This is a genomic window from Aquirhabdus sp., assembly GCF_046462495.1.
Classification (GTDB): domain Bacteria; phylum Pseudomonadota; class Gammaproteobacteria; order Pseudomonadales; family Moraxellaceae; genus Aquirhabdus.
Genome location: NZ_JBKGVE010000004.1, coordinates 403700 through 460484, shown reverse-complemented (window position 1 = coordinate 460484; position 56785 = coordinate 403700). Strand labels below are relative to the sequence as shown.

The 56785-nt window shown below is 49.2% G+C and carries 58 protein-coding genes (1 of these 58 only partly in view); 30 read left to right on the top strand and 28 right to left on the bottom strand.

Annotated elements, in window-relative coordinates; translation table 11 throughout:
* Positions 1 to 86 precede the first annotated feature (86 nt).
* Positions 87 to 1034 (bottom strand): hypothetical protein, encoded by a 948-nt coding sequence (locus ACLHG7_RS05595; protein WP_410210051.1) that lies wholly within the window; start codon positions 1032 to 1034, stop codon positions 87 to 89.
* A gap of 226 nt (positions 1035 to 1260) precedes the next feature.
* On the opposite strand from ACLHG7_RS05595, the gene ACLHG7_RS05590 reads away from it, so the two are divergent.
* Positions 1261 to 1728: an SRPBCC family protein gene (locus ACLHG7_RS05590; RefSeq protein WP_410210050.1), complete on the top strand. Its 468-nt coding sequence runs from the start codon at positions 1261 to 1263 to the stop codon at positions 1726 to 1728.
* The gene (locus ACLHG7_RS05585) at positions 1715 to 2062 is read left to right on the top strand and encodes an ArsR/SmtB family transcription factor (RefSeq protein ID WP_410210049.1); all 348 of its coding nucleotides are present in this window, start codon (positions 1715 to 1717) and stop codon (positions 2060 to 2062) included. Before ACLHG7_RS05590 ends, ACLHG7_RS05585 begins: the two co-directional genes overlap by 14 nt.
* Positions 2063 to 2096: 34 nt before the next feature.
* On the opposite strand, the gene ACLHG7_RS05580 is transcribed toward ACLHG7_RS05585, so the two are convergent.
* Entirely contained in the window at positions 2097 to 3626 is a 1530-nt protein-coding gene (locus ACLHG7_RS05580; protein WP_410210048.1) for a S41 family peptidase, read from the bottom strand.
* Positions 3627 to 3726: 100 nt separating this feature from the next.
* Complete coding sequence (locus ACLHG7_RS05575; protein WP_410210047.1) at positions 3727 to 4788, bottom strand: AraC family transcriptional regulator ligand-binding domain-containing protein; 1062 nt, start codon at positions 4786 to 4788, stop codon at positions 3727 to 3729.
* 110 nt (positions 4789 to 4898) lie between these two features.
* Here ACLHG7_RS05575 and ACLHG7_RS05570 point away from each other — a divergent pair, with 110 nt between their 5' ends.
* From ACLHG7_RS05570 to ACLHG7_RS05545, 6 genes are all read left to right on the top strand, one after another.
* Positions 4899 to 5699: an SDR family NAD(P)-dependent oxidoreductase gene (locus tag ACLHG7_RS05570; RefSeq protein WP_410210046.1), complete on the top strand. Its 801-nt coding sequence runs from the start codon at positions 4899 to 4901 to the stop codon at positions 5697 to 5699.
* Positions 5699 to 6451, top strand: a complete 753-nt coding sequence (locus ACLHG7_RS05565) for an acetoacetate decarboxylase family protein (protein ID WP_410210045.1) — start codon at positions 5699 to 5701, stop codon at positions 6449 to 6451. Before ACLHG7_RS05570 ends, ACLHG7_RS05565 begins: the two co-directional genes overlap by 1 nt.
* A gap of 45 nt (positions 6452 to 6496) precedes the next feature.
* Complete coding sequence (locus tag ACLHG7_RS05560) at positions 6497 to 7357, top strand: metal-dependent hydrolase (RefSeq protein ID WP_410210044.1); 861 nt, start codon at positions 6497 to 6499, stop codon at positions 7355 to 7357.
* A 71-nt stretch (positions 7358 to 7428) separates the two neighbouring features.
* Positions 7429 to 8664, top strand: a complete 1236-nt coding sequence (locus tag ACLHG7_RS05555) for an NADH:flavin oxidoreductase/NADH oxidase family protein (RefSeq protein WP_410210043.1) — start codon at positions 7429 to 7431, stop codon at positions 8662 to 8664.
* 16 nt (positions 8665 to 8680) lie between these two features.
* Positions 8681 to 9547 (top strand): metal-dependent hydrolase, encoded by an 867-nt coding sequence (locus ACLHG7_RS05550; protein ID WP_410210042.1) that lies wholly within the window; start codon positions 8681 to 8683, stop codon positions 9545 to 9547.
* Between the two features lie 81 nt (positions 9548 to 9628).
* Entirely contained in the window at positions 9629 to 10711 is a 1083-nt protein-coding gene (locus ACLHG7_RS05545) for a hypothetical protein (RefSeq protein ID WP_410210041.1), read from the top strand.
* 334 nt (positions 10712 to 11045) lie between these two features.
* Here ACLHG7_RS05545 and ACLHG7_RS05540 read toward each other — a convergent pair whose 3' ends face one another.
* A complete protein-coding gene (locus tag ACLHG7_RS05540; RefSeq protein ID WP_410210040.1) occupies positions 11046 to 11450 on the bottom strand; it encodes a PaaI family thioesterase in 405 nt (134 codons plus the stop codon).
* A 192-nt stretch (positions 11451 to 11642) separates the two neighbouring features.
* On the opposite strand from ACLHG7_RS05540, the gene ACLHG7_RS05535 reads away from it, so the two are divergent.
* The 5 genes from ACLHG7_RS05535 to ACLHG7_RS05515 all read left to right on the top strand — a co-directional run bounded on the left by ACLHG7_RS05535 (position 11643) and on the right by ACLHG7_RS05515 (position 17193).
* Complete coding sequence (locus ACLHG7_RS05535) at positions 11643 to 12077, top strand: PaaI family thioesterase (protein ID WP_114900156.1); 435 nt, start codon at positions 11643 to 11645, stop codon at positions 12075 to 12077.
* 207 nt (positions 12078 to 12284) lie between these two features.
* Positions 12285 to 12806: a MarR family winged helix-turn-helix transcriptional regulator gene (locus tag ACLHG7_RS05530; RefSeq protein ID WP_410210039.1), complete on the top strand. Its 522-nt coding sequence runs from the start codon at positions 12285 to 12287 to the stop codon at positions 12804 to 12806.
* A gap of 111 nt (positions 12807 to 12917) precedes the next feature.
* Positions 12918 to 14408, top strand: coding sequence for an efflux transporter outer membrane subunit (locus ACLHG7_RS05525; protein WP_410210038.1), 1491 nt, complete (start codon positions 12918 to 12920; stop codon positions 14406 to 14408).
* A gap of 32 nt (positions 14409 to 14440) precedes the next feature.
* Positions 14441 to 15640 (top strand): efflux RND transporter periplasmic adaptor subunit, encoded by a 1200-nt coding sequence (locus ACLHG7_RS05520; protein ID WP_410210037.1) that lies wholly within the window; start codon positions 14441 to 14443, stop codon positions 15638 to 15640.
* Positions 15637 to 17193 (top strand): DHA2 family efflux MFS transporter permease subunit, encoded by a 1557-nt coding sequence (locus ACLHG7_RS05515; RefSeq protein ID WP_410210036.1) that lies wholly within the window; start codon positions 15637 to 15639, stop codon positions 17191 to 17193. The genes ACLHG7_RS05520 and ACLHG7_RS05515 overlap by 4 nt, the downstream gene beginning before the upstream one ends.
* Before the next feature lie 111 nt (positions 17194 to 17304).
* On the opposite strand, the gene ACLHG7_RS05510 is transcribed toward ACLHG7_RS05515, so the two are convergent.
* Both ACLHG7_RS05510 and ACLHG7_RS05505 read right to left on the bottom strand, forming a co-directional pair.
* Positions 17305 to 17808, bottom strand: a complete 504-nt coding sequence (locus tag ACLHG7_RS05510; protein ID WP_410210035.1) for a DinB family protein — start codon at positions 17806 to 17808, stop codon at positions 17305 to 17307.
* An 83-nt stretch (positions 17809 to 17891) separates the two neighbouring features.
* The gene (locus tag ACLHG7_RS05505) at positions 17892 to 19352 is read right to left on the bottom strand and encodes a PLP-dependent aminotransferase family protein (RefSeq protein ID WP_410210034.1); all 1461 of its coding nucleotides are present in this window, start codon (positions 19350 to 19352) and stop codon (positions 17892 to 17894) included.
* Positions 19353 to 19438: 86 nt separating this feature from the next.
* Here ACLHG7_RS05505 and ACLHG7_RS05500 point away from each other — a divergent pair, with 86 nt between their 5' ends.
* Entirely contained in the window at positions 19439 to 19879 is a 441-nt protein-coding gene (locus tag ACLHG7_RS05500; RefSeq protein ID WP_410210033.1) for a GNAT family N-acetyltransferase, read from the top strand.
* A 103-nt stretch (positions 19880 to 19982) separates the two neighbouring features.
* On the top strand, positions 19983 to 20414 hold the full coding sequence (locus tag ACLHG7_RS05495; RefSeq protein WP_410210032.1) for a carboxymuconolactone decarboxylase family protein: 432 nt from the start codon (positions 19983 to 19985) through the stop codon (positions 20412 to 20414).
* 75 nt (positions 20415 to 20489) lie between these two features.
* On the opposite strand, the gene mmsB is transcribed toward ACLHG7_RS05495, so the two are convergent.
* The 3 genes from mmsB to ACLHG7_RS05480 all read right to left on the bottom strand — a co-directional run bounded on the left by mmsB (position 20490) and on the right by ACLHG7_RS05480 (position 24156).
* Positions 20490 to 21383 carry a 3-hydroxyisobutyrate dehydrogenase gene (gene mmsB, locus ACLHG7_RS05490; RefSeq protein ID WP_410210031.1) on the bottom strand — a complete coding sequence of 298 codons (894 nt, stop codon included), beginning with the start codon at positions 21381 to 21383 and terminating at the stop codon, positions 20490 to 20492.
* 73 nt (positions 21384 to 21456) lie between these two features.
* The gene (locus tag ACLHG7_RS05485) at positions 21457 to 22617 is read right to left on the bottom strand and encodes an acyl-CoA dehydrogenase family protein (RefSeq protein WP_410210030.1); all 1161 of its coding nucleotides are present in this window, start codon (positions 22615 to 22617) and stop codon (positions 21457 to 21459) included.
* A gap of 18 nt (positions 22618 to 22635) precedes the next feature.
* The gene (locus tag ACLHG7_RS05480; RefSeq protein WP_410210029.1) at positions 22636 to 24156 is read right to left on the bottom strand and encodes a CoA-acylating methylmalonate-semialdehyde dehydrogenase; all 1521 of its coding nucleotides are present in this window, start codon (positions 24154 to 24156) and stop codon (positions 22636 to 22638) included.
* A 273-nt stretch (positions 24157 to 24429) separates the two neighbouring features.
* Between ACLHG7_RS05480 and ACLHG7_RS05475 the strand changes: the two genes are divergently transcribed.
* Positions 24430 to 25452, top strand: coding sequence for an AraC family transcriptional regulator (locus ACLHG7_RS05475; RefSeq protein WP_410210028.1), 1023 nt, complete (start codon positions 24430 to 24432; stop codon positions 25450 to 25452).
* Between the two features lie 99 nt (positions 25453 to 25551).
* Positions 25552 to 26805 carry a S41 family peptidase gene (locus tag ACLHG7_RS05470; RefSeq protein WP_410210027.1) on the top strand — a complete coding sequence of 418 codons (1254 nt, stop codon included), beginning with the start codon at positions 25552 to 25554 and terminating at the stop codon, positions 26803 to 26805.
* Here the strand turns inward: ACLHG7_RS05470 and ACLHG7_RS05465 are convergent.
* Positions 26780 to 27661, bottom strand: coding sequence for an AraC family transcriptional regulator N-terminal domain-containing protein (locus tag ACLHG7_RS05465; RefSeq protein ID WP_410210026.1), 882 nt, complete (start codon positions 27659 to 27661; stop codon positions 26780 to 26782). The genes ACLHG7_RS05470 and ACLHG7_RS05465 overlap by 26 nt on opposite strands.
* A 222-nt stretch (positions 27662 to 27883) precedes the next feature.
* Here ACLHG7_RS05465 and ACLHG7_RS05460 point away from each other — a divergent pair, with 222 nt between their 5' ends.
* Positions 27884 to 28474 carry an NAD(P)H-dependent oxidoreductase gene (locus ACLHG7_RS05460; protein WP_410210025.1) on the top strand — a complete coding sequence of 197 codons (591 nt, stop codon included), beginning with the start codon at positions 27884 to 27886 and terminating at the stop codon, positions 28472 to 28474.
* 122 nt (positions 28475 to 28596) lie between these two features.
* On the opposite strand, the gene ACLHG7_RS05455 is transcribed toward ACLHG7_RS05460, so the two are convergent.
* Positions 28597 to 28791 carry a hypothetical protein gene (locus ACLHG7_RS05455; protein WP_410210024.1) on the bottom strand — a complete coding sequence of 65 codons (195 nt, stop codon included), beginning with the start codon at positions 28789 to 28791 and terminating at the stop codon, positions 28597 to 28599.
* A gap of 230 nt (positions 28792 to 29021) precedes the next feature.
* Between ACLHG7_RS05455 and ACLHG7_RS05450 the strand changes: the two genes are divergently transcribed.
* Positions 29022 to 29627, top strand: coding sequence for a TetR/AcrR family transcriptional regulator (locus ACLHG7_RS05450; RefSeq protein ID WP_410210023.1), 606 nt, complete (start codon positions 29022 to 29024; stop codon positions 29625 to 29627).
* Between the two features lie 16 nt (positions 29628 to 29643).
* Here ACLHG7_RS05450 and ACLHG7_RS05445 read toward each other — a convergent pair whose 3' ends face one another.
* From ACLHG7_RS05445 to ACLHG7_RS05435, 3 genes are read right to left on the bottom strand one after another with little or no spacing between them, the layout of a single operon-like run.
* The gene (locus ACLHG7_RS05445; RefSeq protein ID WP_410210022.1) at positions 29644 to 30762 is read right to left on the bottom strand and encodes a pyridoxal-phosphate-dependent aminotransferase family protein; all 1119 of its coding nucleotides are present in this window, start codon (positions 30760 to 30762) and stop codon (positions 29644 to 29646) included.
* A 58-nt stretch (positions 30763 to 30820) separates the two neighbouring features.
* Entirely contained in the window at positions 30821 to 31183 is a 363-nt protein-coding gene (locus ACLHG7_RS05440) for a hypothetical protein (protein ID WP_410210021.1), read from the bottom strand.
* On the bottom strand, positions 31173 to 31340 hold the full coding sequence (locus ACLHG7_RS05435; protein ID WP_410210020.1) for a hypothetical protein: 168 nt from the start codon (positions 31338 to 31340) through the stop codon (positions 31173 to 31175). Before ACLHG7_RS05435 ends, ACLHG7_RS05440 begins: the two co-directional genes overlap by 11 nt.
* Before the next feature lie 559 nt (positions 31341 to 31899).
* Here ACLHG7_RS05435 and ACLHG7_RS05430 point away from each other — a divergent pair.
* The 4 genes from ACLHG7_RS05430 (at position 31900) to ACLHG7_RS05415 (ending at position 36337) form a co-directional block, all read left to right on the top strand.
* A complete protein-coding gene (locus tag ACLHG7_RS05430; protein WP_410210019.1) occupies positions 31900 to 32226 on the top strand; it encodes a carboxymuconolactone decarboxylase family protein in 327 nt (108 codons plus the stop codon).
* Positions 32227 to 32310: 84 nt separating this feature from the next.
* Positions 32311 to 33360, top strand: coding sequence for an NAD(P)-dependent alcohol dehydrogenase (locus ACLHG7_RS05425; protein WP_410210018.1), 1050 nt, complete (start codon positions 32311 to 32313; stop codon positions 33358 to 33360).
* Between the two features lie 137 nt (positions 33361 to 33497).
* Positions 33498 to 34427, top strand: coding sequence for a DMT family transporter (locus ACLHG7_RS05420; protein ID WP_410210017.1), 930 nt, complete (start codon positions 33498 to 33500; stop codon positions 34425 to 34427).
* Between the two features lie 359 nt (positions 34428 to 34786).
* On the top strand, positions 34787 to 36337 hold the full coding sequence (locus ACLHG7_RS05415) for a hypothetical protein (RefSeq protein ID WP_410210016.1): 1551 nt from the start codon (positions 34787 to 34789) through the stop codon (positions 36335 to 36337).
* Between the two features lie 54 nt (positions 36338 to 36391).
* Here ACLHG7_RS05415 and ACLHG7_RS05410 read toward each other — a convergent pair whose 3' ends face one another.
* Together ACLHG7_RS05410 and ACLHG7_RS05405 are read right to left on the bottom strand one after the other, a co-directional pair.
* Entirely contained in the window at positions 36392 to 37171 is a 780-nt protein-coding gene (locus tag ACLHG7_RS05410) for a class I SAM-dependent methyltransferase (protein WP_410210015.1), read from the bottom strand.
* A 99-nt stretch (positions 37172 to 37270) separates the two neighbouring features.
* A complete protein-coding gene (locus ACLHG7_RS05405) occupies positions 37271 to 37690 on the bottom strand; it encodes a cupin domain-containing protein (protein WP_410210014.1) in 420 nt (139 codons plus the stop codon).
* 274 nt (positions 37691 to 37964) lie between these two features.
* Here ACLHG7_RS05405 and ACLHG7_RS05400 point away from each other — a divergent pair, with 274 nt between their 5' ends.
* On the top strand, positions 37965 to 38858 hold the full coding sequence (locus ACLHG7_RS05400) for a LysR family transcriptional regulator (protein WP_410210013.1): 894 nt from the start codon (positions 37965 to 37967) through the stop codon (positions 38856 to 38858).
* 29 nt (positions 38859 to 38887) lie between these two features.
* Here ACLHG7_RS05400 and ACLHG7_RS05395 read toward each other — a convergent pair whose 3' ends face one another.
* From ACLHG7_RS05395 to ACLHG7_RS05385, 3 genes are all read right to left on the bottom strand, one after another.
* Complete coding sequence (locus ACLHG7_RS05395) at positions 38888 to 39382, bottom strand: hypothetical protein (RefSeq protein ID WP_410210012.1); 495 nt, start codon at positions 39380 to 39382, stop codon at positions 38888 to 38890.
* 32 nt (positions 39383 to 39414) lie between these two features.
* Positions 39415 to 39798 carry a hypothetical protein gene (locus ACLHG7_RS05390; RefSeq protein ID WP_410210011.1) on the bottom strand — a complete coding sequence of 128 codons (384 nt, stop codon included), beginning with the start codon at positions 39796 to 39798 and terminating at the stop codon, positions 39415 to 39417.
* Positions 39799 to 39896: 98 nt separating this feature from the next.
* Positions 39897 to 40475, bottom strand: coding sequence for a TetR/AcrR family transcriptional regulator (locus tag ACLHG7_RS05385; RefSeq protein ID WP_410210010.1), 579 nt, complete (start codon positions 40473 to 40475; stop codon positions 39897 to 39899).
* A gap of 162 nt (positions 40476 to 40637) precedes the next feature.
* On the opposite strand from ACLHG7_RS05385, the gene ACLHG7_RS05380 reads away from it, so the two are divergent.
* Positions 40638 to 41525, top strand: coding sequence for a hypothetical protein (locus tag ACLHG7_RS05380; protein ID WP_410210009.1), 888 nt, complete (start codon positions 40638 to 40640; stop codon positions 41523 to 41525).
* An 81-nt stretch (positions 41526 to 41606) separates the two neighbouring features.
* Positions 41607 to 41768 (top strand): hypothetical protein, encoded by a 162-nt coding sequence (locus ACLHG7_RS05375; RefSeq protein WP_410210008.1) that lies wholly within the window; start codon positions 41607 to 41609, stop codon positions 41766 to 41768.
* Between the two features lie 270 nt (positions 41769 to 42038).
* On the opposite strand, the gene ACLHG7_RS05370 is transcribed toward ACLHG7_RS05375, so the two are convergent.
* Positions 42039 to 43571, bottom strand: coding sequence for a hypothetical protein (locus ACLHG7_RS05370; protein WP_410210007.1), 1533 nt, complete (start codon positions 43569 to 43571; stop codon positions 42039 to 42041).
* A gap of 205 nt (positions 43572 to 43776) precedes the next feature.
* On the opposite strand from ACLHG7_RS05370, the gene ACLHG7_RS05365 reads away from it, so the two are divergent.
* Positions 43777 to 44475, top strand: a complete 699-nt coding sequence (locus ACLHG7_RS05365) for a TetR/AcrR family transcriptional regulator (protein WP_410210006.1) — start codon at positions 43777 to 43779, stop codon at positions 44473 to 44475.
* Positions 44476 to 44517: 42 nt separating this feature from the next.
* Here ACLHG7_RS05365 and ACLHG7_RS05360 read toward each other — a convergent pair whose 3' ends face one another.
* Together ACLHG7_RS05360 and ACLHG7_RS05355 are read right to left on the bottom strand one after the other, a co-directional pair.
* Entirely contained in the window at positions 44518 to 45396 is an 879-nt protein-coding gene (locus ACLHG7_RS05360) for an OmpA family protein (RefSeq protein WP_410210005.1), read from the bottom strand.
* Between the two features lie 29 nt (positions 45397 to 45425).
* Positions 45426 to 45998: a hypothetical protein gene (locus ACLHG7_RS05355; protein WP_410210004.1), complete on the bottom strand. Its 573-nt coding sequence runs from the start codon at positions 45996 to 45998 to the stop codon at positions 45426 to 45428.
* 424 nt (positions 45999 to 46422) lie between these two features.
* Here ACLHG7_RS05355 and ACLHG7_RS05350 point away from each other — a divergent pair, with 424 nt between their 5' ends.
* Entirely contained in the window at positions 46423 to 47217 is a 795-nt protein-coding gene (locus ACLHG7_RS05350; protein ID WP_410210003.1) for a PaaX family transcriptional regulator, read from the top strand.
* A 175-nt stretch (positions 47218 to 47392) separates the two neighbouring features.
* On the opposite strand, the gene ACLHG7_RS05345 is transcribed toward ACLHG7_RS05350, so the two are convergent.
* Entirely contained in the window at positions 47393 to 48406 is a 1014-nt protein-coding gene (locus ACLHG7_RS05345; protein ID WP_410210002.1) for a fatty acid desaturase, read from the bottom strand.
* Positions 48407 to 48439: 33 nt separating this feature from the next.
* Complete coding sequence (locus ACLHG7_RS05340; RefSeq protein ID WP_410210001.1) at positions 48440 to 50116, bottom strand: acyl-CoA dehydrogenase family protein; 1677 nt, start codon at positions 50114 to 50116, stop codon at positions 48440 to 48442.
* A 425-nt stretch (positions 50117 to 50541) separates the two neighbouring features.
* Here ACLHG7_RS05340 and ACLHG7_RS05335 point away from each other — a divergent pair, with 425 nt between their 5' ends.
* Positions 50542 to 52074 (top strand): TerC family protein, encoded by a 1533-nt coding sequence (locus tag ACLHG7_RS05335; RefSeq protein ID WP_410210000.1) that lies wholly within the window; start codon positions 50542 to 50544, stop codon positions 52072 to 52074.
* 455 nt (positions 52075 to 52529) lie between these two features.
* On the top strand, positions 52530 to 54032 hold the full coding sequence (locus ACLHG7_RS05330; protein ID WP_410209999.1) for a YncE family protein: 1503 nt from the start codon (positions 52530 to 52532) through the stop codon (positions 54030 to 54032).
* Positions 54033 to 54059: 27 nt separating this feature from the next.
* Here the strand turns inward: ACLHG7_RS05330 and ACLHG7_RS05325 are convergent, their stop codons facing one another.
* The 4 genes from ACLHG7_RS05325 to pgaB all read right to left on the bottom strand — a co-directional run.
* Positions 54060 to 54599 (bottom strand): phosphohydrolase, encoded by a 540-nt coding sequence (locus ACLHG7_RS05325; RefSeq protein ID WP_410209998.1) that lies wholly within the window; start codon positions 54597 to 54599, stop codon positions 54060 to 54062.
* A gap of 101 nt (positions 54600 to 54700) precedes the next feature.
* The gene (gene pgaD / locus ACLHG7_RS05320; RefSeq protein ID WP_410209997.1) at positions 54701 to 55231 is read right to left on the bottom strand and encodes a poly-beta-1,6-N-acetyl-D-glucosamine biosynthesis protein PgaD; all 531 of its coding nucleotides are present in this window, start codon (positions 55229 to 55231) and stop codon (positions 54701 to 54703) included.
* Between the two features lie 5 nt (positions 55232 to 55236).
* Entirely contained in the window at positions 55237 to 56520 is a 1284-nt protein-coding gene (gene pgaC, locus ACLHG7_RS05315) for a poly-beta-1,6-N-acetyl-D-glucosamine synthase (protein ID WP_410210390.1), read from the bottom strand.
* A protein-coding gene (gene pgaB, locus ACLHG7_RS05310) for a poly-beta-1,6-N-acetyl-D-glucosamine N-deacetylase PgaB (protein ID WP_410209996.1) crosses the window boundary here: on the bottom strand, positions 56520 to 56785 show its end. 1792 nt of this gene lie beyond the right edge of the window; 266 of the gene's 2058 nt are visible here — the last part of the coding sequence; the start codon falls outside the window, past its right edge — the gene reads right to left on this strand; the stop codon is at positions 56520 to 56522. The genes pgaC and pgaB overlap by 1 nt, the downstream gene beginning before the upstream one ends.

The following is a 56785-nucleotide window of genomic DNA, read 5'->3' as shown; positions in this document are numbered from 1 at the left end:
CTCACGTATATAATTTTAAAATTTTCGGGAAGTGACATAAATCGTGGTCTCTTTGGACATAAATTTTTCTAAAATAATAGCTAAATCTATGCTTTAGCGCTTAACTCTACCATCAAACTCCCCAACCCTTTTAAAAACTCCACTTTTTCAAAATAGTCATCTTTTGTACTTAGATCATTCAGTGTGTCATTGAGTGGCTCAACAGATTCGGGGAACCCTCCATCATTAGCTAGGTATCTAAGTGGTGGGGTAAAGTACGCTACCCTAGCAACAACCTTACCTTCATTCATAAAAAACGCTCTGGTCCAGAACAAAAACCTTTCCCTAAAAAAATGTTTAGGACGGATTGGAATATATTGACCATCCAGAAACATCCAAATCACATCCTGATGTAGGAAAATTGCCACTCTTTTCTTTTTTAAGCCCCAGGTCCATATCGACATTGACCAACCACAGAGTAGATCTGCTGCTGCCAGCGCTTCAGCTTTAGACACGGCAATGATCGAATTATTCAACAGTTTAAAATATCCACCTTCACCATAAAAATTAGGATTGATACCCTTAAATATTTTGCCTTCCGTAGCGATATCTATGGTCCGATCATCAAAGTCCATCATCATTCCGACATCAGCACCTTTGATACCCTGCGCAACACTAATGCTATGTTGCGCTAGCAAATCTTTAGTCGTTGTAAATGGGCTATAAAAAATGTCCTTTTGATGTTCTGACACAGTCAAAGAATGCGCCACTACACTAAAGCGCTGCTCGCCTGATTGCAAAATATAAATGAGGTTGGTATCTAAAGGCTTTCCAAGAAGATTTTGAATATGTTCGATTTCATCAGCCAATGGCGTAAAAAGCTCAATGTTTTTTAAAAACCGAGGGACGTTCAAGTATTCAACGCCTTTAAAAATTAAATCGACATTCGAATCATGCTCGTTATTCTTTGGACTTCGAATTAATAATTGCCCATGACTCACCAAATACTCCCAGATTTGGAAGGTTCTTTCAAAACTCAATCCGTTAACGCTCATAGCACCACCGACTATTCAATGAATTTGAAATATCGTTCAATCATTTAATCGAGATTGCCATAAACCGCAGACCTTTGCATCGGTTTTAATTTCATACAATATGCAATAAAATAGTTGCATTTATTTTCATTCAGCGTATTATGCAATTAATAGGTTGCATATCAGCAAATCTATTGAACGTCCCATTAGACCAAACTCATCTATAATGCAACTATGAGGTAGCATCATGAACGCATCAACCGATCGTATCGAAAAGCAAATCGTCTTAAAGGCACCGCGCAGCCGTGTCTGGCAAGCCATCTCCAATGCTGAACAGTTCGGAGAGTGGTTTGGTGTGGCGCTCACAGGCAAAAGTTTCAGTGCTGGGCAATACACCAAAGGCAACGGATTCTCACCTTGCAGTGGCGACCTTGGCTATGTGTGGGAAGCCTTAATTGAACGCATCGAACCCGAGCGCTTCTTCTCGTTTCGCTGGCATCCCTATTCAGCAGACAAGTCCATCGACCTCAGCAAGGAGCCTATGACACTGGTCGAGTTTGAATTAAAAGAAGTGGACGGCGGTACCTTGCTACGTGTCGTAGAGTCAGGCTTCGACGCCATTCTACCATCGCGACGTGCGCTTGCTTTCAGCATGAATACCAGCGGTTGGGATCAGCAAATCAAAAACATCGAGGCTTATATTGCTAAACTTTAATGGTTCTAAAAACGCAGCACTGCCGACCTTCGCGCCGCTGTTTGCGGCACTGGGGGATGAAACGCGCTTACGTCTGATCGCAGTCCTCTGCGCTGGCGGAGCGATGTCGATCACCCAACTCACCACAGGCACCGAGATCACTCGCCAAGCGGTGACCAAGCATCTGACTGTCCTTGCGGATGCTGGTCTTGTGCGTGATGTCAAGGTTGGACGTGAGCGCCTGTGGGAGTTTGAACCCAGTCAGTTGGATGAAGCACGCCGTACCCTTGAGATTATTTCACAGCAGTGGGATGAAGCACTGGAGAGACTCAAGAAGCTGGTTGAAGGCGACTAAATATTCTGAAAGTGCTCATGCATCAACCTATATCCTACAAGCTTCCACATAAGGCATGCACATTGTAGGGACTACTCTGCCCTTGTTTCTGATCAATCTCTTTATTCTGCAAATAGCGCAACGCTTGTGAAAACATATAATCCGTCGCTGTGGCATAGGTCTTTGCCAAAACTGGCGGCGGCATGTCCTGTTTATGCTGGTTCATACTCATCAAAATCTCGCTACGCCGTTTGACCCGTTCTTTGCGAATCTTTTCCAGAGGGCTTGAAGGGTCAATCCCTTCGTATTTAGGATGAGCAATATCGACTTCGTGAAAATTAAGGGTATCATCCGGATCGCCATTTTTGCGCTCACTGACAAGGTAGTCAGGAGTAATGCCATAACCATTGACCGGGCAACCCGATGGGGTGAAGTAGTTGGCGGTAGTTAGACGCAGTCCCGTGCCATCGATCCGCGGCGATATCGCTTGTATCGACCCTTTGCCAAAGGTGGTTTTGCCGATGATGGTCGCGCGTTTCAGGTCTTGCAGCGCGCCGCTCACCAGCTCAGGCGCGGATACAGTATTCTGATGCACGAGCACAACCAGCGGAATGGTTTTATACAAGTCAGGTAAACCAGCAAGCGGATCTTTGGTGACGCCATCCTTGGTATTAGCCGCAGTCTTATAATCCTCAAGGGTGGTGTAGAGATAATGTGTGTTTTCCGGTGATTTACCTTTGGTCAGTACAGCTTTTTGTTTGTCTTTGACAAAGATCGAGACCACACCGACTGCACCCGACAAAGAACCACCGCCATTGTTACGCAGGTCTAAAACGAGTCCTTTGAGATGAGGATTGGTTTTGGCAAGGTCTTGCAACGCATCAACCGTTTTGGCAACGACATTTTCATCAAAGGATGAAATACGCACCCAGCCATAGTCAGATGCAACAATGCGATGATAGACGGTTTCGCTATTGATCTTGGCGCGCGTGATGTTGAAATACGTTTTTTGCATTTTAGGCATGCGTTGTACCGTGATCTTGACCACAGTATTGGGCAGGCCTGCGATGCGTTCAGTCATTTCTTTAAACGTTTTACCACTAAAATTCTCACCATCGGCTTCAACGATCAAGTCATTGGGATGGATATTGGCTTTTTCGGCTGGGCTGTTATCAATCACTTGATAGACCCGTAATCCATCGCCCTCCTGCCCAACGACAACCCCTATACCCACATACCCCTCAGCACGCCATGTTTTCCACATATCGGCAAATTCGGTTTTATCCATGAACTGTCCATGCGTCAGCGTATCGACCGTGCGCTTGATCCCTTGATTGAGAAACTCATGAATATCGACAGGCGTGTAGGAGTCCTTTTTGATGGCCTCGACCACATCTTTGAGTTGGCAGATTTCTGCTTCCCAGTCAGGCGGGCATGGACTGGGGCTTTGAATGAGCGCTGGACTTGGGGTTGGGCTTGGGCTTGGGCTTGGGCTTTCAGCATATGAAACTGTTGTATATAAACCTATAGAAAGCGCAGCAATTTTTATAGCGCGGCTAAGATAACGTAAGCGGTGTTTATTCATTGGGTTTGGCAGTGATCATCGAATGCTTGATAGCCCCATCAAAACCTAAAAATCGTTGAAACACAAGATTGTTTGCTGTAAATGATTTTACAATCAAGCATCAAATACGGCCCATCTCACCCCGAAACTGACTCGGGGTCATCCCTGTCCATTTCTTAAATGCCCGTGTAAAGTTCGCGGGTCCCACATAGCCGAGCAAACTACTGATACTCTGGATATCCATTTCGGTCGTGGTAAGTAATTTCTCGGCTTCCTGTCTGCGCGTTTCATCAAGCAAGCTCAGGTAGGTGGTATCCAGCGCTTGAAGATGACGCTTAAGGGTTCGCCCTGATAGATGCAGCTTCTCTGCGACAGCATCTAAACTGGGGTAGCCTTTTTCTGGCGTCAGGATCAATTCCGCTTTGACACGGCTGATCAGGGTCGTGATCGCATCCAGATTGCGCACTCGTTCCTGCTCACATTGTGCCAAGGCTTGTTGATGGGCAATGGGATCACCCAGCATCAGTGGGAGCTGCATATGGATCGCAGCCGTACGTACTTGGCAGGTCGCTTGATTAAAACGAATCGGCGGCAAACGATCCCGATAGCGGGAGTAAGATACTGGCTCGGCCCAATCCAGCCACAACTCAACGCCTGAGAAATCTTTACCCGTCAGATAGCGCCCGCCATGTACGATGCCCAGCATCACACACTCATGGAAGAAACGCCTCAATAGGATCGCCTGCTCTGGTGCCGCGCCAATAACGGGATGGGTTTCAGTGATCTCCATAATGGCGACATCGTCTTCGGTACGTAGCAGCATCTGATAGTCACGCAAACGCATTCTAAAGAACATCGCACCGAGTTCCAGTGCCTGACCTACCGTTGAACAACTCATCAGGGCAAAACCGAGATTACCATGCGCTGTCGGGCGTAAGCGCAGACCGTATTCACAACCGAGGCTTTCATCACCCGTCAGCACAATCGCACTCCACACCAGACGCGACCATTGCCGAGGTGTGATACGACTATCCGCTTCAGGTACGGCAAAGAGCTGGACTGGCAATTTGCTTTCACGCAATAACTGCTCAGCCGCAATCCCGCGCTCAGCCACAATCTCCAGCAAAAGCTGGGCATAAGCGATGGGAATACTGGCTTTAGACAGACCGTAAGGATCGTTCATGCGTGAGCCTCATGACCCAAAATGAATAGTATTATGGCGCAGCCACCTCTCACGCTCAAGCGAGATGAATACGATACTTGTAAACGTTCATTCTACTTCGAGCATGTCCCATGAGTCTCCCCGCACCAACGCCCCAAACCCGAGCCGTGATTACTGGTGCCTCATCCGGCATCGGCGAAGAACTCGCCCGTCAACTTGCTGCACGGGGTTACTCCCTCATTCTGGTAGCACGCCGTATCGATAAACTGGAAGCACTGGCCGCAGAACTCCGTCAAAAGCATCAGATCACTGTGGACTTAAGTCCCTGTGATCTGGCGAACCGTGATGCACGCCGTTTGCTCTGCCATGAGCTTGCGCAGCAAGAAATTTCGATCCTGTGTAATAACGCTGGGTTTGCCACTTATGGTCTTTTGCAAAACCTCGATGCTGATCGTGAACGGGAACAGCTTGAGCTCAACGCGGTAGCCGTACAGGATTTGACGCTCGCGGTGTTGCCACACATGATTCAGCGCAAATCAGGAGCGATCTTAATCGTCGGTTCAACCTCGGGTCATCAGCCTACTCCCGCCAATGCCACTTATGCCGCTAGCAAAGCCTTCGCCAACTTCTTTGCCGAAGCATTGCACAGTGAACTACAAGGTACAGGGGTAACTTGTACGTTAGTCGCGCCGGGGCCAACTCGGACTGGATTTGCCGAGGCTGCAGGTATTGGCAAGATCGATGGTGCAGGCGGCGGCATGGTGTGGGTCACGGCGGAACGTGTGGCCCGCCAATCCATTTGCGGGATGGATAACAACCGCCGCATCGTGACCCCTGGACTCGTCGCCCAAGCGCAAATGATAGGCGGTCGATATACCCCACGAGTGATTCTACTGCCGATCCTCAAACAAGTCTTTTCGAGGTTAACCTAATGTTCTTTAAACAATTGCGTGATGACCTCCGTACCCCACTGCGCTTGGCTAACCTCGGCGGCAAGCTCTATCACAATGCCCAATATCTCACTGCTGTGGTTGAAGTCAATGAAAAAGTCATGACCAAGTGGCTCCCTAAAGGCATGACCCTTGCCCAGCCTCATCGCGCTGATCTGTTCTGTGCGTATTTTCCAGAGAATGTCTATACCGATGCCTATCACGAAGCGGGTCTGTTTGTGCATGTCAAAGTCGGCTCACGCTATGGCATCTTCTGTCCGTGGATGATTCTGGATGATGACCGCGCCATGATCATGGGGCGAGAGATGCTGGGTTACCCCAAAAAGATGGGCGAAATCAATTGGAACAATAACGGCGAACGCATTGTCGCTAAGGCATCACGCCGTGGCACAACATTGATCGAAATGAATGCTCAATTAGGCGAGGTTTTACATGATGCACCGCCGATTCTAGGTCTACCTCATCGAAATGTCACGGGTGGCATCGGCTTAAATCTGCCACGTGAGATTCGCTTCACTCCGAAAGAACATCCCATTGAAGTACGTCGTGTCGATATGACATTGCGTTTCACTGGAACAACCAATGACCCCCTTCATGAAATGGGTCTAGGGCAGGTGGTTGAAGCGCGCCTGCATCGGGTCGATCTCTCTGGCGGCTTTATCCCGCCGATTCAGATTCCGCGTCTTTTTAACCCCCTATTTATTCTCCGCCAATTTAATCCTCGTGTGCTGTAACGCATAGGAATAGAGGCGCACTTTTGATTTGATATGGAGAAAACAATGAATACACTTGCATATGACCCAATCCAGCAACACACGGCTCATAAAGGTGCGGGAACTTCGATCACCGTACGCCACATGGATTTGAAATTTTCGGATGACACCCCAGAGTTTTGGTTTGCAAATAATCCATTGTTGACCGCTTTCTTCACGGCTTTTTCTTGCAGTTTTCCAGAGGGTGAACGGCAATTTATCCACAGCGTCCGTCACTTTCAAGATCGGATTAAAGATCCAGAACTCAGTCTGCAAATCCGTGCGTTCATTGGACAAGAAGCGCATCATGGCAAAGAACATGATGCTTTAAATGAGATGATGAGACGCAAAGGCTACTCCGTGGATCGCATCTATAATCGTTTTAAAAAAATGAATCGGCTTTTACGCGATAACTTCTCGCCCGCACGTCAGTTGGCGGCAACAGTCTGCATGGAACATATCACGGCAATCATGGCAGATTATTTCCTGAGAATTGCGCCAGAAAGTCAAAATCTCATCGCGCATGGCGAAATGCGCAAGCTATGGGTATGGCATTCCATTGAAGAAAGTGAGCACAAAGCCGTAGCGTTTGATGTCTATCAAACCGCGATTAACCGTCGATGGCTACTACGCTATGTCATGGTCGAGACCACGATTGTCGCATTTCGCGGGACAATGGAAATGCTACGAGACTCAGGCCACAGCCGCGATTTAAAATCTTGGCGACAAGGGTTGGGTTACTTATCCGGCATGCTCGGAAGTATCCGCAAGCCCTATAGCGATTTTTTTCGCAAAGACTTTCACCCTTGGCAGCACGACAACACAGCTGAGATGAATCACTTTAAGCAGGTCTATCAAATCGATGTGCCGCCTGTACTTATGAATTAAGCAAAAATCGATGGGTTCTAGTTGTAGCTCACCTCCTGATGTCTTATTAAAGTTTTAACGAGTGATCTAAAATGAATAAACCAGCTAAATTTACAAACCAGACTACTCCGCTTAGTCAGTCGTTGACATTGCCTTGCGGTCTAACAATCCCCAATCGCATCGCCAAATCCGCAATGAGTGAACAATTAGCTGATCGCCATGGTTCACCCACTCAAGAACTAGAACAACTCTATGCCGCATGGGCAAGCGGAGGCACAGGTCTACTCGTGACAGGTAATGTCATGATTGATCGTCGTGCCCTCGTCGAACCTCGCAATGCCGTTCTTGAAAGCAGTCGTTTCCTGACGGCGTATAAATTATGGGCAAACGCCGCCCATGCGCATGGCAGCAAGATCATCATGCAGATCAACCATCCAGGACGGGTCGCGGTGCTACCGTTGCTTAAGCGCCCTGTCGCACCATCCGCAGTTGGGCTTGATCTACCTGCAATGAATATCATCCGTGTGCCTCGCGCCCTGACTGAATCAGAAATTCTTGAACAAATTAATCGCTTTGCATTGACTGCGGCATTCGCTATTCAAGCTGGTTTTGATGGCGTACAAGTACATGCCGCGCATGGTTATCTGATCTCGCAGTTCTTATCACCGCTGTCCAACACGCGCACTGATGTCTGGGGCGGCAGCCCTGAAAACCGTCGCCGTTTTCTACTGGAAACAGTGCGCGCAGTGCGCAAAGCGATCGGCCCAAACAAAGCCCTTGTAGTCAAACTCAACTCTGCAGATTTCCAAAAAGGCGGTTTCAGTCAGCAAGAATCATTGGACGTGGCACTCATGCTTGACGCAGAAGGCATTGATCTGCTCGAAATCTCAGGCGGAAATTATGAGTCGCCAGCCCAACTCGGCTTTGCCGAAGGTCAGGAATCCCGTGATGCCTATTTCTTGAACTATGCTGAACGGCTGCGCAAGGAAAGTAAACTGCCGCTAATGCTCACGGGAGGCCTACGTCAGGTAGAACTCATGAATCGCATCATCGGTGATGGTACAGTTGATCTAATTGGCATGGCACGGCCTTTTGCTATGCAACCAGATATTGCCCAGCACTTACTGGCAGGCGAATCATCACCTCCACCTCCACGTATCCCAGCGATCGGCTATAGACCCGTCGATGCCTACTTGCAATTGGGATGGCATGCCGCACAATTCCGCCGTATAAGCAGTGGGCGCCCCCCCAAAATACTCGGTGGATTGGTTCGCACTGTCTTGGCCTTTGGTCCGCGCATGGGCTTCAACATTGTTACGCAAGACTGACTTGAGGAAATCCATAATGGGTCAATTAATTCGATCTACACATATCATTACGCCAAGGCGTCCGATCTTTGATTTTGGCGAAACTCCACTGCACTGGATCGCAGATGATCCTCTAAGCACGCATATCCTCAATGTTTTGAATCCGATCACACCAGCGCCCGAGCGCTGGTTCTGTAAAACGTTTCGTGATGCCTTGCCGTGGGTAGAGGATAATGATCTACGCGCAGCAGCAATTGCATTCATCAAACAAGAAGGCGCCCATAGCAATGGGCATACAATCGGCAACCGACGTATTGAAGCGTTGGGTATCGACCTATCCTCCTATCTGAATCTGCTCGACTGGATTTTTGATCGCATGCTAGGCAGTGATCCATTGGGTCGTAAACTGACCAGCCCACAAGCCAAATTAGCATGGCTTAAAACTCGCTTAGCAATGGTTGCCGCTGCAGAACATTTGACGGGAGTCCTAGGTCACTGGGTATTAAATTCCCAAGCCCTTGAGAAAGCACCGATTGATCCTGAAATGTTAAGGCTCTATCAGTGGCATGGTGCTGAGGAAGTGGAACATCGTGAAGTGGCAGATGCCATGTTCCGGCACATCAGCGGTAATATCCCGCTGCGTACTGGCGCGGCACTGTTTATTTTTCCATTGTTTGGTCTTCTTGCCTATGGGGGTGTGCATTATCTTGTGCAGCAAGATCCACAGTTGCCCTATCGTTTCCGCATCCGCGATTATCTACGTGCGGCTCGACAGGATCGGGTGCCCAAGATCGGCTATTTGATGCGTGCAGGACTACGATACCTTGCACCCAATCATAGTCCACTGAATGAAGGATCAACAGAACAGGCGCTTAACTATCTATCGAGCATGCCAAAACCTTAACGTATTGCCTCACATATGTAGACGCATTCACGTAAAAATGTTCCTCTTCAAACCAGTGCTCTCATTTTTGGACACCACGTCATGAATACAATTACTCCTATCAAATACTTTATCGGCGCAAGAGACAGTTTGTCACCACTGGCGCGAATAGAAAATATTCGCGCGGCTTCTCACGATTTTCGCAAAGAAATGCTGAAAAGCAATAAAGTCCATTTTTATCAGTCGGTTGATCTGATCAAAGTACCTTATCCCAGCTACTATGGTTTGCGCGATGCCTATCGCTATCAGCATAGCCTCGCCTATTTACATATTCTGAATCGCCTATTTGTGGTTCAGTTTGATACCAAGAACGGCATAAAAACGTTATTATTTTCACCCTCAGATCATGTCCACAACATCGAAACCCCCTTTTTTAAGCGCTTAAGTAAACGCGGCCCACAGAGACTGGCACCGTTCATCGCACCTATCCTCAATACCGTAGAGGGTGCACTTGCAGGTCTAGGCATCAATCCAGAACAGGTTGACTACATCAGTTATGATCACCTACATACTCAAGATGTGCGTTCTTGGCTGGGCACAGATCAGAAACCAGCTTATTTTCCCAATGCGAAACTGCTAGTCCAACGCCAGGAATGGGAATCCACTCAGAATCTATCTCCAATCCAGGCAGAATGGTATTGCCCTAGCGGTATCGCTGGGATTCCAGAATCTAAAGTCATTCTGCTGGATGGAGATGTCATGCTGGGTGATGGTGTCGCGTTGATTCATACTCCTGGTCACACAGAAGGCAATCATTCACTGGTTGTACATACCGATGAAGGGCTGTGGGTCACCAGCGAAAACGGGGTAAGTGCTGATAGTTATGCACCTCTTGCATCAACCATTCCGGGGCTACGGGATTATGCAAAAGCAATGGGCATTGAAGTGGTCATGAATGGCAATACGTTGGAAAATTCCATTGATCAATATATTTCCATGATTCAGGAAAAAACCATTGCAGGTCCTTCATCGCGCAATGCAGATTTCCCCAATGTGTTCCCGTCTTCAGAACTGACGCCATTTTGGGGAAATCCATTGGCGAAACCCGGACACTATGTAGGCAGTGCCCGTCATGGCCATCCCATAACCACACAAACTATTGCACAGTTGAATACCAAATCATAATCCGTTCAATGAAAAATCTCACCCCAACCATATGGAGACAACAATGAATACAATTCTACAAACTTCTCGCAAGTAGACAGTTACATACCACCGATACAGTATCTAAAACACGAAGACTCTGTACGCACCATGCTCAAAAAAGGAGTCAAAGCCGATGATCGCTTTTCTTTTTTTGTTGTAAACCTTGACCATGATGCGTGCTGTTTGAACTTTATTTCAAGAGAGGGGAATGAGCTGAAGCTGTCGGTGGTTAATCCTGTCTGGGTATTCATTCCTGTTCTAGGATCAGACTACTCCGCATTAAAGATTTAAAAACCATATGACCGTTATCGAACTAAACCTTCACGATCGTCCCCTGCGCTACTGCACACAGCTTTTCCACGCCTTGTGCGTCAACCGCATAGATCTCGCACTGGCAGACCGCCTGCTGTTTCCCTGCATGGAGACTCTCGGCTCTAGCAATCAGTCTCTCGCCGATAGCGGGTCTTAAATAATTGATCTTAAACTCCGATGTCACCGCATCCCCAAGCACTGATCCGCCAGCAAAGGTCAGCGCATTATCAGCCAGATAACTCACTACGCCGCCATGGGCAAAACCGTGCTGCTGTTTGAGACTGTCCGTCAGACGGAGTGCCAGCTCCGCCTTGCCAGATTCAAACCGAGTCAGCTCAGCACCCAACAATTGACTAAATGGCTGCGCCTTAAGGATAGATTGCGCAAACGCCTGTAAATTGTCCATATGCATCTCCTTTTAAAGGGGACTCAATTCATATCACAACCTTTCATTGCGGTCTGCCCATTTGGTCAAACTGGCCAGTCATTGAATAAATTGACAACGCTTCACGCTAAGCATACTCTTTTTAGAGTAGATTCTTTTTTAGAACTATGTCGCTTCATTGTATATCCAATTTTTAAAAGTGAGTCCATCAAGATGAATCCTAAAGAAATGACTGGCCTTGAAATTATGACGGCTTTTGGCAAAGGACTGTTTCCCAAGCCTGCGATTGCAGATACGGTCCCGATGGAACTCCAAACCATTGAGCATGGTCGAGTGGTCTTTATTGCCACCGCCAATAAAACCCATACCAACCCACTGGGCGGTGTGCATGGTGGTTTTGCCGCAACCGTGCTGGATTCGGTCACGGGCTGTGCAAGCCATACCGTACTCGCTGCAGGCGAAGGCTATGGCACGATCGATCTGAATATCAAAATGTGCCGCCCCATCCCCTTTAACCAGCCCATGATCGCCGAAGGCAAAGTGATCAATACGGGACGTAATCTGGTGATCTCGGAAGGGTCGATTCGCGATGAAAGTGGCAAACTCTACGCCCATGCCACGGCAACCAATATGATTATTCGCCCATAACGGCAGAAACCTCGGCAGCTATCCGCTATAACGTCTTGTCGAGCAGACGCCCATGAGATCACCCTAAGCCTGCCATCGGCATGCGTCTTTGATGAAAACGCTGCCGATACAATACTTTCCAGAAATTAAACTGACCAGTCATCAAATTCTGAACCAAACGTTCAAAATAGTTCTCAAAATAATAGTTACATATGGTACTATTTCACAATGAACAAATCTAAACGCCTCAACTACGCAGAGACACGTGACCGGATTGAACGCTCCCACAGCCTTGTGACGGGTGGACCTCTGGGCACGATCCAGATCAATTTATTAATCAAATACAACGGCTGGCTGCTGCATGAATTCTTGGGCAAGACCTTACAAGAGTTCAATCTCAGTACTGCGGGCTATATCACCATGCACTTGATTAATAGTGCCCCTGATCAGATCGCCAACCCTTCTGACCTGACCGTATGCACAGGGGAAACCCGCGCCAATATGACGCGCATCAGCGATGAGTTGGTCGAACGCGGTTTATTGCGCCGCGTGACCAATGAACATGATCGTCGTCGTGTCGATCTGTCACTCACAGATGAAGGGCACGCGTTGCTCAAGCAAGTCGTGCCGCATGCCCGAGCCCGTGGCAAGGCCATTTATGGTGTGTTTGATGATGAAGAACTCGCCATGTTTGAAAAGTTACTGCTCAAACTGCTGCGCTCTTTAGAGTTACGCGTGGCAGGGCAATAGAAGTATCTTGAGTCGTTTTTAAGTCGCTATCCAAAGCGGCTATACAAGTTTTTAAAACGAAAAGCACCCTTAACAGGTTGAATTATCGTTTATTTTGCAAAGGTCGTACGTATGAACGATATATCTGGAACATCTCGATTCAAGCTCGCTCTCACTTGGGCACCGCTGACCCTCGCGATCCTCGTCGCGAGCTGCGCATCATTACCAGATGCAGATCCCGCCCCACGGTTAAACAACGTCCACAGCACAGACTTTGTCCCAAGTACTACTGGGCAATGGCCTGCGGCGACTTGGTGGCAGGACTTCCAGGATCCACAGTTAAATCAATTGATTGATCAAGCGCTCAAAGGCTCTCCGAGTATTGCCGTTGCCCAAGCACGCGTTTTTCAAGCGCAAGCAGCGACCGAAGGCGCATCAGCCAATCGCGGCATGAAGCTGACTGCGGATGCCTCAGCCAATGCCAGCCAGTACTATACGCGCATCAACAAAAACAACGTCCATCTGCCTCCGATTCAGGAAAACCTGACGGGGGGTAATGCGATGGCATCGCTAAAACTGTCCTATGACTTTGACTTCTGGGGCAAAAACCGTAAAGCCTTGGAAGCAGCTCTGGGCCGTGAAGCCGCCAGTCGTGCTGAAGCCGCGGGTGCCGCTGCGTCATTGTCTTCAAGCGTTGCCAGTACTTATTTTCAATGGCAAGTCTTAAACCAGCGCATCGCGGTGCAAATCCAGATCGCAGGTTATCAGCAGCATTTGCTCGATATCGAATTGAAGCGTCAGAAAGCGGGGCTGTCTTCAGGTAACGATGTGGCACCCCTGCGCGCCAACGCTGCACTGCCACAGCAAACTTTGGTACAACTGCAATCGCAGCGTGACGAGACGCTATCACAGCTTAAATCACTGGTCGCAAGTGGTCAGGATTTCCCTGCCCTAACGGTCCAGCCATTACCGAAATTTAATGGCGAGTTACCTGCTAATTTGCCGCTGGAGTTGATTGCACGCCGTACCGACATCGTCGCTGCACGTGATCGGGTAACCGCATCCTTAAGTGACGTTGAATCTGCACGTGCGGCTTTCTATCCAGATATCAATCTGTCAGCCAACGCAGGCATTTCGCATTATCAATTCGGCAATCTGCTTGCCCTGACACCGCTGCAAGCGGGGGTAACACCAGCAATCAGCCTGCCCCTGTTTGACTCGGGTCGCCTACGTGCCAGCTTAAACAGCAATCGCGCCGAAGTCGCTCTGGCAGTTGCCCAGTATGACCAATCCATTCAAAACGCGGTCAATGAAATCAACGATGCCGCACTGCATGTGCAAGGCGCTGACCATGAAGCAGACCCTCTGCAACATCAAGTACAAGCTCGCGAGCATGAACTGACAAATACCCAGCGTCTGATTAAAGCCGGTCTGCAGGACGGTCGTAATCTGATGGGCATCCAGCTCAGCAAAGCCAACTTACAAGATCAGGAGATCGCACGTCAGGGACGCGCACTGCAAGCCCATGTTGATCTCATTAAAGCCCTTGGTGGTGGCTATCAGGCCGAACCTAACACCGTACAAGCAGACGCGAAGGTCACCGACCCGCGCACGCATAACTAATCAGCAGCCTGCACACTATTCTGGAGAACACCATGACTGAACAGAACACCACTCCCGAGGCGGCTGCAACCCCTGCGACGCCAGAAACAGCACCCGCAAACGGTAAACGCAAACCGGTACTCCTCATCATCGCTGCAGTCTTTATCACGATTGCAGTGCTGTATGCCCTGTATTACTTCCTGATCGTCCAGTTCCGCGAAGGCACCGACGATGCCTATGTGAATGGCAATCTGGTTTATGTGAATACTCAGGTCAGCGGTACCGTGGTGAGTCTCGGTGCAGATGACACTCAATCGGTCAAAGCCGGTCAGATGCTGGTCACGCTGGAAGGAGCTGATAGCTCCGTTGGTTTGGCCAATGCCCAAGCCAGCTTAGCGCAGACTGTACGCCAAACCCGTCAGCAATTCCGCTCAACGGATGAAGCGACTGCGGTGGTCTCACAGCGCCAAACCGACCTGACCAAAGTAACCGACGACCTGAATCGCCGTACACAATTGGCAGGTACTGATGCCCTGACTGGCGAAGACCTCGCCCATGCCCGTGCCGCAGTTGCCACCGCCAAAGACGCCTTGATCGTCGCTCAGAAACAACTTGAATCCTCACAGGCTTCGGTTGAAGGCACGACGCTGCGTCAGCATCCTGCCGTGCTGCAAGCGCGTGCTCAGTTCGTACAAGCCTATTTGGCATCACAACGTAATGTGATTCCGTCTCCAATCGAAGGCTATGTCGCACGCCGTGCCGTGCAGATCGGTCAACGCGTCACCTCAGGGACTAACCTGATGGCGATTGTACCGCTCAATGGCCTGTGGATTGATGCCAACCTGAAAGAAACCCAATTGCGCAATGTGCGTATCGGTCAGCCAGTCAAAGTCACCACCGATGTCTACGGCGGTCATGTGGAATACCACGGTAAAGTCGCAGGTATTGCAGCTGGAACAGGTGGCGCATTCTCCTTACTCCCCCCCCAAAACGCGGCGGGGAACTGGATTAAAGTCGTGCAGCGCGTGCCTGTACGGATTGCGCTTGATCCGAATGATCTGACCAAGCATCCGCTACGTATCGGCATGTCGACCATCGTAGACATCGACACTCACAATCGTGACGGTTCCGTATTGACCTCGTTGCCGATTGCCAATGTACCGATGACCACGCCAGTCTTTGATCAACAGCTCAAAGATGCCAATGCTAAAGCGGATGAAATCATCGCTCATGAAGCAGGCAGCAACTCATGAGTAGCGCGATAGCGGCTGCACGCCCACCTCAATATATGACAGGTCTTCCGCTGATCATTTTAACGATCGCGATTGCCCTTGCCACCTTTATGGAAGTTCTGGATACGGCGATTGCCAACGTCGCCGTACCCACTATTGCAGGGAATATGGGGGTCAGTTCCAACCAAGGCACGTGGGTCATTTCCTCCTACGGTCTGGCAGCCGCGATGGCTGTCCCCGTCACAGGCTGGATCGCCAAGCGCTTTGGTGAGGTGAAGGTCTTTGTCGTCTCCGTGTTCTTATTCACCGTTGCTTCGGCTTTGTGTGGTTTTGCGCAGAGTCTGCCGGAACTGGTGGCCTTTCGCTTCCTGCAAGGTCTGGTCTCAGGTCCAATGGTACCCCTATCACAGACCCTGCTGCTCTCCAACTACCCGCCAGAGAAACGCGGTACAGCCATGACCATCTGGGTCATGACTGTTGTGGTCGCGCCCATTTGTGGACCGTTACTCGGCGGTTATATCACCGACAACCTCACTTGGCCGTGGATCTTCTATATCAATTTGCCGGTCGGGTTATTGGCTGGATTCGTGGTATTTACCTTACTGCGTAAAAAAGACACTCCGACCGAAAAACTGCCGATTGATATCGTCGGGGGCATCTTATTGGTCTTGGGTGTCGGCAGCCTGCAATTGATGCTGGATAACGGCAATGATCTGGACTGGTTTAGCTCCAATGTAATCGTGGGACTTTGCATCACTGCGGTAGTCGCGCTGACTTTCTTTGTCGCATGGGAGTTGACCGATGACCATCCACTGGTCGATCTCAGACTACTGAAGAAGCATAACTTTCGTTTTGGCGTGATTGCACTGTCGCTCGGCTTTATGATGTTCTTTGCGCTCACGGTGTTGTTCCCACTCTGGTTACAGACCGTGATGAACTACAACCCCAGTTGGGCGGGGATCGCGACCGCACCGGTCGGCATCTTCGCACTGATCTGCTCGCCGATTGTCGCTAAAGTGCTAATGCCGCGTCTGGATTTACGCTTGCTGTCCAGCGTGTCCTTTGTCATCTTCGGCATCACCGCATTCTGGTTTTCGACGTTTAATACCGAAACGTCGATCAACGAGATGATCCCGCCGCGTTTGCTGCAAGGCGTTGCTGTGGCATTCTTCTTCGTGCCCGTCAATACCATTATTTTGTCGGGGATTGCCCAGAACCAAATGGCCGCGGCTTCGGGATTGTCCAACTTCTTCCGCACGCTGTCAGGCAGTTTTGGTACGGCACTGGTGGTCATGATTCTCGATCACCGCTCCAAAGGTCACCAGATCCAGTTGGCTGAGCACGTGAACCCAACCAATCAGGCAATGTTTGATTATACGGGTCAGTTGCAAGCGCTCGGCATTCCCCAAGGCGCCAGCTATGCCCAAATCCAGAACGTGGTCGTGCAGCAAAGCACGATGATGGCAACCAGTGAGATTTTCTGGCTGTGTTCGATCATCTTCATTGCCTTGATTGGGGTGATTTGGTTGACCAAGCCCCCGTTCTTGGCCGGTGGTGCGGGAGGCGGGCACTAAGAATGGTCTGATTTCTAAAGAATATCAGACATGCCTAAAATAAGACGGATATGATCAATCGATGATATCCGTTTTTTATTTGGAACCCCTCGCGTTTAATCTACTGAGAGACTAATCATCTCTACGACGACCAATCTCAGTATCATGTAAAAACTTCGTATAAATATCCCGAGGTGGCGCGATGGATAACTGCGCAAGGATACGTCCTACCGCACCGCGATGATAACCACCATGCGTCACGATATGCGCCAGCATTTCCTCCCGCGTCATGTGTCCAACATCCCCATCCACAAATGAAAATCGAATCGACTCACTCAGACTTTCTGGAGAGATATTGTCCACATACGCAATATACCAACCATCTGTTTCTATGACGGCTCGATGGAGGTCTTCTAAAGTGGGGGTATCAGACGTATTGGTCCCAGTATACCCATGTGTTGTTTGCTGTAAGTTTGCGACAAAGATGCGGTCAACCACATAGATATGATTCAAAATACGAATCGCCGAATGTAGCTCATCCGGATATTGAATGGGATCTAATGCTTTTAGCGCGGCAAATAATTCGGCATTTGCCCATGCTTTATAACGAAATAAAGATTGAATTAATGCGGACATGGGTACTGACCTATCAAAGGGTATCTTACAGCGTAAAGGCAGGGTGATTATCTCATCAACGCATGCTTATCACACTACCTATTCTACTCATACTCTCTCGAACCAAGATAGCACTGAACATTTTTCCACACCTCATACAACCGCCCACACAATCGCAGCGCTTCTTCTCGACTGGAAATATTGGTAAAAGCTAATAACAACCCAGCATTCGACTCAGCAGCCATCGTCCAGTTCGATAGCGCATGTACCGCCAAACCTTCCTGATGAGCCAAGAGGGCAAAGGCTTTGTCATCGACGACGTCTTTGAATCGGATCAAAATCAAGAGACCACCCGCGCGCTGCTCAATGCGGATATGATCTCCGAAGGTCAGCACTAAGGCATCCATCAGATCAGCACGGCGACGACGATAAAGCGCGCGCATCGTTTTCAGGTGGCGCGTGAAATGACCTTGCGCCATGAATTCAGTCACCATCATTTGCGTCCACACCGACGCGCTGCCAGCTTGCATCACTTGTGCACTGCGTCTAAAACGCTCGACCTCCTTGAGCGGCACCACCAGATAGGCCAGTCGAAGTCCTGGAAACAACACCTTGCTAAAGCTTCCGGCATAGAGCACGCGCCCCTCATGATCCAGACTCTTTAGGGCGGGTAACGGACGACTGTCATAGCGAAACTCACTGTCATAGTCATCTTCAACAATCCATGATTGCTCAGCAATAGCCCAATCAAGCAATGCCAAACGACGGGTTAATGACAATGATACCCCGGTCGGACTTTGGTGTGAGGGGGTGACAACCGCAAATCGGGCATGTTTGGCACGCTTGATTCCCTCCTCAATCTGTAAACCATCGATATCAACCGGTACTGGCACCAGCGTTGCACCCACTAGGTCTAAGAAACGTCGTGCGTGGATATAACCCGGATCTTCAAACCAGCATTGATCTCCCGCTTGCAGGAGTGCACTGGTGATGAGATGCAAAATGCCGCGATAGCCCGAGGTCACGAACACCTGTTCTGGCACACAGCTAATCCCGCGCGAGATCCCCAAATAAGTGGTGATGGATTCGCGTAAGGGTAAATGCCCCTGAATATCAGGATAGCCTAAGGATTGAATACCGAGTTCTCTGGCACAGCGGCTGGCAATACGTCCCCATGTTTTACGTGGAAAGGCATCCAAAGCGGGTACACCGAGTTGAAAAGGCAATAGACTTTTTTGTGGATGTGAGATGTGCTGTTCGGAAGTTAAAGCAGTCGGCGAAGTCAGCACACTCGTAGTGTTCAAGGATGACAATTGCGGTGAAACGATTGTTCCGGCAGCACCTTGCGCAATCAAATAGCCCTCGCTAATCAGCAGCTGATACGCGGTCTCGACCGTACCGCGCGCAAGACCCAACTCACTGGCCAAACCACGAATGGATGGCACACGCTCTCCTGACTTTAAGCGACCATCACTGATCGCCTCACGAAAGCGTCGATAAATCTGTAAATACAGTGCAGTGCCATCATGGGGGTCAAGATGGATCGGATTTATTTGTGAATTCATGTCCTATTCAAACAATCACTTTATGACCCTTATTAATAGGCCATCATGACGTTAAAGTAAAGACCTCGCTGATTGAGGCACACGCCATGACTGACATCGAAACAACACCTGCTCACCTCATCCACGTCGATGATCCACAAGGGCTTATGCAATGTTTTTCCTTGATGCAGGAACTGCGCCCCCATCTAACCGATGCAGCAACCTTTACCCAGCAAGTAATCCGCCAACAAACACAAGGCTATCGCTTACTGGCAGCCAAGCAAGATTCGAAGGTGGTAGCGCTCGCGGGCTATCGCCTACAAGAAAACCTGATTTACGGACGCTTTATCTATGTCGATGACTTGGTGACCAGCCCAGACTTACGCGGGCAACGCCTAGGCGAACAGCTCATGGATGCCATCAAAGCAGAGGTGATGCGCCAACACTGTGCGCATCTGGTCTTGGATACGGGTCTGGGCAATGCCTTGGCGCAGCGTTTTTATTTCCGGCAAGGATTCCTCAGCAAAGGCATGCACTTCGTGCGGTGAATGAACGATCAGCCCTGATATGCCTATTCTTTTAGAAAAATGCAGTCGAGCCATACTTCCTTAAACAACACCTTCTCTTAACATTAACACCTGGAGCAAAATCATGAGTACATTACGTCTTCCTTATAGCACCCTATCACCTGATGCTTACCGCGGTCTAGTCAATGCCAGCATAGCGCTCAGCAAAAGTACGCTTGGTCATTCATTGATCGATCTAATTAATTTACGCGTCTCTCAAATCAATGGCTGTGCATTTTGTTTGCAGATGCATGCCGCAGATCTGCGCAAGAGTGGGGTATCGGATGCAAAACTCGATCAACTAGCGGGCTGGCATGTCAGCAGTCTGTTTAGTGACAGTGAACGCGCTGCGCTGGCATGGGCCGAATCACTGACCCATGTCGCGACTGACCATGCGCCAGATGCTCTATTTGAAGCGCTGAAAGATCACTTTGACGCCACTGAAATTTCAGATCTCACCATTTCGGTGGCACTGATTAATGCCTTTAATCGCCTTGCGATTGGGATGCGTCAATAACGCTGTAGATGTCTACGTCACTCAAAGTCACATCCCTGACCGCATGGCATGATGCGGTCAGGGTCATGTTTTAAATTACCCTTTCGCCTTCTGCAACAACTGCAAAATGCTGGAAAAATCGAGCCCACCCGCACCCGCTTTGCTATGCAGTCCATAGAGATTGCGTGCCATCTCACCCAAAGGAATCGACGCCTGCCCACTCAAGGCCGCTTCGGTGGCCAGCCCCAGATCTTTAAGCATTAAGTCCACCCCAAACCCACCACGATAGCCCCGCGATGCAGGTACGTTTTCCATGACATCGGGATAGGGGTTATACAGCTCCAGCGCCCAATTGCGACCAGAACTTTTACTCATGATATCGGACAATACATGGGGATCAAGACCATTCGCCACCCCCAGTGCCAAGGCTTCTGCCGTACCAATCATTTGAATGCCGAGCAGCATGTTGTTGCAAATCTTGGCGGTTTGCCCCGCACCCGATGGCCCCGCATGAAAGATATTCTTGCCCATCTTGCTTAACACAGGACGCGCGCGTTCAAGTCCAGCATCCTCTCCGCCAACGATAAACGTCAACGTTGCGGCGGCGGCGCCTGCAGTTCCTCCCGAAACCGGCGCATCTAGCATCACCAGTCCACGTGCGGCGGCGGCCTGTGAGACGGTCTTTGCGGTTTGCGCTGCGATGGTACTGCAATCAATCACCAGTGCGCCCTGTGGAATATGTGGGAGTAAACCCGCCTCCCCTAGATACAGCGCCTCAACATGGCGACTGGCAGGCAACATCGAAATCACGATATCCGCATGCCGCACGGCATCCATCGCTGACATTGCGACAGTCGCGCCTAAGTCGGCCGCAGCTTGCAGTGCAGCTGGGGACAGATCAAAGACACTCAGCGTATAGCCCGCTTTAAGTAAGTTCTGTGCCATTGGGCCGCCCATATTGCCCAAACCGATAAATGCGATATGACTCATATAAACTCCCTGATTCGATCCATGATCCTAAATATTTGGTTGATATCTTCCGTAAAAACACTCACAACAATGCTCAGCGAATCTCTTCGGGTGCAGCTCCTGTCAGCATTTCGCGTGCGATGATCACGCGCATGATTTCATTAGTACCTTCCAATATCTGATGCACCCGCACATCGCGCAGATAGCGCTCAAGGGGATACTCACGGATATAGCCATTACCGCCGTGTATCTGTAGTGCCTCATTACAGACCGTAAACCCAATATCAGTAGCAAAACGCTTGGCCATCGCGCAATAGACGTTGGCATTCGGTGCCTGCTGATCGAGTTTGCACGCGGCTAAACGTACCATCTGCCGTGCCGCCACCAACTCAGTGACCATATCGGCCAGCTTGAATTGCAGAGCTTGCATCTCAGCAAGCTTCTGTCCAAACTGTTGTCGCTCTGTCATATAGCGCCGTGCGGCATCTAGGGCCGCTTGCGCAGCACCGATCGAGCAAGTGGCAATGTTGATCCGCCCACCATTGATACCGCGCATGGCGATCTTGAAACCCTCACCCTCTTGCCCGAGTAAATGATCAGTAGGAATCAGTACGTTATCAAAGCTGATCGTCCGCGTGGGCTGGCTGTTCCAGCCCATCTTTTGTTCTTTGCGCCCATAGCTGATCCCTGCTGCATCCGCCGGTACGGCAAAGGCTGAGATGCCTCTGGCACCGTCACCGCCGGTGCGTGCCATCACGACCAACAGATCCGTTGCCCCAGCGCCTGAGATAAACGCCTTGGCACCGTTCAATCGATAGTGACCATCGACTAAATCAGCTCGGGTTTTCAGTGACGCTGCATCCGACCCTGCGTTGGGTTCAGTCAGACAGTACGATGCGAGTTTTGCACCGCTCGTAAGCGAGGCGCCCCATTGCTCACGTACACGGTCACTGCCCCAACTCGCCACCATCCAGCACGCCATGTTGTGAATGGTGATGTAGGCCGCCGTGGACGGGCAGGCATAGGCCAACTCTTCAAAGATAATCGCAGCATCCAAACGAGACAGTCCCAAACCGCCGTTGCTCTCTGGGCTGTAAATGCCACAGAACCCCAAATCCCCCGCTTTTTTAATCACATCAATGGGGAAGAAGCTCTCCTCATCCCACTGTGCGGCATGGCGCGCCATTTCGGTCGTTGCAAACTGACGCGCGCTTTGCTGAAAAGCACGTTGGTCTTCAGATAAATCAAAATCCATCGCTGATCATCCTTGGACTTACTTCAAAGAGATCGTGGTATTGACACCACCCAAGACCGCATCATCATCAAACCAGCGTGCGGTAATGGTCTTGGTTTGGGTATAGAACAAGATCACTTGCTTGCCATACGGACCCAGATCACCGAGTTTAGAACCGCGAGAACCACTGAAGGAAAACAGCGGCACAGGCACAGGAATCGGCACATTGATACCGATTTGTCCGACATCAATGTCCTCTTCAAACTTCCGTGCTGCAGCACCCGACTGGGTAAAGATTGCCGTGCCATTGCCATTGGGGTTTTGGTTGATGAAGGCTATCGCCTCATCCAGCGTCGCCGCCGACACGATACAAAGCACGGGGCCAAACACCTCTTGATCGTAGATTTTCATACCGGCTTTCACGCCAGAGAAAATCGTTGGACCCACAAAGTTGCCTTGCTCATAACCGTGCACGGCGGGGTTGCGTCCATCCAGTTCAAGTGTCGCACCGCTTTCGATACCACTGGCGATAAAGCCCTCTACTCGCTCACGCGCCGCACAGGAGATGACAGGGCCAATATCAGCCCCGGCTTCACTACCGCCATTGATTTTAAGTGTTTTTGCGCGGCTCACCAAATCAGGAATCCATTGGTTGGCATCCCCCACGAGCACCACCACCGACAGCGCCATACAGCGCTGTCCCGCCGCACCAAATGCAGCGCCGACTAGATTATTCAGCGTTTGTTCTTTGTTGGCATCGGGCAGGATAATCGCATGGTTCTTGGCGCCCATCATGCACTGCACGCGTTTACCCGCAAGGGTTGCGCGTTGATAGACATGGGTGCCGACTTTGGTGGAACCCACAAAAGAAACCGCTTTGATATCGCCATGATCGCAAATGGCATTGACGGCATCTTCCCCACCATGAATGACATTCAGCACGCCTGTAGGAATGCCTGCCTCAAGCGCCAGTTCCACCAAGCGCATCGTCACCATCGGATCTTGTTCCGATGGTTTCAGCACGAAGGTATTGCCACACGCAATCGCCATGGGAAACATCCACAGCGGAATCATGGCTGGAAAGTTAAATGGTGTAATCCCTGCACAAACACCCAGTGCCTGTTGAATGGTATAGGTATCAACCCCTGCAGCAACATTGGTGGCGCGTTCGCCCATTTGTAGATTGCCGATATTGGCGGCATGTTCAACCACTTCTAATCCGCGAAACACATCGCCTTCGGCATCGGGTAGCGTTTTGCCCTGCTCCGCCGTCAGGATCGCTGCAAGCGCTTTCATGTTGTCGCGAATCAACTGTTGGTATTTCAGGAAAATACGTGCACGCGTGCCGATCGGTGTTTTACGCCAAGCTGGAAATGCCGCTTTGGCAGCAGCAACTGCCGCATTGATTTCATCCGGTGTGGCAAAAGGCACGCGCGCCAGCACTTGCTGGGTCGCTGGGTTGACTACATCACGCCACTCGCTAGTTGCGGATTCGATAAATTGACCATTGATCAGCAGTTTGACTGTGGGAATGACGGTTGGTGAAGTGGATGAATCCATGCGCTTATCTCCTGATAAAAGCCCTGAGGCAAAAACTTATCCCTATAACGTACCTAAAGATGGATGCTCATCACTGCACGCTTAGGGATTTATGGCAAAAGAGCTGGGGCTCTCGTATCGACTTATTTTCTGTGCCTTAGACTAGCCAAAGCAAAATCTGCCCGCTATGCTGCATTCACTCAAACCCCATGAGTGAATTTGCCATAGGATGGCTAAGTCCATGAATTCATATCCCCTAGGCCCCTATTCACTCGCACGCATATCGACGCTCTTATGGAAAAAGGTAGTATCTCGATCCACTTTGTGCACGCTGCGCTGAGCGCGGTTCAAGCGCGGGGATTAGATAATCATGCTTTACTGCTTGAAGCTGGGATTGCGCCTTCACTATTACAATCTACACAAGCCCGTGTAACCGCCACCCACTACGGCCGTCTTTGGCTTGCGGTCGCCCGGTTGCTGGATGATGAGTTCTTTGGTCAAGACGCGCATGGCATGAAAGTCGGCAGTTTTGCCATGCTATGCCGCACCCTGATTCACTGTAAAACTCTAAAAAGCGCCGTAGTCCGCATGCAGCAGTTTTTCAACTTGGTGTTGGATGACTATCACTGCGCGGTGATCTGTGAGGACACACTGACACGAATCGAGATTCAAGAGCGCAGAAGTGATCTGATAATCCCCCCACGCCCTTTTGGACATGAGACCTTGATGATCATGCAGCATGGTATTGCCTGCTGGCTGGTGGGTCGCCGTATTCCAGTGTTAAAAGCCGGCTTTGCCTATCCCAAACCCAGTCAAAGTGCTGAGTATCGTGTGATGTATTCCAGTCAGTTGGGCTTTGATGAGCCTGTTTCCTCGCTCACTTTCAATTCCGATTATCTCGACCTGCCCATCATTCAGAGTGAGAAAACCCTTAAAAAATTCCTTCAAGGCGCGCCTGCCAATTTCGTCGTGAAATACAAAAATAACCAGAGCATATCTGCGCAAATCAGAAAGAAATTGCGTGCCACGGCGCGCGATGAGTGGGATCACTTTGATCAGTTCGCACTGCATATGAACATGACACGATCGACCTTGCGCCGTCGCTTAAGTGATGAAGGGCTCTCCTTCCAATCGATCAAAGACCAATTACGTCGCGATATCGCGATTGACTATTTAAGTCACTCCAGCATGAGTGTCATGGAGATTTCGAGTGAACTGGGCTTTGCTGAACCCAGTGCATTTCACCGCGCATTTAAGAAATGGACTGGCGCCTCACCTGGACAATATCGTGAGCGTCTGCATGAGATTCAGTCTTGAAATTGAAACCCTATTATTTAGACCAAATAGTCAATATTATTGCATGATTGGCATAGCGTTTGCTGCCTGAAGCACAGCCCAACCACCGGAATCATAGTGATGAAAACGTGGACCCTCACACGCCGATCCTTCGCACGCGCCAGCATCACCGTACTTGCTGCAGCCACCCTGCCACGTTTAGCCTTTAGCGAACCCGCGCATGATGTATCAAGCGAAGAAGACTTCGACGAACTATGGCACACTCTCAAAGAGCGCTACTGCTTCTTTCAGGACAAGCATACCGACTGGGATCAGGTCCGTGCACTCTATCGCCCCTTAGCCATCGCCGCCGAGACCGACGATGCCTACATGGCCGTGTTAGGGCAAGTCTTAAACGAGCTCTATGATGCCCATACCCAACTGTCGAACGCCCCAGATGGCACACAATGCGGACCCTTTTATGATCTACTGGTGGAGCGGGTGGATGCTGGCACTCAAGGTGCTATCCGCATCAAAGCGATCCGTGACGGGTCAGCAGCCACTGATGCAGGATTGGTCATTGGAGACTTGATTACCGAAATCGATGGACAACCGATTGATCATGTTGTCCAAGTGCTCATGCCCAAATGCCTATCGACTCCTGATCCGACGGCTGATGTATATACCATCAATGTCGCCGCCTCAGGACGACGTGGGCAAGCCCGGCGTTTTACCGTTGTTTCACACCATCATCACCCACGTGAAGTTCAACTTCCCTTTAAAAAATGGGTAGAGCAGCCAAATATTGAAAGCAAACGACTGGATGACGATATTGGCTATATCGTCATTCGCAGTTTTGCGGATAATGCCGTTTTGGATACGTTTGATCGGGCGTTGAGTGATTTTCGCGATACCCGTGGTCTGATCATTGACGTACGGAACAACGGTGGGGGTGATACCGCCATCGCCAAACCGATCATGGGCCGCTTTATCAGCAAGCCATTACCCTACGCTCTGATGCGCCGCCGCGACGGCAAAGAGCTTAGTGATCCGTGGACAGAAATACTGGAACCACGCGGTCCCTTCACCTATACCCAGCCGGTTGTCGTGCTGACCAGTCACTGGAGTGCCAGTATGGCGGAGGGTTTTCCAATGGGTATGCGCGGCATTGGACGAGCAACGATAGTCGGCACCCCGATGATGGGACTCGGCGCTGCCGTCTTCCAGATTCACCTTGATCGTACAGGCATTCAAGCGCAGTACTCGGGTGAGCCCGTCTACGATGTCCAAGATCGCCCGCGCTGGCAGATGCGTCCAGATGTGGAAGTGCCTTATGGAGGGGATATTTTGGCGGCAGGAATAAAGACCCTCAAGAAGACTCTCGTACCCGTTTGATATCGCGTAGCGGAGGCTCACCAAACAAACGCGTGTATTCACGGCTAAACTGCGAAGCGCTCTCATAGCCCACCCGAATCGCTGCGCTGCTCGCATCCACATCGTCATTCAACATCAGTTGCCGCGCATCCTGCAAGCGGAGCTGCTTCACGTACTGCAAGGGGCTGATCCCAGTGATGGCACGAAAGTGCTGCCTGAACGTGGATGGGCTCATGTAGGCTTTCGCCGCCAAATCATCTATCGCAATGTCAGTGGTAAAGTGTAGCTTCAACCACGCAATCACCTTGGCAATCTGCTGACTGGGCGCACCTACTGTCACCAGATGACGCAACGTCGGACCATGCTCACCATTCAACAATCGCACCACGATCTCTTGCTCAATCAGCGGTGCCAGCAGGGGAATCAAATGCGGTTCATCAAAGAGATGAACAAGCCGCGCCAGCGCATCCAGCAGCCCCTGATCCATGCTCACCACCGAAAGTGCCCGTACCGCCGATGCCTTGAGTGGTGTCAGAAAATCCATCTCGGCAGCCATTTGGGCAATAACACGCGCATCCAATTCCAGACGCATCCCCAGATAAGGCTCGTGAACGGTGGCTTGCGTCACGTAGGATGCAACGGGCAAATCAATCGACGTAACCATCGATTGTTCGTGGCCATAATCAAAAACCTCATTCCCCAGCGTTACCCGCTTACGACCCTGCAGTGTAATGCCCAATCCCAGACCGTAAATGCACGGGATGGGCTCGGAGGCAGTACTGCGACGATAGACCATCAGTGCCGGAATCGGCGTACTGTAATCCCCATCGTTTTGGGCAATATTCTCAATCAACTGGATCAATGCATGTTGCTGCATAATTACCTTTCCCTCTTGTTTCGTGGGTATTGTGCTAACAGCTATCTCTGATTCCAGTCTATCACCATCCACTGGTATGTATTACACGCATTGATGATGACTCATCAAATTAGGCAATAACTTCATCAAATCAGACAAACGAATAAATCTCCTTAGCACCCACAATAGCCATCAACACATAGCATCCCCGTTATCTGTAATCTCCCTTTTAGAGGAATAATGATGAAAAATGTTCTGATCATTAACACACACCAATTTTATGAAGGCATCTCTTCCGGTAGTCTGAATCAGACGCTGGTGGATACCATCAAAGTAGACATGGAACAACGCGGTTACAGCGTACAACTCACTGACATTGAACAAGGCTACGATATCGAGGCAGAAGTGTGTAAGCATGTCTGGGCAGATATCATCATTCTGCAATCTCCCGTGTACTGGTTCGGCACGCCGTGGATATACAAGAAATATGTTGATGAAGTCTTCACCGCAGGTATCGCAGGGCAGCGCTTGCTGGTCGATGATAGACGCACCCGTGAAGACCCAACTAAGCAGTACGGCACAGGTGGCAAAATGCATGGTAAACAGTACATGTTGTCACTGACATGGAATGCTCCCAAAGAAGCCTTCGGCAATGACGACCAAGTGCTCTTTGCTGGTAAAACCATGGATGATGTGTTTGTTAATAATAGTGCCAACTACAAGTTTTGCGGCGCTGAAGTTCTGCCATCCTTTTCTAGCTTTAACGTTATCAAACAAGCCGATGTAGAAGGCGATCTTGCAAAGCTACGCGAACATCTTGCAGCCGTGATCTAATCTCACCTTGCCCATAGAACTATCTGGCGCTTGGGTAGAATGTAATGTTTGTAACTGGATTTTGAGTATCAGACGCGCGTCTATCCGCGCCGTCTTGAGAAGATGTGAATTCGTGATATCTGCTAAACCTGAGAAGAAACCGAAATTAAGTGCCCATATTCACTATAGGCCAGGACCTTATCCATATGACTAACCCTAACGACCTGTGATGTAAAGTCGATCAACCCGCTAAAGACATTGATCGTCGCAGTCAGTTGACCATTCTCGTTATAAATCTGGAGCATTCTGCTGACTTGAGTCACGCTGGCAATAGACATACTGGGATTTTAGCCTTGGCATAAGATATTAAATTTAAAGTGTTCTTTTTCGTGATTTTCATAAAAAAGAATGCATCACCCATTTTAAATTTCACACGATAGGTATTTGAACAGCTTATGATTACAGCAATATAACAACGTTATATCGCCGTTTCAATCCCTCCTGATATCTATTACAAAGCCAGTTCATTTGATAGATAATAATAAAAAGGGTTGAGGGTGAATAATGAATGCGATCTCGACGAAAAAAAATCAGCATGGATAGCAATACAACCGATCTGAGAAATAAGCTGATCATGACTGCACGCCAAGTAGTGCGGGAATCAGGTATGGTTGCGTTTAACCTCCGCGTAATTGCTGAACGAGCAGACACATCGACTCAGGCGATTTATACCTTATTTGGCGGTAAAGCAGGGCTGATTCGTGCACTATATCAGCACTTTGTGGTGGAGCTTGAGCAACGGCTGCTGTTGTTGGTCCCACACTCCACTCCTCTGCAACTGATTTATCAAACCGCACAAATCTACCGCGAACAGGCGCTGACGGACTCCGAACTCTATCTCTCCGCCACCACACCTATTGCAACCGAAGCCGATGTCTTGGGAATGTTATACAACTCCCAAGCATTCGCCCTGTTTACCAGCTTCATTGAGCGTGCCTCTGCCGACAAATTACTCCTACCGACTGAAGACTCTAAAGCGACGGCAAAAGTCTTATGGGCGGCAGTCCATGGTGCAGTACTCTTTGAAATCTGTACGCGTGAGCCTCATAGCCGAACCAATATGGTCAATGATTTATTGCCCATATTGCTGCGTGGACTCGGCACATTCTCCTAGACGTTCCTAGTTTTAATCAAATATCCTTTATTTGTCGTTCAAGTATAGTCAAGAACTGATCTAAACCCTCCGCTGTCATATCCGCCATATGTGGAATCCGGAACGTCTTATACTGGTACTTTTGTATGAGTTCCAGATTCAAACCTGAATAGCCGACATCCATCAGATAACCCTGCCCACGCATCCGCTGCTTAAGACCCGCAAGATCAAAATCTGCGGGCACACGAATGGCGCTGACTGAAGGACTGGCATCCGCCAAGGCCGGATAAAGGGATAAACCTTGCTGCGCGATCCATGCCAATACCTGAGCCTGAAGCTGCTGGTGGCGGGCAAAACGGTTTTCGATGCCTTCGATCTCGGTAATATAATCAAGCTGAGCATCCAGTTGATTCCACAAACTGCAATTCGGAGTCGTTAACACCTCCTGTTTGCGAGCAGCAATCAGATAGCGATTCAAATCTGTGGTATAGCCGCGATTAGGCACCTGTTCGATTACGTGACTCGCAGCCCCCTTGCGTAAGAAAATAATACTTAAACCCGCAGGCAATCCCAGACACTTTTGCGTCGCAGTGATATACGCCAAAGGTTTAGTTAGCGACAGATTGACTGAGGCACCTGCAAAAATGCTCACGCCATCCACAATCACCTGCTTACCCTGCTGCGCTGCCCATCCACAGATTGCAGCCAGATCATTGGTCACGCCTGTCGAACTCTCATTATGGGTAAAGACCAAAATTTCAGCACGTGCCACCCGCCCATCTTGTTCAAGTGTTGCCTGATCAATCGCCGTGCCTGCTTTAAACTGCACCAGCCCATGATTTGTTTTATCACAGCCCTGTGCAATCTTGGCAAACAACTCACCAAAAGCTCCGATAGTCAGGAAAGTACTACTGCCGTCATTACGGATTAGCGAGCGTACACAGGCCTCCATACCATTGGTGCCACTGCCATTAATCAGTAGGCAGTCATACTCATCGCTGGTGGTCCCTGCAATGCTTAACAAGCGCTGCGAGATACGCTGATACAGTTCATGTGCAGCAATGTCACGATGTCCAAAAGCCGCATGCAACTCAGGTCTTTTTAACCCATCCCGCAGATTGACGGGGCCGGGGATCGCAATGTTTAAAGGGGTCATGAGTGGGTTCTGCCTATACAAAATGGAAAAATAAACGACGAACGTTTTGAATCATCAACTACTCTCGAAAAGGATGAACACGATACCAATAGCGATAGCGATGCTGAAAACCCTGTATCTGGGCTAAGTGAAGGGCCTTGTGATCATGAGCCGCGATGTGCAAATCTGATTCTTGCGCGTCTTGTATTTTTTCCCAAGTCATCACCACCATTTCACCTTCACGCCTATAGCCGCGCTGAGCCAGCCTCTTATCCGTAGCCGAATGCCCGTTGCGCGAGACCAGCCGAAATAGCGGATGAGTATTTCGATTAAGGTGAAACGTCTCTAAGACATCAATCTGGGCATGAGATAGACTCTTCTGGATCGTAATGGCGTCATGTTCTGCTAAGCTGAATACCGTATGTTTAAGCTCAATCATCATGCTCACCTATCTTCGGTATCGGTGGCTTGAAGAAGGTACGCAATCCCCCGGTAAAAGCGCTAATCGCCCCGACTTCAATCACGGTGACATAAAGTGCATGACTAGAATTGGCAAGCATGGAGATCAAGCGGTGGTTTGCATTACGTTCAGTTTTCATCATTTTTCTCGCATAAAAAAAGACCACGATTTGAGTCGTGGTCTTTGTGAAAATATTTTGCTGGGTTTGGTTAAGGCTTTAAACACCATCTTAAACATTCAGCCAAATTTTGACACGCAGACCACCGCTCCCCATGATTTCCCATGGAGACGGAGGCGCAAAATCGGATGTTGAATAGATGTGTGTTCATGCTTTGATCGTATGGTCAAATATGCTGCGTTGTCAACCTCCATCAGTGCATTAATTCTAAATAAAAAAAGATATTTTATATGGTGGTTAAAATAACCCGTATTCAAGAAAGAACGCCTCTAACCATCACCTATGACATCATATCATCGACCCTAAGTATTCATGAGTTAAGCTCATAAGTCCTATCTACTGTGACCACCTAGTCAATAAAGCCATAGGGGTTTACATTAGCTTCATCCGCAAATGAAGCATCGGTTTTTCAGCAATTGAAACCCCACACCGTAACAAACACCGCCCAAGACCACACAAGTTCCATTCCATGACGGCGTATGCTCAATAACGCCCTAACTGTTTCCATCAGGAGAGCACCATGTCCAACACACCCAGCGCCGCCCGCGAGGCCTATGGCAAGATCGCACCAGCACTTGCGGACTATACCGATAACGTTTTGTTTGGTGACGTCTGGCAAAGACCGGGTTTATCGCCTCGTGATCGTAGCCTGATTACCGTTGCAAGTCTGGTCAGTCTCTATCGCATCAATGAGATGCCATTTCATTTCAAAAAAGCGCTCGACAACGGTATCGGCCGTGATGAGTTGGTCGAATTGATTACCCATCTGGCTTTTTATTCAGGCTGGCCTACCGCTAACACGGCCTTGATGATTGCCCAGCGCGTCTTTGACGAACGGAATCTCTAAAACCTTTTTTATTCAGTCATAAAGCCTTTAACACATCACGTTGATCATTTGGATCGTCACTCATAACACTCAAAGGAATCGCTCATGAAAGTCCTCGCTTATGCCGCTAAAGACGCAAGCTCGCCGCTTGCTCCCTATGTCTACACACAACGCGCACTACGTGATAATGATGTCACCATTGAGATTCTCTATTGCGGTGTCTGTCACTCTGACCTGCATCAGGCACGCAATGATTGGGGTGGCAGTATGTACCCTATCGTGCCCGGTCATGAGATCGTTGGTCGAGTCACCAGTATCGGCGCAGATGTCAAACGCTTTAAAGTCGGCGATGCTGTTGCAGTTGGCTGCCTAGTGGACTCCTGCCAACACTGTGATCAATGCCAAGCGGGTGATGAACAATTTTGCCGTGAAGGCTTTGTCGGCACCTATAACGGCCTCGACCGTCACACGGGTGAAGTCACTTATGGGGGCTATGCCAAACAGATCGTAGTGCGTGAACAATTTGTTCTTGCCGTTCCCGATGGCTTAGACCTATCTCGTGTGGCACCACTACTCTGCGCGGGCATCACCACTTACTCTCCACTGCAAATCTGGGGCGTGCGTGCTGGGAGCCGTGTGGGTGTGATCGGTCTGGGCGGCCTTGGGCATATGGCGGTGAAACTGGCTGCGGGATTGGGTGCAGAAGTCACCGTGATCAGCCGTACCGCGGACAAAGAAGCGGATGCCAAAAGTCTCGGTGCGCACCATGTCTTGATTTCAACCGATGAAGCGGCCATGACCAAGGCGCAATCAAGCTTTGATCTGATTATTGACACCGTGCCTGTACGTCATGATGTCTCGATCTATGTTCCTCTGGTCGATGTCAAAGGTGCACTGGTCATTGTTGGGCAACTGGGTCAGATTGAAGAACTGTCCACAGTGCCAATCGTGATGGGCCGCCGTACACTGGCAGGTTCATTGATTGGGGGCATTGCACAAACCCAAGAGCTACTGGATTTCTGTGCCAAGGAACAGATACTGCCGAAATGCGAAATGATCCGCATGGATCAGATCAATGAGGCCTTTGATCGTATGGAACGCTCTGATGTGCGCTATCGCTTTGTGATTGATATGGCATCATTAACTGAAGCTTAATGGAAGATCATATCTTGACCATCTAGTCATTTGATCTGCTACGATAGGCAGCGGCATCGTTCTTTGCAAAAACTATGCACAAAACGATGCGACTGCTTCCGAAGGAAATCTTCCCCGATTACTCCTGAGATCATACGATGCATAAAGAATTCTCCAGCGGTGCAGGCTTTGCCCTGATCGCAGCTCTTTCTTGGGGACTCACTGGCGTTTTTGTGCGCTTATCGGGTCATCACCCAGCATTAGAAATCACCGCAGGACGCTTGCTGATTGGGTTGATCTTTATCCTTCCCCTGTTATTGATTACCCGTTCACGGATCAACTTTAAACTGAGTCCAACCATCTGGATCTTGGGCGTCTTGCAAGGTCTCTATTTTTTGACCGCGGTCATCGCCTTTCAGTTTGCCCCGATCGCCATCGTCGCCTTACTCATTAGTACATCTCCTGTTTATGTCCTGATTTGCCGCGCAACTCTAGGAGAACAGATCAATGGGCGCGAAGCCTTGGGGGCGGCATGTGCCATCATCGGAGTCATTATCATCTGTATGACGGGCGCTCATCTGGTCACAAGCCAAGTCACCCGTCCTTGGATTGGTTATCTTTTTGCGTCACTGGCGGCATTATCCACAGCGCTTTCTGCAGTCATCATTCATCGACAACAAATCAAAGACCAGAGTCTGCCTTTAAAGATCGCGATAATCTGTCTGGGATTTGGGGGAATAATAGCCGCAATTATTGGGCTTATGGCTGGGCAGATCGGCTTACCCTTGCACTGGTCTTATCCAGAAGTTATTGCCATGATCGCACTCGCGTTGATCTCCACCTTATTGGCAACGCTATGTTATACCGCGGCATCCCAAAGACTCCCGCCTCTGCTCAACGTCACGTTGATGCTATCGACGCCTATATTTGCCACGCTCTTTGCCTACATCTTTTTGGGAGAGAAACTGTCGTGGTCGCTCGTTCCCAGTTGTGCTTTGATCTTGATCGGTGTACGGATAATCGCATCCGCTAAGGTATCCCAAGGATTGCAAAAACAGCCCAATGAACAAGCTGATCACGCTGCATGACTGTAGGGTGCCTATCCCGTCATCACTAGAATTTAACCTTATCTTATAATTAATCGCGTTTGTCGAACAATTCTTGCAAATGAACACCAGATCACAGATGATAGGGTGTCATCCTAGGCAGCGCTCAACAAAAAAATCACGGTAGCCAAAGAGACCAACAACAAGAGCATCGCACTGATTGAAATCCCAATTTGACGGAAGGTCATGTGGTTTCAGTCAGTGATACTAGGCTCAACATGGCTGCAAGCCATATTGAGCACGGGTAAAAGAGATAAAACAAAAAAGTAAGACCGCAACAACAAAAAAGCAGTACAGCAAAAAAATGCTGTGTAGCACCAAAACAATAAAGGACAACAATGATGGACGTAGCAAAAAGAACGAGGAAACTCGTCTGTGTTTTGATGCCGCTGTTTGCCGGGGCATTGTGGGGGAATGTTGCGATCGCACTCACGCCATTGACTGATCAAGCCATGCGTGATGAAACGGGACAAGCTGCTTACTACACCAATTACATTGCCCCTTCCGGCTCAGGAACGGGCGCAACCACCTCCGACTTTGGCTTTTTCACCCTAGGGCTTCAGGGCAACCTTGCGCTCAACACCAACATTCAGCATCTGCAGTTAGGCTGTGGTGGGGTGAATGGCCCAGGCTGTGACATTGATATCAATAATCTGAGCTTGAGCGGAAGCCCCGGCAGTAACGGTTGCCCTGCGGGAGCCAGCCCTGCCAGTTGTGATGCGGTCTTAACCAATCCATTCTTGCGTCTGGCGATTAAGAACCCCACCAGTCTGTCCACGCGTCAGATTGCGGGCGTTCAATTTGGCGCTCAGAATGCCACGGGACTGCTCCAGTCGGGCGATAATACGACAACAGCTAACGGGATTAATACTCTCTCAGGCTATGTCCACGTCCAATCCACCAGTGCCGCCAATACTTTAACGGGTACGATCAGCACGGCACCTGCAATATTCCCAGTCTACAATCCAGGAAGCGGCCCTGCCAACTACACCATCAATGGACAGCTGACGGCCTTGGGTGGTTTGGGGGCAACTGCTAACTTTACGCTGACTTCAGGCACGATCACGATTCCAGGATTTTCGGGGATCACTTTCAGCGTCCCTGCCCCAACCGTCAATGGCTCTCGCGTGACCGCCATTACCGTTAATCCTTCCGCGGTACTGCCTAATGTCATTCTGGGTTATAACCCCGATAACAACGATTGCGGTGGACTGGGCATTGGTACGTGTAACCAGTATGGCACACCGACCTATAACTCAAACTACAGTGCTGCTGGTTCATCAGGCACTTATCCCAATAATGGCACTGTGGGTACACAAGGGGGTCCTGTGGTCGCGCAGTCCACATCCTGCTTTGGTTTAGGTTGTCTGATCCTGCCTAATGGTGGCGTGAACGATAATTTTAATGTGCACATGTATGCCGCTATTCAAAATATTTCAGCTCAAGTGGCTTTTGTACAACCGTTGGGCTTTGTTCACTCACTGCCGGTCAACTCACCGATTTCATTGAGTTTACAGCAACAAAGTATCCTCTGGCCCGGATCACCCAGCGACAACGTTGCCCAAAAGGGCTGGTGGCTAGGCGTGAATAACCCCGTCTATCTCGGCGATTTAAAGCCCAGCGCTCCGATCAACTTGTGCGCAGACCCAACGAGTGCGACAACTTGCGTCTTTCCACAGTTTGCGCAGCAGTTCAATAACTATCTGGCAGGTCATTCGATTAATTCAAACGACCTTCTGGGTCTACTCTCAGGCGCGAACAACCCTAACTCATCAATTGGTGCGCAAGTGGGCACGGTGGGCTTGACCCCTATCGCCATCACCTTAAACGGTGTGCAATTGAGTAGCCAAAATACCATTCCCAACTGTTATGGCAGTCTAAAGTTCTGTTGACATCCCCCATCGTGAGCGCGTGATTAACGTCGCTCACGATGGCATCATCCTCATTTAATTTTCAGTTTCATCACGATCCATCACATGACCTGCCACTATATGCAGCGGCATGGTGATTTGCATCGTCCCTTTTTGCACAAAGCGCTGCGCTGCATCTGCACACAGTTTTTGCAGCCCAGAAGCCACTGTTTCATTTTTAAGTGCATGTTTATAAGCCGACCACGTCTGCATATACTCAATCAACTGGGTAATCGTCCACGCTGTCTGAATGGTTAATCGCGGTGGTGTAATTCGCTTAAATGGAAAGGCGATATCCTCATCATTAAAACCATCCCACAAGATCCGGTTGTTCATCGCCCAGTACGGCTCAATCAATCGGCGGAAGGGTTGCACGAACCCCGTATCCACCTCGGGATCACAGGTAAACCAAGCATAGCCCCACGCACAAAACAGCGCATTCGGCTTGGATACCCTAAGCACTTCAGGCCAGAACCGCGTATAGTCAAACCAGTGCAATGCCTGAGCAACGGTCACCAGATCAAAGGTTTGATCTAAAAAAGAGGTCTGTTCTGCGGGCTGTATAGAATAGTGAATGTTTGCCTGTTGCATCCCCTCACCGATCTGCTCCGTGCTGATATCGGTCGCTTCGACCCGTGCAAAATGCGGCGCCAGATCAGTCGCTGCCTGACCATTTCCGGTGGCGCAATCCCATGCAGCATTCCGCCCAGACGTATGTGCCAGCAGCCAGTTGTAAAGGTCACGGGGATAGCGCGGGCGCGCTTGCGCATAGACATGGGACGCTTGGGAAAAAGGGTTGGACTCTTGCACGGGCATACGAACTCCATCACGTTGATCATGCGATCAAGACCTTTAGAGTGCCATATGCAGGGAGTTATTGCACCTCACTTTCGATCATGCCCAACTTTCCGCAAATCAGCCGACTAATCGCACCTGCTCTGCGCCTTGGTACTGTTCTTCGCTTACGGATTCGGACCACTCCACGGTCTTACCAATCCATTGCTCTTGGATCTCGATATGGGTCAGCGAACTGGTCGTGGTGGCGCCATGCCAGTGTTTCTCACCGGGCTCAATCCAGACCACATCACCTGCTGTAATCTCCTCAATCGGACCACCCCAGCGCTGTACCCAGCCACTGCCTGCGGTCACAATTAAACTCTGACCCAGTGGGTGGCTATGCCATGCGGTACGTGCACCTGCCTCAAATGTAACACTGGCACTTACGGCACGTGCTGGACCATTGGCTTTAAACAGCGGATCAACCCGAACCACACCGGTAAAATTTTTAGTTGCCCCTTGTATTGAGGGCTGTGCACCACTTCTTTGAATATTCATGCTGATAACCTTTGAATAAAAATGTCAAAACGGCTTAAAGCGCAATCTATGCGCTCATTGGAGTGATCAATATGATGTGTACGAGATTTGATTTTAAGAACCGCAGAACCGAGTTCTTGGATGGTCAAAAATGTATCAGATGAAACACCTGCCGACTAGATGGGATAATCTGCATGAACTTATGAGTATTATTCATGAATGAGATTGACGCAAGGCCCCAGCATCGGAGAAGATCAGTCTTCACTTTCTCATCACTCTACTTGAGGGCTGCGTCATGGCGCGTGAAAATTTTAATGACCTGCAAGCCTTTGTGATCGTCGCGCGAGAAGGCAGCTTCACCCGCGCCGCGGCACAGCTCGGCGTCTCCCAATCGGCACTGAGCCATACCATCCGCGCACTTGAAACCCGTTTAGGTCTCAGACTCCTGACCCGCACGACACGTAGCGTCGCCCCCACCGATGCTGGGGATCGTCTACTCTCGACATTGACGCCACGCTTTGAAGAAATCGAAGCGGAACTGACTGCACTGACCGAACTTCGGGAAAGACCCGCTGGTACCATCCGCATTACTACTGCTGAACATGCTGCCCATGATGTCATCTGGCCCAAGCTCGCTGAGTTTTTGCCCAATTATCCAGACATCAAAGTCGAAATCAATATCGACAACCAACTGACCGATATCGTTGCCGAGCGCTATGACGCAGGGGTGCGCTTTGGCGATCAGGTAGCCAAAGATATGGTCGCTGCGCGCATCGGTCCGGATATGAAATTTGCACTGGTCGGAACGCCGGGTTATTTTGCCCAGCATCCGACACCCAGAACCCCGCAGGATTTAGCGGAGCATAACTGCATCAATATCCGTTTGCCAACCTATGGCGGGCTATATGCTTGGGAGTTTGAAAAGAACGGACATGCCCTTAAAGTCCGCGTCGAAGGGCAGTTGATCTTTAACAGTGCTGAGATGATTATGAAGGCAAGCCTTGCGGGCTTAGGGTTGGCCTATCTTCCTGAACAAATGCTCGCCGATGATATTGTGGCAGGACGATTGATCAAAGTGCTTGAAGACTGGTATCCCACCTTCCCAGGCTACCATCTGTATTACCCCAGTCGGCGTCAGTCTTCTCCTGCATTTAACTTGTTTGTCGAGGCAATGCGCTGGCGGGGGTGATGGCGTTATTCATGAACTCAAGCCTGGCTTTAGACAAACCGATCCGGCAACTGCAAGCCAAATTCATTGGTAATGTCCGCAACAGCCACGAGCATCACCCCAAAGATAGCTTCAAAGACATTGCCTCTATTATGCAAATCCGCCTGATACAGCCAGCTGTCCTCAGAGAGTCCGGCATAAATCACACGACTTGGCTCCCCATGTGCCCACAATAACTCCAAACAATAACCGCTACTCAAGTGATCGACACCCGCATTGTAATAATCGGAGGCCGACATTTTCACCAGTCGGATCCGGTCCGATCCGATGCTCGACACCCAGTGTTTGACATCATCTAACGATTCAAGTGCCACACTATAGGTCAAACCATAAAAGGTATGCTCATGACACAACAAATCAGGCTGTGACGGCCACGGCGAGCAACCCAGCATGAAAGAGTGACCATTCAAGACATAGGGTGGAGATAAGTCCTGTCCCGCATAAACTCTGGGCTGCGGTATAGTCTGAACTACAAGCGTATCCATTGATTTAGTCCTCTTCTTTTAAAGTGCTTTCATCACAATAGATACTTAGAGTTCAAGGTATGATTAGGGTCGAATACCGTTGCCCCATATGCCAACTTAAGTTCAGCCGACAGTAAAATGTCTCGCAAAAACACATAATTCCGTACGCCATGCAAACGGATATAAATCTCTTCAATCAAATGATTATCGTCATAAAAAACGTTCATTTTGATGTCATCACTTCGATAAACGTCAAGATTTCGATGTGACTCTTGTTTCTGAAGCGATAAGGCTTGCTCAAGAAAAGTCACCACATTGGGGCTGATACGCTGCTCTGCTTCAAACAACCAGCCACAATCTTGTAAGACTTTGTGTGCATCGATCGGAAGCAGAAAAAAAGATCGACAATGCTTGTTTTTTATTAAATTTATCTTCATTTTATCAATGCCTTGCCTACATGCAGCCTGCTTATTACCCATTCTGATGAGAAAATCACCTCATAGAACACGAGAAGATTAAATTTTTATAAATGGTCTTAACTGGGTAAAGCCACACTACTCTCGATCACCTGCTTGGTATATTTCCATGCAATTTCGGTCTGATTTACCACTGGGCTATCAAACATCGTTAATTTCACCGTCAGACCATCCAGAATGACCAGCAAATGAGAGGCAACCTCAAGCGGCGATTCAACGCCAATTTCTTCAAGACTCTCTTGCATCAGCTCGGTCAGCCACATCTTGTGATTCTGGGAAATCGTTCTGATGTTTGATTTAGCATCAGGAAACTCTTCCGACGCTCGGATAAACATACAGCCATGAAACTGAATGCTCTTAAACCAAACCTCATACCAATCAAAGATCGCTTTGAGCTTATGAATGGGATCTTGGGCTTTGTTCACCGCGTCCAAGATGCTTGCACGTAATAGTGAGTCGCGTTTTAATAAAACGCTCTCTATGAGCAATTCTTTCGACGGAAAATACTTATATAACGTCATCTTGGCTATTTTTGCTTCTGCAATGATCCGATCAATGCCGACAGCGTGATAACCATGCTCCGAGAATAAGAGTAGCGCCGTTTCAAGAATGTCTTCTTGCTTAGTTTTTTTATTCAATTTTTATCCTTCATAACCGTAAAAACCAGTTGACTATACTATAACAATTATACATAGTATGAGACAGACAGGTCTGTATAGATTAGTAACCTTTTCAGGTTGAATCTTACGCAAAGTTTAGACTCACATCACATAATATTTATTAATCGATAGAAATTAAATATGACCATAATCGTTGATGATCCAAGGAAAAACGCTATTGAAGCGTTGAGGGCAAGCGTCTCGACATCAGTCTGGGCTTCTAATAAACAATTCGTATCGGACTTGAAAGCCGAGATAAAACAACATGCTTTGGCAAGCAATCCGATCATTGATGTCTTTAATCAGGGTTTGTTGAGCTTAGACGCAGTCAAGACGATACATCTTGAATACCGACATGCAATCGTACAAATATTTACGGATGCATTGCTCATGGCGCAGTTCCAAACGCGCCAGCTTGAGCCGCGCTTAAGCCCAGGTAGCAAAATGCCTGCAAGATTTTTGCTGACACTCAATATTTTAGATGAATTTGGTTTTCAGCCGGGCTATGACCAATCGAACTATTACAAGGGTAACCCGGCCTATGCGCACTATCCACTCTTTGAAAAAGTGCTAGATGATTTAGGGGTCTCGGATCGTGAGCGTCTGCATCATATCCCCAGTCAGATTGCTGCGGATGTACGCAACTTTCTTGAACTCAGCTTCCCCAACTATAACAGCGTGGTTGCGCTACTGGCTGTGGCTGAAGAACAAGTCATTCTGTATAGCCCGCCTTTAAGAGAGTCAGTCAAAGCAATCGGTGGACATGTGACCGATGGTTATTACCATGTGCATGGGGTCACGACTGATCAGGGAACCGAAGCTGCGGATGATGATCATGAAGATGATCTGTGGTACGCACTCATGCAAGGTGCCACGTCTGATCAATATGATCAGATTCGCTATATTTGCCTTGCGTACTGTGACTTATGGGACAAGTTCTGGACTTTTCAATATAACGTCCATTGCCGCCATCTGTTTCCAACGCCCCTGTCCGCGCTTGCAGAAAATGCCAGCAGAATTATTTATTAATCCTTTGGCATAAAGATCGATCTCAATCGAGCGAAATGATGAGTGAAGCTCATTGTTTTGCTCAGTTTTAGGAAGAGCAGCATGATGAACGAGCGTTTTTTGATGGATGACAACCGCGGATATACCGTTGAAGAATCCCATTTGAGCACGTCTTCAAACCTGTTGTTTGTGCAGGAACAAAACATGATTTGGGATAAACCCATCTCAGTACAAGATGACGAGCCGTATGTGCTCGACATCTAAAACTTTGCGCCATTTTTTCTGACGCTAAACTAAAAAAGTCTCGCTAGGGTAATGACGGCTTTTTGAACAACTAGAAAGATCTAATAAAAATAACTAGATAATAAGAACAACATCACCTCGGCTTGGCCCAAATCAGCAGTGTCTCCCCGCTGATTTGGGCTGCTTATTAATGGCTCAGGGATTGTCCATAAACCATCAATAAGCCGTATCCAAACTTTTCGCTAGAAATGATCGCATTTAATTTCACTGCGTCATGTCCGACGGACCTTCTCATGACAGTCTGACTTTTTCTTTCACCCAGCCATAGACCGCTGAAAAAGGCAATGCGCTGCGAGCAAGGTAAGGAACACGCCAGAGCCCGCCGTGATTGGCACTTTCACTGATTAGCTCCAGAGGGTGATCAAGGGGATTTGCCGGATTGGCGGCGCTGTCTGCACAGCGTAGGTCATGCACCCAGATCGCGGCCATGATGGCATTCGTGGTTGCAGGCTCAAATGCCTCGACCTGAAACAAATCGGCGCCATTAAAAGCTGATTTTAAGATTGGATTTTTAATGACCGAATGCGTCATGGTAGACGGTGCCACATTTAAACAGACGTGCTGCCCCTCATGGCGCGCTAGCGTTGCCCGCCACTGCTGTAGGCGTTTCGCCAAGGCATAGTTCGGCCCCTGCTCAATCACCAGACAATCGGCAACTCCATATGACTTTCCATTTTCCGAGCGAATCAGCGCATCGGTATTGGGTACAAAAAAATTCTTAAGCAGTGCCACATGAATCGCGTCGGTTAGAACGCGCCGCACCAATGGTCGCTTGCCAAAACGGGCCGCTGCCTCATTTGCTGTTTCCGCGTTGATGGCATAGATATCCGTTGGTGTCAGCATATACATCAGACTGGAGTCCGGCTTGGCACGACTCACCTCACTCATCACGGCATCCATCGCCATCGACACGCGGACATGACGTTCGCCATCCAAATAAGCGATTGCCGCTAGATCAAGCGGCTGCTCAAACCCTTTAAGCCATGTCGCAATTTCTGGAGGCTGGATGAGTAAATTTACACCCGCGATTTTGACCAGATCACTAACTTTCGTGCTCAGCTTGTCTTCTGTATCGATTGGAACCGGGAAGAAAAGCTTGGCATTACCACGTTGTACCGTCTTGACGATTTTCTCCCAAACCACAGGATTGGGCAGGTCAATGGCAACAATATTCGCGCGCCACTGCGCAAGCCACGTGAGCGGACCGGCCTCAGAGGCTGCACCGAACAGCACCATGGTGCGATCCGATAAATCCAGCCACTCCGGATGATCCAATACACGGCGTAGCGCATCGGCATGGCTGGGTTCGACAATGCCATCGCGCTCCCAGAGCCCAATTTGCTGACGCAATCGATCGCCATGCAGCATTTCTCCATGATAAGGCACGGCCCATTCGGCCACGACTGGGCTTCCCGCGCCGTGCAATTCAATGGTTTTGAATGCAGGCGTCTGGAATGTACGCATCGCCTCGGACAGGGCGTAGTGCTGATGGTTGCGGATAAAAACAAACTGCTTCCAAGCTTCCGCCAAGCCACTCCTTGCAATGTTAATCGCCGCTTTAGGGGAACGAATCCCCGACTCGACCAGCGCCCGAAAATGCGCAGGGTATTGCTTACGCCACTGCTTATCGCGGCGCACTGCCTCTGCCGCTTGCAAATTGCTGCTTTCTAATGCAGTCGCAACAATCACCTTACCAGTTGTGGTTGAGCTAGACTGACCTTTATTTACAGGGGGAAACTGAATTCCCTCACCAATCGTAGACATACGTACAAGCCTCTAGGCGGATTCATTACGCCCGATCACAAAATCCGTTAATTTTTTATCTGGATGAAAATATTTCAAAAATGTACAAATAGACTTTCTAAACACCTCTGAAATACTGCCACACCTGAGATTTCCTCAATTGCTTGTTGATGCCGATTCGACTAAAATATCCGACACCTGTAGCATTTCTAGGAAAATATAACACGTGTCGGATTTAGAGACAAGCACGTCTATAAACACGCCTGAAGAAGAGCTTGCAGCAAAGCCATTGCCCGAGAGCAGAATGCCTTTGCAAGAGCGGAGTCAACAACGCGTCGCCAAAGCGCTGACCGCAGCCGTCGCCATGCTGGAACGCCTCGGACCAGAAGAAACCTCGATTTCTGAAATTGCCAAAGAAGCAGGAATTCCGAGAGTTAGTCTTTATCAGTTTTTTCCCAGCAAATATGTGTTGTACACCCATCTCTCTAAGCTGTATCTAGGAGAACTGCGGACACTACTGATCCAACTGACCCCAGCCATTCGCCATAAATCATGGCAAGAAGTCATCGTCGCTATGATTCACGAAGCAACTGTCTTCTATAACAAAACGCCAGCAGCCAGTATTCTGCTGCTCGGCCGATCCACCAGCAGAGCAGCTCACTTGGTACAAAAATCTGCACTGAATGCTGTGGGTCAGGAAATTCATAACACCTTTGCTTCTCTGGATCGCCCGCTCTATCTCCCCACCAAACCTGATGTCGCTGAACTGGCTATTGATATTGGCTTTGCCTGTATGAAGCACGGTTACTATCGTGACAATTACATTTCACCCACTACGGAAACCGAAGCCGCCCGTGCCGTTATCGGCTATGTCGTTGCACTTAACATGCAAATTCCCATCGTAGATGTGACTGATCACCCATAAAAAACACCCCATCAAGGGGTATTTTTTATGGACCAGATCAGACTACGGCAGCGCCACAAAGGTAATGCGGCGATTTTGTTGGCGACCTACAGCGGTGTCATTGCTGGCTATCGGTTGGCTTTGACCGTAGCCTTTAGCCACCATACGATCCGCTGCAATGCCTTTCTTCGTGAGATATGCCACTACACTGGCTGCACGTGCTTCGGACAATGCCTGATTGCTGGGTGCATTGCCCTGATTATCGGTATGCCCTGCAACCTCAAAGCGACCTTCTTTTAAGCAAGTCGATACTTGATCGAGAATTTCTTTGCCTTTGGCAGCCAATACAGACTGGCCTGAAGCAAACTCAATACTGGATTTCAAAGTTTCTGCACACGCCGAGTCTTTGGCCATATTGCTCACTGCCGCAACCTGCAATTGATTGTCGATGCGATAACCTGCACCGAATAAATCCTGTGCAACCTGTCCTTGAGCAACTTTGGCAATATCATCCGCGACCGTACCTGTCAGCTGCACCGTTTTGTCATGAATCGCGATACCGGTAATACCTGCTGATTTTTGCCATGCAAACAGTTTACTCAGATCAATATTGGGATTACTGGCTGCAGCGTCGATGGTCAATTGATCCGTCACATGATCCGCCCCATACTGGGCTGTAGCGGCTTGAACCATAGCCTCTTTAGTTGCCTGATCCTTCACGACTCCAGTTAATGTCACGTGACCATCCTTCAGTTCTGAAGCAAAGGTCACCCCTTGGGCAGTTTCGGCTGCGGTTGTCGGAGTTGCTGCGGGGACGACCTCATGTTTTTGCATCCAGCAACCGCGTAACAATAGCAACAATAAAATGACCGCCACAATCCAGCGCACCCAATTGCACCATGCAGGCCGTGCAGGTTCACAACAATTATGATAGTTAAGCATTTGATTTCTCCTGAGCCTTGGATGGACGCTTAAGTCCGTACGCCACCTTTTAACTCGCCAATCAATTGCTCAAATGCGGCAACGTCGCCTTTGGCAATGAGTGCGGCTTGTTCAGGCCATGTGCGAGGATTGGCCAATTGAAAGTGCGACCCGCCTTCTTTCAAAATTCCTTCAAGCGTTGCAACAGGTGTAGTCGCCAGTTCGTGAAAACGATGAATACCGGCGGCATTCAGGAGCTCACCAATTTTCGGACCGATCCCTTCAATGACTTGGAGGTTATCAGTACCGTCTTTGTTGAGAAAAGCGGCGAGCGTGGGTAGCACAGCAGCGGCAACGGACACAGGCGCAGCAGGCAAAACCGAAGCAACAACAGGAGGTTCAGATGCAGCATCCGTCACGACAGGAAGTACTGTGGGTGCGGGTGCACTCGGTTTGAAATCAGAACGAGGGGTCGGATTATAGGGAGTGGGGGTATTTTTTTTAGTGCCGTGCTTACTGCAATTCTCATTGGTGCATTTGCATTTACAAAACAGAATATTGAAAATCCAATGCACGATCCAGCCAATTAACAGCCCAAGCGTCAGCCACCAGAACTTATCCATAATATACTCCGTCAATTTATCATTATAAAAACACCATCAGCCCACGGCTCAAAAAGCCGATTCAAGAGGACAACCATTGCGCAGTGCAACTGCCGTCATCTCTAGCACAGGACAAGTTTCCAATTAATAAATTGCTGGAGTTGTGATTGCCAGATCAGAAATTCAAATTAACGCGTCTTATATGGCAGAAAAAAATCCATCACCAGTCTTATTATTAATGCGAAATTTGTCACACGATCGACTCGAATCTACGCCTAGTCCTTGAAATACGCAATATTTTTGTACAAAAATACCGCAATTGAAACAACATGACTGGACAGAAAAATATAAAAATTTGCGCGGGGTTGGTCACGTTACATCAACGCATTTGCAAATTTCACAGCTATGTTATGCTAGATAATATTCTTATATTTTAACGCCCTTGATGAAGATTACCCCACGCAAACTGATTCTTGACCTTCTACTCGCTGGTGACGGTCAACCGCTGACCTCTAAGGAAGCAGTTGCTGCCTGTGGTTTATTTCAGATTGGTGAGACCAGCGCGCGCGTGGCATTAACTCGCTTACTGGCAGATGGTCTAATCAAAAGTGTCGAACGTGGGATCTATCAATTGGGACCGAATGCCATTGAGTTGGCTGGGGAAATTGCCGCGTGGCGCACCATAGATCGCAATGTGCGGGAATGGACTGGCGACTATATCACCGTCTTTACCGCGACCCTGGGTCGCACTGACCGCACCGCTTTAGTTCGCCGCGAGCGCGCGCTGAAAATGCTCGGTTTTCGGGAACTCGACAAGGGCTACTATATCCGGCCCAATAATATCGGCAGCGACCTTAATCTCATCATCGACAAGTTGCGTAATCTGGGCTTAGAGCAAACCGCCATCGTTGCCACATCGGGGCATTTTGAAACTGCGGTTGAAGCACAGATTAAACAGCTATGGGATGGCAAAGCACTGACCAAAAGCTATGCAGCGTTAAGCAAAAAACTGGAAAGCTGGATTGCGCATTCAGATCAACTTGATCTGGAAACCGCCGCCCAAGAGTCATTGATTCTCGGACGTGCCGCGATTCATCAAGTGGTGTTTGATCCATTATTGCCGCTGCCTTGGGTTGATCCTGACGTGCGTAATCAATTCTTCGGCGTTGTGCGTCACTTTGATCAGGTGGGCAAAGTCATCTGGCTTAAGTTGCGCCAGAATGGCTTTATCCCGAATTAAAACCCTGACCAGCTACATTTACCCTAAAAGGGTCTGTGATGATAGGCAAAAGCCTGATAGAGCAGAAAAAGCAAAAAACCAAATGCCGCGTATAACAACACTTCACTGCAACGAACAAACATAACGCCAATCTTCCTCTTTTTATTTAGGGTCATGAAGACCCTATTTCTTGTTTTTAAACCGTAGGTTTAGCCGCGCGGCTCGACATGATTCTCAGTACTTCGAAATAAGTCGGCGGCGCGGGTACATAACCCCGAGCACGCAGGAGCTGATGCATATGCGGCAGACGAAAATACGGGACCGATGCCATCAAATGATGTTCGATATGAAAGTTTACCCGAATCGGCGCAACCAGCGCACGCGCAATAAAGCCTGCCTCGGTGGTTCGTGTGTTGCGGAATACATCGGTTGTCGTCTCCATCGCCGCATGCTCCGCCATGGAACGGATGCGGATAAACAACGGGAACGGCGTGATATAGGCCAATAGCCAAAATAGATAGAATGCAGGATGACCCGATAACCACAGCAGCCCGAACAACACGCCATTGGTGATGATCGTTGCGCTACTGTTTTTCAAGAACGTGAGCGGATAGGACCACCAACTGCGACCTGCTTGCGGTAGGCGCGTGATCTCATTGGTCACCGTCCACTCAAAGATGCCAACATCCATCAGAATACGACCAACAATAAACTTCAAACCCGTCACACCGGCTATATCCCGCAGGAACTTGCGGCGTAGGGACGCCTGAGTCGTCGGTAAACCCGCAACCAAGGACAAATCAGGATCATCAACCGTCGAGGTCTTGGCATGGTGTTTTAAATGATAAGGACGGTAATTGTATAAGTTATTCCACACAGGACGTGCACAGAGCCATTGCGTCAAATGATCGTTCAGCCATGGCGTTTTAAACAAGGTGCCATGGGCCGCATCATGGGTGAGAATCCCCAGCGCGAGTTGTCTGCCCCCCAAAATAATCAAGGCGAGGATGCTAATCAGCACCTTGCCGGCTACCCCCCAAATACCCAGCGCACTCAGGATAGGCCATGCAAGGCTCAGCCCGACGAAGGTCAGTGTAATCACCGCCCATGTAAAGCCAATGGCATAAGCACCCATCCAATCGGACTTTTTCGTCAAAAGATCAATCTCTTCCCGACTAAAAAGTGAGGTGACTGCGGTACGTTGATTCATAGTGGTTTTCCTTATTCTTTTTTAGGGCAGCAATCACGCGGTGAGCGGGTTACCGCGATTGATCAAATAGGCACAATCAATGCCGCGCGGCAACGTGCCATAGTTACGCTCCCCATGCGCGCCGAGACGTGACTGGATAAAAGCATCCGACACCACCGCATTCCCCGCTTGGACCAGCAAACTGGCCTGCATCGTCAAGGACATCTGCTCAACGATATGGCGTGCCCGATATTGCATGTCATTTAGGTCTGTTAATTCTTGATGCAACGCCACGATCTTTTGATCTAGAAGGGCATACTGGCCTTTTGCTTTATTCAATTCGGCAAACCAGACTTGTACGGCTTCTGGGGTTTTGGCCATCGCACGCAGCATATCCAGCGCCTGTACATTGCCTGACCCTTCCCAGATGGCATTGATGGGCGCATCCCGATAAAGGCGCGCCATGATGAAATCATCCATCACCCCATTGCCACCGATACACTCCATCGCCTCGTAGGCATGGTTGGGATTACGTTTGCAGATCCAGTATTTTCCTGCAGGCAGTCCTAGGCGCAACAGCTGTTTTTCATAGGGGTCTTGCGGGTTGTCCAGAGCCTGCGCCATACGCATGGTGATGGCGAGTGCGCCTTCGACTTCAAGCTGAAGATCCGCCAATACATTCTGCATCGCAGGTTGATGAATCAGCAGATCACCAAAAGCACGGCGATGCGCCGCATGATGAATCGCTTGAGCCACGCCGTGACGCATGCTGGCGGTTGAACCGACCATACAGTCAAAGCGGGTCATCCCCACCATCTCGATAATGGTCGGAACACCACGCCCTTCTGCGCCAACCATCCAGCCCAGTGCACCGCGCAATTCGATTTCAGACGAGGCATTCGACACATTGCCCATTTTGTTTTTCAGGCGCTGGACTTGCACAGGGTTCTTGCTGCCATCAGGACGCCAACGCGGTACGAGAAAGCACGATAAACCGCCTGAAGATTGCGCCAGCATCAAAAACGCGTCACACATCGGCGCAGAGGTAAACCACTTATGACCGATCAACTCATAGGCTTGACCCTCACCCTCAGCACCGAGTGCATAGGCATGAGTGGTATTGGCGCGCACGTCTGAGCCACCTTGTTTTTCGGTCATACCCATGCCGATGGTCAGTGCCTGTTTTTCCATATACGGCACATTGCGTGGGTCATAGCCTTTGGTCAAAATCTTGGGCAACCACTCCGCCGCCAAAGGACTGCCCTCCAGCGCAGGGACAGATGCAAAGGTCATAGTCACTGGGCAGCCATGACCCGCATCCACCTGACCTTGCAATAGATTCATAGCAGCTCTGGCCACATGAGCACCCGGTTTAGGATCGATCCACGGTTCGGCATGCAGACCCGACTCCAACGCCAGTGCCATCAGATTATGGTAACCATCATGGTACTTGACCAAATCGATACGATTGCCTAAGCGATCATGGCTATGGAACTGCGGTTTAAATTCGTTGGCCTGATAGCCCCACTCCATCACCTCACTGCTGCCTGTGCGAGCACCATGGGCTGAGATTTTTGGGATCGCCCATGCCGCTCCAGCACGTATTACCGCTTCTTTCAGCGCAGTATCGCCTTCAAAGGCGTTGTAATCCACCAGCGGCGGTGTCTGATTAAAGACCTCATGGGTACTGGCGAGGGGAGCGGGATGCAGTTCTAATTTGGATGCGTTCATGGGAAGTCACCACTATAGCGTTGGTGGGGTCTTTAACATTAGACCATTTAATTACACATATAATCAATATATGCTATAAATTGTAATAATACAAATTAAATTTACCGCTGCTCATCGGCGCAATGTTGTGCTGTTTAATCCATTGATCTTATGGAGGACTGTGGGATGTCTGATTCGTAAGCTCATGCATGGATCGTGCGCTTTTTACATATCATTACGGATCGAGCCATCAATCCTGCTAGAAATAAACCCTTCCTTATTAGACAATGAAAGACATATGAGCCTGATATCAGGCCTGATTTTTTTAATTTTTCTTTTTAATCGAATAGGCACATTTTTTTCATGGACAATGATCCTCCCAGTCGACAGACGCAGAAATTCCATTTCATGCTCAATCAAACCTCAACGCATAATAGAGGTCAGATATGGAATTTCTAATGGATCCGTCAATCTGGGTGGGTTTAGCCACTTTAGTCGTTCTAGAGATTGTGCTCGGTATCGACAATCTCGTCTTTATCGCCATCTTGGCCGACAAGCTTCCGCCTCACCAACGTGATAAAGCACGCCGTATCGGTCTTGCGCTGGCGCTGATCATGCGTTTGGGTCTGCTGTCGATCATGTCATGGGTCATGAAGCTGACCACTCCCTTATTCAGTATCGCTGACTTTGGTTTTTCGGGCCGGGACCTCATTCTGATTTTCGGCGGTTTGTTTCTGGTGTGGAAAGCCACCATGGAGTTGCACGAGAAGCTTGAAGGCAAGATCTACGTAGAAAATAAAAATCCCATCTATGCAGGTATCGGCGCAGTCATTACCCAAATCGTGATACTTGACTCGGTGTTCTCACTGGACTCCGTCATTACCGCTGTGGGGATGGTCGATAACATCTATGTGATGATGGTCGCCGTCATCATTGCCATGGGTGTCATGCTGCTTGCCTCAAAACCCCTGACCCGCTTCGTCAATCAGCATCCAACCGTGGTCATGCTGTGCTTAAGCTTCCTATTGATGATTGGCTTTAGTCTGATCGCAGAAGGTTTTGGTCTGCATATTCCGAAGGGTTATTTGTACGCGGCGATTGGTTTCTCCATCCTGATCGAATCACTCAATCAATGGCGTATCCGTAATTTCAATAAGAATACCGATGCCCTGCCATTACGTGCCCGTACGGCAGATGCGATCCTGACCCTGATGGGTGGTCGCCGCGATACGCCTTCCAGCTTTGATGATCCATCGCCAGCGCTCGCTTTTGATGAGGAAGAACGCTATATGGTCAGCGGCGTACTGACCTTAAGTGAGCGATCGATTCGCACCATCATGACCCCGCGCGCCGATATCTCATGGATCGATATCAATGGTACTGCCGAGCGTATCCGTGAACAACTGCTGGATACGCCGCACAGTCTATTTCCGGTTTGTCGCGATCAATTGGATCGGATCGTGGGTGTGGTGCGTGCCAAAGACCTGATTGATATCCTTGATCATGACTTGAATATCGCAGATCTGGTTGGTTATCAACGGCCCATCTTTGTCTCTGAAACCATGCCAGTTTTAAAACTGATCAATATCCTGCGCAACTCCAAAGGCGGTCTTGCGATTGTCACCAACGAGTTTGGTTCGGTACAAGGATTGGTTACGCCGCTCGATATCTTTGAAGCGATTGCCGGTGAGTTTCCCGACGAAGATGAAACTCCTGATGTCATCCAACAGGATGAGCGCACATGGCTGGTAAAAGGCAGTGCTGACCTGTATCAGCTTGAGCAGGAACTCGGCACTAATCATCTACTGGATGATGAAGGTTATATCAGCGTTGCAGGTTTAATCCTGAATGAACTCGGACGCCTGCCCACCGTTGGTGAAGTCGTAACGCGCGGAGATGTGAGCTTTACGGTAGTGGAATTGGCTGAGCAGCGCATTCATCTGCTCAGGGTGGGGTTGAATGCTGGTGATGAAACTTAATGTATAATTAAGGGTGTATGACGGATAGACGGATACGCCCATTTAGTATTTGATTAAAATCAGGAATCTCTTCGAATCACACCTGCCTGAGCTACTTTGTAGATTCAAAGTAGCAAGCAATATTAATAACCGATCTCTACACTAAAATCTCTTGCCACTCAGACTTTGGATGGCTGATAGCTGTTTCACACTTATAGATCAGTGTTTTAGCCATTGTAGATTTCTGGCCTTTCTTTAATCCTTTATTCTCATTTCTCAGACTGCACTTTGCACTCATCTGCACACGACACAATATGTCACGATTCTCTCGGTAAATCACATTATGAACTGATTGGATAAAAATGATGAATGACTTATGATCAATTTTCATTCATTACGCTTTATGTTTTTCTTTAAAAGATTATTAGTAATACATTGTTTTACATAAATTTTATAATGATACCGGAGCAAGACTTGTGAATACTTTGATCAAAGCCCTCTTGATAACTACTGTTGTATCGACTGTTGCAGGCTGCGGCAACGGCTCAGATGATCCCGCTGTACCAGTGCCGACTCCAACACCGACTCCAGCACCAACACCAACACCAGCACCAACACCAACACCAACACCAACACCAACACCAACACCAACACCAACACCAACACCAACACCAACAATACCGAATGGGGATCTGACAGTTGGCACAACAGTCCTGAAGAGTAATCAGCAAATCACCGTTCAGACAGGCAAACTTTTAACGCTCACTGGCTCCGCCAATTCAAGTCTAGGTAACGCGATTAAGAGTTATACATGGACCATAGCAGGGAAGCCTTCTACCAGCACCGCAACGATTAAAAACCCCAGCAGTCAATCCGTGGAATTAACTCCAGACGTCAATGGTCTTTATAGCGTGCTCCTTGTGAGAAACGACGTCAAAGGCAATAGTTACTCGCAAACCATCTCCCTATCGAGCGTGACCAATGCCGCCACAGTGGTCCAACTGAATTACCAACCCCAGCAGACTAAATATAGTAAAAATTTAGACAAAGCTTTGGTGGTTTCTGCTAGCCCGAACCTACTCCATGTTGTTGATCCGAGCACCCATGTGGATACCAGCATTACTCTTCCTAGTGCGGTCAAATCTCTAGCCTTGAGTCCTGATGGCAAGCTGGCTGCGGTATTACATGAAGGGACAGTCAGCCTGATTGATGTGAATACACAAGCGCTGCTCAAGACCAGTCCAACCAATGGCTCTCAAACCGATCTCTTTTTAACCAATGCGGGTCATGTTTACCTCACGGGCCAGACCGGTGGGCAATGGGTAACTCCTGCTTTTACTGAGCTTGATGCTCGCACGGGTCAAATCCTGCAAACTTATAACGCGCCGAATAGTATCTACGGAACAACCGTTGGGGCATACTCGGATCTAAATCATAAGATTTTCACGCTCTCACTTGGCGCAAATCCTGTGCAACTCTTTTCTTTTAACGTGGATCCAACGACGGGAACATTCACAGGGTCAACGCATGCGCCTCTTGGAGGTAGTGGCTACTTCTTTGCCAATACCACACCCAGCCTGTGGCTCTCACTCGATCAATCTTTATTCTTTACCAACAGTGGTGCCTATTTCAAAACCTCTGATCTGAGTTACCAAGGGGCGCTTTATGTCGCTTGGGGCACAACGGGTCAAGGGAGTATTCTATCGGTAAGCCAATCATCAACGGGACAAGAAACGCTTGTTATGAGTGAATACCTCACCTTTGGGATAGTAGCATCATACGATCCGACCTACGATATTTACACAGGCTCTACATTGACCCGAGCAAATACTTCTCCGTCACTTCCAAAGGTCAACGGTCAAGTCAGCTATGGGCTCAGTGGTTTCCATACCTCGAATGATCATCATGCCTTTGTTGTTCAAACGGGTTCCTACAATGCTATTGCAACGGGACTCACGTATTACCTTGTCACGGACTAAGTCATAAAGACACTTCAGCATCCGCCCTCACAACTTCATGAATGGGGGCGGACTGAGTGGATGCTTTAAAAACCACTGTGTCGCGCCAACTGCCAAAAAGCGATGAAAACCCGCATTGGGAAAAGCCGCTTTGACCTGTTTGATGGTGGCGCGGGGTAAGCCAAACTTGATCACACCCAGCGATACGTCAATCAGATCGGCCTTGCGGAAGACTTCAACGAGAGGATATTGGAGATTGTTATCGGGACGGATTTGATGGTGCAAATCAATCATCAGCGTGATTTCCTCACGCCATACTTCTAGGCCATGCTGCCCCAGGTACTTCTGAGCCTCCAAGACGGAAGGCGGCAGATAATCAAAGGTGCCCGCTGACCAAAGACCCAGATCATGAAAGCAAGCTGCGATAAAGATCTTTTGTTGTTCTTCAGGCGCGCAATCGCGAAGCTGTAAACAGAAGTTAATCATGCGATAGACATGATTTTTATAACCACTATAAATATCACCCATCACCGCAGCCCACGGCGACAGGATCTCTTCGACCAGTTCAATTTTTTGTTGGATTGCCATGAAAGCTACCTGTTGGATGTCCTTATCGGTTTAAGCCAAAAAATACTAGCATATCAACCCCGCATTACAGCATTTTCCGTCTCGCCTCAATCTTATAATGCCTATGCCTGCTCGACAGCCACACGCTCTGGCTTGGATTGGGGACGAATTATCGGTTGCACCACAGGCACATCACCCACAATATCCACTACCCCACCCGCCTCATCAAAATGAAAAACATTGACGCGACAATGCTGTGCCTGACTTACCACACGCGTGGGGATCGCGAAATGGATTGCGATTTCTTGGCTTGTCGCATTTCGCGAAGCCACACGACGAGACTCACCGCGAAAACGCATCCAGTTATAAGTCGCCCATAATAATAAGAGTGACCCCATAATCACGACCAGCGGTACCAGCAAGTTCACTTGCTCATAAAATCCATTCTGATTCTGCACAATATACTGATCGACACGGCGATAACTCACCAGCCAGCCACCAATCGTTAACAGCGGCAAAAACAAATACAGCCAGCATGTCCAGCCGATCATGGCGAGCACCGCAGAAGTTGTACGCTGACCCTGACTCTGTAACTCGGGGCGGTCAATAAATTGGGGAACATCAAGATGCTTTACGTTTTTAGATAAGATCATATTCGTTACTCCTGGTCATGTGAATGCAAACCGCGATCGGGACTCACCCAACGCGCACGTTTGCCTTTTTTCTTCAGTAGGGTTTTGGGCACAGCAACGACTGTCGTCAGCATCGATAGCATCCAATACAACAGCGGATACCAGATCACCCAAAAATAGTTACGCAGCAAACGTCCACGCTCATAGCGTCGATCCATCCATAAACTCAGTAAGAACTGAATCAAACAGGTAATTCCCAAAAATAGCCCACACCACTCCGGCGCCATACTATCCACTTGCCAGAACTTCGGCAGATCGACAAACAAGCCAATGAGAAACAGTAGCAATACCGACAACATGCCATAGGCCCAGACCACGCTTAAAATGTACTCCAGTGCCACAGGCCAGAAGCGGCGCTTGCGCCAGTGAAGCAGCTTGGTGGTATGGCGCAGCAGTACTTCAATACCGCCCTGCGCCCAACGTAAACGCTGACTCCATAGGCCACGCAAGGTTTCTGGCATGTAGATGTAGCACAGCGCTTCCGCCTCATAGCGCACATCCCAAGCGTCCAGTTGCAAACGCCACGAGATGTCGATGTCCTCGGTGATCATCTCCTCGTTCCAGTAGCCGATACGGTGCAACGCCGTCCGGCGAAAACCAGCTATCGCACCTGATACGGTAAAGATCTGCCCGTAAGTACGTTGGGCGCGTTTGATCAGGCCAATGATCGAAGAGAACTCCCCAACCTGAATCTTGCCGAGCAAACTTGAACGATTGAGAATACGCGGATTGCCGGTCACGGCACCCACACGAGGTCCTGAGGTCAAGTGATGCATCATCCAGCTCGTCGTATCGGGATGCAGCAAGGCATCACCATCAATACAGATCAGGTACTCATGCGGACTACTGATTGCACCCGCGCGCAGCGCAATGGCTTTACCTTGGTTCGTCGCCAGATGCACCACGCGCAGATGCGGTTCGGTCAGGACCAGTTCATCCAAAATCTCGCCAGTACGATCACGACTGCCGTCATTGATAGCGATAACCTCAACATTGGGATAGCGCGTGGCCAGTGCATAGCGTATCGTCTCGCGGACATTTTCCTCCTCGTTATAGCAAGGAATCAAAATACTGCAGCCGGGGGCCTCGGTGAAAACAGGCAGCTTGGGACGCTTGAACTCCCGACGGAAATAGAAAAATAACCCGCCAAAAATCCAGACCCAAGACATGACCAATGGGTAATAGAAGACAAAACCAAACATCAGATCATGCAGTGAGACCGACGCAAAAAAAGCAAGGAGATCATTCATCATGGACTCACTCCTTTCTGCTTCGGATCAGCAACGGCGCCGACTTGCGGGTCTTTGTAGAAGGCGGGAAACTGATTCAGACTCATGCCACCAAACAACGCATCAAAGTGCGGCAGGTTATGCAGGAAGTCATCGGGGTAATAAGCAAGATTGCGCACGCCGAATTGCGCCAGCATTTGCATTTGTTTTTGCAACTTCTGGTTACTGACCCATTCTTTGCTGCGTCCATCTTTGGCTGGCAATTCAAAGGTGACCTTATCTAGGG

What these genes read in the sequence shown, in the direction of transcription:
- ACLHG7_RS05595 (WP_410210051.1), bottom strand. Translation starts at nt 1,034, where the DNA reads ATGAGCGTTAACGGATTGAGTTTTGAAAGAACCTTCCAAATCTGGGAG.
- ACLHG7_RS05590 (WP_410210050.1), top strand. Translation starts at nt 1,261, where the DNA reads ATGAACGCATCAACCGATCGTATCGAAAAGCAAATCGTCTTAAAGGCA.
- ACLHG7_RS05580 (WP_410210048.1), bottom strand. Translation starts at nt 3,626, where the DNA reads ATGAATAAACACCGCTTACGTTATCTTAGCCGCGCTATAAAAATTGCT.
- ACLHG7_RS05575 (WP_410210047.1), bottom strand. Translation starts at nt 4,788, where the DNA reads ATGAACGATCCTTACGGTCTGTCTAAAGCCAGTATTCCCATCGCTTAT.
- ACLHG7_RS05570 (WP_410210046.1), top strand. Translation starts at nt 4,899, where the DNA reads ATGAGTCTCCCCGCACCAACGCCCCAAACCCGAGCCGTGATTACTGGT.
- ACLHG7_RS05565 (WP_410210045.1), top strand. Translation starts at nt 5,699, where the DNA reads ATGTTCTTTAAACAATTGCGTGATGACCTCCGTACCCCACTGCGCTTG.
- ACLHG7_RS05560 (WP_410210044.1), top strand. Translation starts at nt 6,497, where the DNA reads ATGAATACACTTGCATATGACCCAATCCAGCAACACACGGCTCATAAA.
- ACLHG7_RS05555 (WP_410210043.1), top strand. Translation starts at nt 7,429, where the DNA reads ATGAATAAACCAGCTAAATTTACAAACCAGACTACTCCGCTTAGTCAG.
- ACLHG7_RS05550 (WP_410210042.1), top strand. Translation starts at nt 8,681, where the DNA reads ATGGGTCAATTAATTCGATCTACACATATCATTACGCCAAGGCGTCCG.
- ACLHG7_RS05545 (WP_410210041.1), top strand. Translation starts at nt 9,629, where the DNA reads ATGAATACAATTACTCCTATCAAATACTTTATCGGCGCAAGAGACAGT.
- ACLHG7_RS05540 (WP_410210040.1), bottom strand. Translation starts at nt 11,450, where the DNA reads ATGGACAATTTACAGGCGTTTGCGCAATCTATCCTTAAGGCGCAGCCA.
- ACLHG7_RS05535 (WP_114900156.1), top strand. Translation starts at nt 11,643, where the DNA reads ATGAATCCTAAAGAAATGACTGGCCTTGAAATTATGACGGCTTTTGGC.
- ACLHG7_RS05530 (WP_410210039.1), top strand. Translation starts at nt 12,285, where the DNA reads ATGAACAAATCTAAACGCCTCAACTACGCAGAGACACGTGACCGGATT.
- ACLHG7_RS05525 (WP_410210038.1), top strand. Translation starts at nt 12,918, where the DNA reads ATGAACGATATATCTGGAACATCTCGATTCAAGCTCGCTCTCACTTGG.
- ACLHG7_RS05520 (WP_410210037.1), top strand. Translation starts at nt 14,441, where the DNA reads ATGACTGAACAGAACACCACTCCCGAGGCGGCTGCAACCCCTGCGACG.
- ACLHG7_RS05515 (WP_410210036.1), top strand. Translation starts at nt 15,637, where the DNA reads ATGAGTAGCGCGATAGCGGCTGCACGCCCACCTCAATATATGACAGGT.
- ACLHG7_RS05510 (WP_410210035.1), bottom strand. Translation starts at nt 17,808, where the DNA reads ATGTCCGCATTAATTCAATCTTTATTTCGTTATAAAGCATGGGCAAAT.
- ACLHG7_RS05505 (WP_410210034.1), bottom strand. Translation starts at nt 19,352, where the DNA reads ATGAATTCACAAATAAATCCGATCCATCTTGACCCCCATGATGGCACT.
- ACLHG7_RS05500 (WP_410210033.1), top strand. Translation starts at nt 19,439, where the DNA reads ATGACTGACATCGAAACAACACCTGCTCACCTCATCCACGTCGATGAT.
- ACLHG7_RS05495 (WP_410210032.1), top strand. Translation starts at nt 19,983, where the DNA reads ATGAGTACATTACGTCTTCCTTATAGCACCCTATCACCTGATGCTTAC.
- mmsB (WP_410210031.1), bottom strand. Translation starts at nt 21,383, where the DNA reads ATGAGTCATATCGCATTTATCGGTTTGGGCAATATGGGCGGCCCAATG.
- ACLHG7_RS05485 (WP_410210030.1), bottom strand. Translation starts at nt 22,617, where the DNA reads ATGGATTTTGATTTATCTGAAGACCAACGTGCTTTTCAGCAAAGCGCG.
- ACLHG7_RS05480 (WP_410210029.1), bottom strand. Translation starts at nt 24,156, where the DNA reads ATGGATTCATCCACTTCACCAACCGTCATTCCCACAGTCAAACTGCTG.
- ACLHG7_RS05475 (WP_410210028.1), top strand. Translation starts at nt 24,430, where the DNA reads ATGGAAAAAGGTAGTATCTCGATCCACTTTGTGCACGCTGCGCTGAGC.
- ACLHG7_RS05470 (WP_410210027.1), top strand. Translation starts at nt 25,552, where the DNA reads ATGAAAACGTGGACCCTCACACGCCGATCCTTCGCACGCGCCAGCATC.
- ACLHG7_RS05465 (WP_410210026.1), bottom strand. Translation starts at nt 27,661, where the DNA reads ATGCAGCAACATGCATTGATCCAGTTGATTGAGAATATTGCCCAAAAC.
- ACLHG7_RS05460 (WP_410210025.1), top strand. Translation starts at nt 27,884, where the DNA reads ATGAAAAATGTTCTGATCATTAACACACACCAATTTTATGAAGGCATC.
- ACLHG7_RS05455 (WP_410210024.1), bottom strand. Translation starts at nt 28,791, where the DNA reads ATGTCTATTGCCAGCGTGACTCAAGTCAGCAGAATGCTCCAGATTTAT.
- ACLHG7_RS05450 (WP_410210023.1), top strand. Translation starts at nt 29,022, where the DNA reads ATGCGATCTCGACGAAAAAAAATCAGCATGGATAGCAATACAACCGAT.
- ACLHG7_RS05445 (WP_410210022.1), bottom strand. Translation starts at nt 30,762, where the DNA reads ATGACCCCTTTAAACATTGCGATCCCCGGCCCCGTCAATCTGCGGGAT.
- ACLHG7_RS05440 (WP_410210021.1), bottom strand. Translation starts at nt 31,183, where the DNA reads ATGATGATTGAGCTTAAACATACGGTATTCAGCTTAGCAGAACATGAC.
- ACLHG7_RS05435 (WP_410210020.1), bottom strand. Translation starts at nt 31,340, where the DNA reads ATGAAAACTGAACGTAATGCAAACCACCGCTTGATCTCCATGCTTGCC.
- ACLHG7_RS05430 (WP_410210019.1), top strand. Translation starts at nt 31,900, where the DNA reads ATGTCCAACACACCCAGCGCCGCCCGCGAGGCCTATGGCAAGATCGCA.
- ACLHG7_RS05425 (WP_410210018.1), top strand. Translation starts at nt 32,311, where the DNA reads ATGAAAGTCCTCGCTTATGCCGCTAAAGACGCAAGCTCGCCGCTTGCT.
- ACLHG7_RS05420 (WP_410210017.1), top strand. Translation starts at nt 33,498, where the DNA reads ATGCATAAAGAATTCTCCAGCGGTGCAGGCTTTGCCCTGATCGCAGCT.
- ACLHG7_RS05415 (WP_410210016.1), top strand. Translation starts at nt 34,787, where the DNA reads ATGGACGTAGCAAAAAGAACGAGGAAACTCGTCTGTGTTTTGATGCCG.
- ACLHG7_RS05410 (WP_410210015.1), bottom strand. Translation starts at nt 37,171, where the DNA reads ATGCCCGTGCAAGAGTCCAACCCTTTTTCCCAAGCGTCCCATGTCTAT.
- ACLHG7_RS05405 (WP_410210014.1), bottom strand. Translation starts at nt 37,690, where the DNA reads ATGAATATTCAAAGAAGTGGTGCACAGCCCTCAATACAAGGGGCAACT.
- ACLHG7_RS05400 (WP_410210013.1), top strand. Translation starts at nt 37,965, where the DNA reads ATGGCGCGTGAAAATTTTAATGACCTGCAAGCCTTTGTGATCGTCGCG.
- ACLHG7_RS05395 (WP_410210012.1), bottom strand. Translation starts at nt 39,382, where the DNA reads ATGGATACGCTTGTAGTTCAGACTATACCGCAGCCCAGAGTTTATGCG.
- ACLHG7_RS05390 (WP_410210011.1), bottom strand. Translation starts at nt 39,798, where the DNA reads ATGAAGATAAATTTAATAAAAAACAAGCATTGTCGATCTTTTTTTCTG.
- ACLHG7_RS05380 (WP_410210009.1), top strand. Translation starts at nt 40,638, where the DNA reads ATGACCATAATCGTTGATGATCCAAGGAAAAACGCTATTGAAGCGTTG.
- ACLHG7_RS05375 (WP_410210008.1), top strand. Translation starts at nt 41,607, where the DNA reads ATGATGAACGAGCGTTTTTTGATGGATGACAACCGCGGATATACCGTT.
- ACLHG7_RS05370 (WP_410210007.1), bottom strand. Translation starts at nt 43,571, where the DNA reads ATGTCTACGATTGGTGAGGGAATTCAGTTTCCCCCTGTAAATAAAGGT.
- ACLHG7_RS05360 (WP_410210005.1), bottom strand. Translation starts at nt 45,396, where the DNA reads ATGCTTAACTATCATAATTGTTGTGAACCTGCACGGCCTGCATGGTGC.
- ACLHG7_RS05355 (WP_410210004.1), bottom strand. Translation starts at nt 45,998, where the DNA reads ATGGATAAGTTCTGGTGGCTGACGCTTGGGCTGTTAATTGGCTGGATC.
- ACLHG7_RS05350 (WP_410210003.1), top strand. Translation starts at nt 46,423, where the DNA reads ATGAAGATTACCCCACGCAAACTGATTCTTGACCTTCTACTCGCTGGT.
- ACLHG7_RS05345 (WP_410210002.1), bottom strand. Translation starts at nt 48,406, where the DNA reads ATGAATCAACGTACCGCAGTCACCTCACTTTTTAGTCGGGAAGAGATT.
- ACLHG7_RS05340 (WP_410210001.1), bottom strand. Translation starts at nt 50,116, where the DNA reads ATGAACGCATCCAAATTAGAACTGCATCCCGCTCCCCTCGCCAGTACC.
- ACLHG7_RS05335 (WP_410210000.1), top strand. Translation starts at nt 50,542, where the DNA reads ATGGAATTTCTAATGGATCCGTCAATCTGGGTGGGTTTAGCCACTTTA.
- ACLHG7_RS05325 (WP_410209998.1), bottom strand. Translation starts at nt 54,599, where the DNA reads ATGGCAATCCAACAAAAAATTGAACTGGTCGAAGAGATCCTGTCGCCG.
- pgaD (WP_410209997.1), bottom strand. Translation starts at nt 55,231, where the DNA reads ATGATCTTATCTAAAAACGTAAAGCATCTTGATGTTCCCCAATTTATT.
- pgaC (WP_410210390.1), bottom strand. Translation starts at nt 56,520, where the DNA reads ATGAATGATCTCCTTGCTTTTTTTGCGTCGGTCTCACTGCATGATCTG.